We start from the raw sequence: 57,671 nt of genomic DNA, 5'->3' as shown, positions 1-57,671 counted from the left end.
TAAAAGATTTGAATATGAATAGCAAAACACTGAACAACTTTAACCCAGACCTCCCCGTTCATATGAGTTTCTCCGAACATGACTGGCAGCTCTTAGCCCAATATTGGTATCCAATTGCATTAGCAAGAGATATTACTGAGCAACCACTCGGAACCATGTTGCTGGATATGCCATTGGTCATTTATAAAATAGATACTGAAATCATTGTTGCCAAAGATGCCTGCCCACATCGCGGTGTTCCTTTAAGCATCGGAACAAATGATGGTCAAGGTATCGTTTGCCGTTATCATGGTTTACGCTTTGGTGAAAATGGAAAATGTAATCGTATACCTGCACACCCGAATCATAAAATTTCGGACCGTTTCCACCTAAAAACCTATGCTGCTGTTGAACGTTATGGATTAATCTGGTGTTCACTTTTTGCAAAAAAACAGGATATAGCCAATATTCCAAACATGCCGCATTGGGATGAGACCTCGTACCAACAACTGGTTTGTCCTCAAGTCGATTTAAAATGCTTTGCTGGTCGACAATTGGAAGGCTTTATCGATGTTGCTCATTTTGCATGGGTACATCCAGAAACTTTTGGTGATCCAGAAAATACTGAAGTGCCTGATTACACCACGCAAGAAACAGACTATGGTTTTAGTGCTGATTATATCAGTAGTGTAGGTCGTTACCCAATTGGTCTAGATCAATTAGGACAAGCGGATTTTCAATGGTTACGCCATTTTGAAATTCATTTGCCTTTTACCGCAACATTAACCATTCATTTCCCCAATCAAGCGAAACAGGTCATTATGAATGCTGCCTCACCCATGACAGCACGTAGTACTCGATTATTTGCCCCCATTTGTCGTAACTATGATCAAGATTTACCAATAGAAGATGCTTACGAATACAACCTTAAAATCTTTGAAGAAGATCGTTTGATCGTTGAGACACAAAAACCAGAATATCTACCTTTAGATTTATCCATTGAGGCGCACTTCCCTGCTGATCGCAGTTCAAGTATGTATCGCCGTTTATTAAGGAAAATTGGATTTAGCCCATTATTCGCCGCATAAATCAGTTTCATCACCATGTTTTATAGAAGTTGATCAGGCTTCTTTAAAACAATAAAACCTGAATGTATCGCTCTATATATTTATATTTTTCCAGTTGATTAAATTTAACTCAAAAGTTTCTATTAAAATTGCACTCTTCGATTAAAAGATTAAAATGCACATTACATAAATGAAGTGACTCCAATTAGGTGGTATAACATGCAACAAATGTGGTCAGACATCGATGCCTATATCGAATCACATTTAATTCCTGAAGATCCAATCCTCATACAAACATTAAAAAACACTGAGGATAAAGGATTTCCAGACCACCTTGCTGTTGCCGCAAATCAAGGCATGTTATTGCAAATGTTGATTCAAATGAACAAGTGCAAACGTGTTTTAGAATTAGGTACTTTTGCAGCATATAGCACCATGTGGTTAGCCCGTGCGCTACCTGAAGATGGCTATATTTTAACGATTGAAGGTCGTGATACGCATGCTGCTTTAGGTCAAGAAAATATAGATCAGGCCAAGCTCAAACAAACCGTTGAATTAAAGTGTGGTCGTGCAGCTGATATTTTAAAAGCGTTGCCTGAAGCTACAGAACCTTTTGACTTTATTTTTGTCGATGCTGATAAACAAAGCTATCCTGAATATTTAGAATTAAGCTTAAACCTGTCGCATTCAGGTACAGTGATTGTTTTGGACAACGTTATTCGTGCTGGTGACATTCTTGACCCAGACAACATCAAACCAAGTATTGAAGGGATCCGTAACATGTATAAAGCCATGCAAAACCATCCTAAAATTCTGTCATGTACAGCTTTGCAAACTGTAGGTAGCAAAGGGCATGATGGTTTTGCCATTGCAATTGTAAAATAAAGCATGCTGATTTAATTTTTAAAACTGCTATTTAGATAGCAGTTTTTTTATAGCTAAAGTTTTAACAAGTCCAGCTTAGCTTCAATCATTCTCCTGAGAGTTATCCCCTGAACTTGTTTGTAGAATTGTGGATAACTCAATAATGCTTTAATAAACCCATGAAAATAAAATACTTTTAATCGTCGATTAATTTTCAACCAGTTAAATTCATGGTTCATGAAAAAGTGCTTGCATTTCAAAATGCAATATTTTTATCAAATTTTTTAATCAAAAAAAATGCCACAAATCATATTATTTGTGGCATTTCATCTCTTCTGTTTGATCGGTCATTTGACTGAATGTCGATTGCTCAGGTCGCGTTGTCTTTTAGCTTCAAATCAAACTTATTTTGCGACCAACAATGGAACTGCAGCATTTCTAAAAATAGTGGTCGTTACACTACCCAAAAAGAACTGATGAATTTTACTATGACTAAATGCACCTAGAACAATCAATTGAATTTGATGCTGATCTTGATAATCCAAAATATTTTCAGCAACATCACCATAACGGTACTCTACCACCACATCTAAACCTGCATCTTTTAAACGTTGCGCAGGCTCATTGAGAATTTCAGGATGATCACCGACATAGAGTAAATGGCATTGTAAAAGTTTAAGCAAATCACTTTTTTCAACACGTTTTAGCATTTTTTGACATGTTTCTGAAAGCTCATAAGCAAAAATAAACCGTGTAGGTGGTTTAAATGTTTGTCCAACAGTTAATACGGTACTTTTGGTTCCACGAATAAAGTTTTCAACATTACTGCCCAATATTTTATTCTTCTCAGCTGAACGCTCACCCACTCGACCGATGACAGCGATATCATCTTCAGTCAATTCATTGAAGCTTTGTTCGAGAAAATCACCTTTGGCTTGAATTTGAATTGGTGTGATATTGTATTTTTCTTGAATCATTTCAGAAATATGCTTGAGTAAATTGTTACTGTAATCCAGTGCTAACTCACTTTGCTTTTGTTCAAGTTCAGCCAGCTCTTTAAGTAACATCGCATTACTTTCAAAGCCAATTACCCCACTAATTTCCCCTAAATGATAACTTGCAGGGTAATAATCCAATACTTGCAATAAAACCAGTTCACGACCAGTTTTTTGAGCAATCCATGCGGCTGCTTCTGCCAATGCATTGATGCACGGAGAAGAGTCAATACAAGCCACTACTCTGTTCATTTTAACCTCGCTTTAGCTTTACAGCTTTGGGTCTATATTATTTTAAATTAGCATAAGTTTTTATAAGTTTGGACAACTTTATGTAATTAATTCCATAATTTAATTATGTATTTGTACAAACTGTGCATTCATTCACGATAACGAATAAAACGCGCTGGGTTCCCTGCCACAATTTCTCGTTCAGCTACATTTTTAGTGACCATACTATTCATTCCAATCACCGCATGTGAAGCAATTTTTACACCATCTTTCACACCAACATGCGCGCCCAGCCAAACATCCTGACCAATTTCAATACCTTTGGAAGTCACAGCTTGTTGATAAACCGGAATATTCAAATCCATCCCATGATCAAAAGCATAAAGATGACAATAGGCGGCTATACGAACTTGATCATGCAATTTAATACCGACTTTACCCCCATCCAAAATACAATGATGGTTGATCGCGACTTCATTACCAATCTCTAACGGTCCATGCAAGGTACAATCCGCTGCAATAAAAGTATTATCCCCAATGACAATTTTCCGACCAGGCTCAGCAAAAATATGCGCCAATGGTGAAATAAAACAATTTTGACCTATTTCAACAGTTTCCATTGCCATCAAATACGCTTGATACTGCTGCTGCCACTGCTCCGCCCAAACTCGATTTTTCGGTTTAAGTGAATAATACAGCCACGGCATATAATTTAAGCGATGCTTATGTTGTTCACGATATTTCAATAATGGGTCTTGTTCAATCATCAACGTCTTCCAACAATTTAAGTTGCTCACGCCCACGCGTTACATCTTGAATTTTTAACTTAAGTGGATCAATTTGATGTATTTGTAATAATGCCTCAACTTCAACCCCATTAGCAGTATATTGTTCTGTATATTCAATACCTTGGGTATTTAATTCATACTGAAAAATTGACCATTCGCTGAATTGGCATTGAAAATAAATTTTCTTCTTTTCAATCAGTTCTATTTTTTCAGCCAAAAGTAGACATTGCCCTGCACAACCACCATAGGCACGAACTAAACCACCTGTGCCCAACTTGATGCCACCATACCAACGATTGACCAATACAATTGCATTGGTTAAATCATTGCCCTCAATGGTCGCAAGGATCGGGCGACCTGCTGTACCTGAAGGTTCACCATCGTCATTAAAACGAACATTATGACCTATTTTCCATGCCCAGCATTGATGTGTTGTTGTTAGATCTAAATGTTTTTCCAGAAACATTTTAACTTGCTGTTCATTTTCAACAGGCGCTGCAATGGCTTGAAATCGACTCTTTTTAATATCTTCCTCAAAAATCGTTTCGGATACAAGTGTATAAACCATAATGAAAATAAAACATTCAAACTCAATATATTGCCATTATAACGTGCTTTTAAAATACATTGGACAATAAAAAACCCTAAGCGAACTTAGGGTTTTTTCTATTCACTCACTAAGTTACAGGACAAGCTGATGATTTTGAAGCAAGAGTTTCAAGATATCATCTTCAGTTTTGCCGTTAAATGCAGCACCTGATTGCGCCAAATTATCCAATTGGAGTAAATCAGTTTTGCCAGTGTACGTAGTTCCTGCACCATCTCGATCTAGGGTGAGTGTGACATTATTACCATCAACTCTTACACCAAGATAGTTTTTCAAATAGTTTGCCGATGCTGTTAAATCAGCTGTGATATTTGCACTGTTAAAACCAATCAGTAAATCAGAAATATCAATGATGTCTGCATTCGTATCAGTGTTCACATTTCCAGAATGGAAGTCTGTCCAATGATCAACACCATTTCCACCACTTGCACTTGCACTTTCCAATACATGATATACAAGTACATCTGAACCAGCATGACCTGTAAAGGTATCATTCAGTTCACCACTAATCAGTGTATTACGTAGAGCATCACCAGTCGTTATTGCATCAACAGTTACTGTAAGAGATGCTATATGATCTTGACCAAAAACAGAGAGTTTGTAATCGAATACTTCTTGACGACCAATTACGCCTGCACTCGGTGTATACACATAGCTTCCATCACTTTTCACGAACAGACTGCCATATTCACCTTGCACAGTTACGCCGTTATATCCCACTTCAACAAAGTGGCCACTCCCCGTATCAATACTGAATTTTGCATAAGATGGATTATAAGTATCATCTGTCAACATATTGCCAGTAATTGCAGCAGGAGTTACTGGTGCAATTTCATTATAGTGAGTAATGTCTTGCGCTAAGCTCACTGTAGCATTAAATCCAAAACCTACATTACCCGACACAGATGCCGTAATTGTATAGGTTCCTGGTCCTAAATTAGGCATGTCGACAGTTATTGAACTTCCAAGTGCGTTGAGAAGAGGCTTACCGGTTATCGTACCAACAACTGTACCACTTTGATCTTTGATTGTAAGAACAACCGTAGGTAATAAAGAAATTGCAGATGGTATATTTACTTTAACTACAACATGTGAAGAGTCTGTATTCGCCACACTAAATGTTGTCGGAACATAAGTACCACTACCACCACCTAATGAACCTGCCACTGCAAAACTAGCACCTTGAGTCGTCTCACTTACTGTTTGCACCACATTCGTTACAGCACCAATAGCGACATGCTCTGCATTGTCTAGAATGATTGGGGCTGGAAGAGAAACATCATTTTGAGGATTTGTATTATCCCAAACCACGCCAGAGTTATCACCATCGATACGGATATTCAAATGCGCAGACGCTTCACTACCATTAAAGTCCTTGATCGTATAGGTAAATGTATCTACCTTACCAATATCCGCAGGATTACCATTACTTACATATTTATAATGCCCGTTTGGAGAAATATAAAGTGTTCCGTAAGCACCAACCACAACCGTGTTTGCACCTGATAATGTGACTGCAGGATCCCCCACTTCATTGGCCACTTTAGTGACAAATGTTGTTGTATTTACTTCATCTGCACCATCCACACTTGTAATTACATTTCCTTCTATGGTACTTGAACCTAAATATTTATTGGTCTGGTCTTGCATGGTTAATTCAACACCACCAAATAACTGTGCAGATGCTGTCGAATCCAATAAATTCAAGATTTGTTGTAATAAACCAGAATCCGTTGGTTTCTCTTGCAGTGCGATGGTATAAACGCCTGGTGGCAAATTATCTAAATTAATCTGACCAGAATAATTAAAGATAATGCCCAACAATCCAGGTGGAGTTAGCTTTACAGCATCTTCCACGATGAAGTGTTCTTTTTGTATTACACCATTTTCATCCACATATTGACGTTCAAGTACAGCATTGAAAAACTTATCTGCCGTACCTAATAAAGCACCAATAAGACCGCCTATCGCAGCACTTACAACACTACCGCTTACATTGACATGAATACTTGACGTGCTGTTTTCTTCAACTTCAAAATTAAATGGTACGGTATTTCCTAAAGAGATATTTAATCCAAGTAAATTTACGCCCAATAATTGTGAAGCTCTGCCATGTACACCAACATCATCACCCGCGGATTCATGATAATTTTTAACAGTTGCAAGGTCATCATGAGCAACAACCTGATCAACATGATCTGGTGGTGTTAATTCACCTGGGTCTGCTGGCGTTCCTGCAATATTAATAATGATTTGAGCTGTGTCAGATGTTGTTCCATTCGACAGCTTATAATCAAATATTTCAGTTTTTCCAAGAGCTGCTTCTCCGGCTGTCACCGTATAGGTAAAGGCTCCTGTTAGAGTATTAATTTCAAGGCTTCCATACTCTCCTTGAATCGTAACAGTACCTGGTGTAACAGACGTACCATCTATTTCAATGATCGAACCACCACTGACTACATCTTGTCCATTGCCATTATCAGCAAAAACATTGCCTGTTAATGCATAGTTAGCAAAAACTTCTTCAGTTCCCGTTACGCTAATATTTGTTTTTTCATAAATCGTTAATAAGTTTGATAATAAAGGAGCAACCGCAGCATTAACAATATAATCAATTACTCCAATTGGTAATACATCTAGTAACTGGTTCACTACACTTGAAAGTGGTAAACCGATTGTATTAACAGGGATTAAGATTGTATTGACTAAAGCGAGAATTGGAGCACCCAATACTGGGCCAAGTACTGCATTAATTGCTACTCCGATAGCTGCTGCATTTGAAGCCCCCAGAATTTCTCCTTCGCCTCCAAGGTCACTAATAGCAACATCTTTGAGTAACGTCGTTAGAGCACTATCATCTGCTTTAACTGCAACTGTATAATTACCTTCAGGTAAATTAGTGAAATCAAGTTTAATTGAGTCGTTACTATTCACGACACCAATGATTCCAATACCACCAACTGTGACAATTCCACCTTGGCTACTACCACGTGCAACCTCCACTGGTCCATTGGCGGTTTGCTGATAAATAACAATCTGAACAGCCTCACCGACCGAAATCAGGTCTTGTTGCGAAACTGTGACCGAAATATTACCAGTCGTTGCCTTACCTGCACTTCCTGTCGTTTGTGGAATTGAAAAATCTAGACCAGTAGCATTATTCCCTAAGAGATCAACAACTGCGATATCTGAACCCACAACTTCTGTACGGTTTTCACGAACTTCTTGACCTAGATTTAATGCAAACTCATCATTTACAGCATTAAGTGGCGGAAGAACAACTGAACCATTGTCTACCGCTGTCGGTGGAAGCGTTGCCGCATCATTGCCAGCTGCATCTTGGATCGCATTTGGATCATTACCCGTAGTTGGATCGGTATAACCCACTTCAACCGCTTGACCTGCTGTGACTGGTGTACCCAAGGTTAACACCACGTTATTGCCAACTATCTCTACCGAAATAATCGCAACCGCTTGACCATTTGCCGTCACTGTGAAGTCGCCAGCAACCGGTGGATGTAATGGATCTAGCGCTTCATCATAAGTCAAGGTCAACAGCGTACCTGTGGTATCTACTGCTGCACTCTCAAATGTCGGTGCTGTGCTATCCCCACCTGGAATAATCGAACCATTGTCTACTGTTGTTGCTGGAAGCGTTGCTGCATCATTGCCTGCCGCATCTTGAATCGCATTTAGATCATTACCCGTGGTTGGATCGGTATAACCCACTTCAACCGCTTGACCTGCTGTGACTGGTGTACCCAAGGTTAACACTACGTTATTGCCAACTATCTCTACCGAAATAATCGCAACCGCTTGACCATTTGCCGTCACTGTGAAGTCGCCAGCAACCGGTGGATGTAATGGATCTAGCGCTTCATCATAAGTCAAGGTCAACAGCGTACCTGTGGTATCTACTGCTGCACTCTCAAATGTCGGTGCTGTGCTATCCCCACCTGGAATAATCGAACCATTGTCTACTGTTGTCGCTGGAAGCGTTGCTGCATCATTGCCTGCCGCATCTTGAATCGCATTTAGATCATTACCCGTGGTTGGATCGGTATAACCCACTTCAACCGCTTGACCTGCTGTGACTGGTGTACCCAAGGTTAACACCACGTTATTGCCAACTATCTCTACCGAAATAATCGCAACCGCTTGACCATTTGCCGTCACTGTGAAGTCGCCAGCAACCGGTGGATGTAATGGATCTAGCGCTTCATCATAAGTCAAGGTCAACAGCGTACCTGTGGTATCTACTGCTGCACTCTCAAATGTCGGTGCTGTGCTATCCCCACCTGGAATAATCGAACCATTGTCTACTGTTGTCGCTGGAAGCGTTGCTGCATCATTGCCTGCCGCATCTTGAATCGCATTTAGATCATTACCCGTGGTTGGATCGGTATAACCCACTTCAACCGCTTGACCTGCTGTGACTGGTGTACCCAAGGTTAACACCACGTTATTGCCAACTATCTCTACCGAAATAATCGCAACCGCTTGACCATTTGCCGTCACTGTGAAGTCGCCAGCAACCGGTGGATGTAATGGATCTAGCGCTTCATCATAGGTCAAGGTCAACAGCGTACCTGTGGTATCTACTGCTGCACTCTCAAATGTCGGTGCTGTGCTATCCCCACCTGGAATAATCGAACCATTGTCTACTGTTGTCGCTGGAAGCGTTGCTGCATCATTGCCTGCCGCATCTTGAATCGCATTTAGATCATTACCCGTGGTTGGATCGGTATAACCCACTTCAACCGCTTGACCTGCTGTGACTGGTGTACCCAAGGTTAACACTACGTTATTGCCAACTATCTCTACCGAAATAATCGCAACCGCTTGACCATTTGCCGTCACTGTGAAGTCGCCAGCAACCGGTGGATGTAATGGATCTAGCGCTTCATCATAAGTCAAGGTCAACAGCGTACCTGTGGTATCTACTGCTGCACTCTCAAATGTCGGTGCTGTGCTATCCCCACCTGGAATAATCGAACCATTGTCTACCGCTGTTGCTGGAAGCGTTGCTGCATCATTGCCTGCCGCATCTTGAATCGCATTTAGATCATTACCCGTGGTTGGATCGGTATAACCCACTTCAACCGCTTGACCTGCTGTGACTGGTGTACCCAAGGTTAACACTACGTTATTGCCAACTATCTCTACCGAAATAATCGCAACCGCTTGACCATTTGCCGTCACTGTGAAGTCGCCAGCAACCGGTGGATGTAATGGATCTAGCGCTTCATCATAAGTCAAGGTCAACAGCGTACCTGTGGTATCTACTGCTGCACTCTCAAATGTCGGTGCTGTGCTATCCCCACCTGGAATAATCGAACCATTGTCTACTGTTGTCGCTGGAAGCGTTGCTGCATCATTGCCTGCCGCATCTTGAATCGCATTTAGATCATTACCCGTGGTTGGATCGGTATAACCCACTTCAACCGCTTGACCTGCTGTGACTGGTGTACCCAAGGTTAACACCACGTTATTGCCAACTATCTCTACCGAAATAATCGCAACCGCTTGACCATTTGCCGTCACTGTGAAGTCGCCAGCAACCGGTGGATGTAATGGATCTAGCGCTTCATCATAAGTCAAGGTCAACAGCGTACCTGTGGTATCTACTGCTGCACTCTCAAATGTCGGTGCTGTGCTATCCCCACCTGGAATAATCGAACCATTGTCTACTGTTGTCGCTGGAAGCGTTGCTGCATCATTGCCTGCCGCATCTTGAATCGCATTTAGATCATTACCCGTGGTTGGATCGGTATAACCCACTTCAACCGCTTGACCTGCTGTGACTGGTGTACCCAAGGTTAACACCACGTTATTGCCAACTATCTCTACCGAAATAATCGCAACCGCTTGACCATTTGCCGTCACTGTGAAGTCGCCAGCAACCGGTGGATGTAATGGATCTAGCGCTTCATCATAAGTCAAGGTCAACAGCGTACCTGTGGTATCTACTGCTGCACTCTCAAATATCGGTGCTGTGCTATCCCCACCTGGAATAATCGAACCATTGTCTACTGTTGTCGCTGGAAGCGTTGCTGCATCATTGCCTGCCGCATCTTGAATCGCATTTAGATCATTACCCGTGGTTGGATCGGTATAACCCACTTCAACCGCTTGACCTGCTGTGACTGGTGTACCCAAGGTTAACACTACGTTATTGCCAACTATCTCTACCGAAATAATCGCAACCGCTTGACCATTTGCCGTCACTGTGAAGTCGCCAGCAACCGGTGGATGTAATGGATCTAGCGCTTCATCATAAGTCAAGGTCAACAGCGTACCTGTGGTATCTACTGCTGCACTCTCAAATATCGGTGCTGTGCTATCCCCACCTGGAATAATCGAACCATTGTCTACTGTTGTCGCTGGAAGCGTTGCTGCATCATTGCCTGCCGCATCTTGAATCGCATTTAGATCATTACCCGTGGTTGGATCGGTATAACCCACTTCAACCGCTTGACCTGCTGTGACTGGTGTACCCAAGGTTAACACTACGTTATTGCCAACTATCTCTACCGAAATAATCGCAACCGCTTGACCATTTGCCGTCACTGTGAAGTCGCCAGCAACCGGTGGATGTAATGGATCTAGCGCTTCATCATAAGTCAAGGTCAACAGCGTACCTGTGGTATCTACTGCTGCACTCTCAAATGTCGGTGCTGTGCTATCCCCACCTGGAATAATCGAACCATTGTCTACCGCTGTTGCTGGAAGCGTTGCTGCATCATTGCCTGCCGCATCTTGAATCGCATTTAGATCATTACCCGTGGTTGGATCGGTATAACCCACTTCAACCGCTTGACCTGCTGTGACTGGTGTACCCAAGGTTAACACTACGTTATTGCCAACTATCTCTACCGAAATAATCGCAACCGCTTGACCATTTGCCGTCACTGTGAAGTCGCCAGCAACCGGTGGATGTAATGGATCTAGCGCTTCATCATAAGTCAAGGTCAACAGCGTACCTGTGGTATCTACTGCTGCACTCTCAAATATCGGTGCTGTGCTATCCCCACCTGGAATAATCGAACCATTGTCTACCGCTGTTGCTGGAAGCGTTGCTGCATCATTGCCTGCCGCATCTTGAATCGCATTTAGATCATTACCCGTGGTTGGATCGGTATAACCCACTTCAACCGCTTGACCTGCTGTGACTGGTGTACCCAAGGTTAACACTACGTTATTGCCAACTATCTCTACCGAAATAATCGCAACCGCTTGACCATTTGCCGTCACTGTGAAGTCGCCAGCAACCGGTGGATGTAATGGATCTAGCGCTTCATCATAAGTCAAGGTCAACAGCGTACCTGTGGTATCTACTGCTGCACTCTCAAATGTCGGTGCTGTGCTATCCCCACCTGGAATAATCGAACCATTGTCTACCGCTGTTGCTGGAAGCGTTGCTGCATCATTGCCTGCCGCATCTTGAATCGCATTTAGATCATTACCCGTGGTTGGATCGGTATAACCCACTTCAACCGCTTGACCTGCTGTGACTGGTGTACCCAAGGTTAACACTACGTTATTGCCAACTATCTCTACCGAAATAATCGCAACCGCTTGACCATTTGCCGTCACTGTGAAGTCGCCAGCAACCGGTGGATGTAATGGATCTAGCGCTTCATCATAGGTCAAGGTCAACAGCGTACCTGTGGTATCTACTGCTGCACTCTCAAATGTCGGTGCTGTGCTATCCCCACCTGGAATAATCGAACCATTGTCTACTGTTGTCGCTGGAAGCGTTGCCGCATCATTGCCAGCTGCATCTTGGATCGCATTTGGATCATTACCCGTAGTTGGATCGGTATAACCCACTTCAACCGCTTGACCTGCTGTGACTGGTGTACCCAAGGTTAACACCACGTTATTGCCAACTATCTCTACCGAAATAATCGCAACCGCTTGACCATTTGCCGTCACTGTGAAGTCGCCAGCAACCGGTGGATGTAATGGATCTAGCGCTTCATCATAAGTCAAGGTCAACAGCGTACCTGTGGTATCTACTGCTGCACTCTCAAATGTCGGTGCTGTGCTATCCCCACCTGGAATAATCGAACCATTGTCTACCGCTGTTGCTGGAAGCGTTGCTGCATCATTGCCTGCCGCATCTTGAATCGCATTTAGATCATTACCCGTGGTTGGATCGGTATAACCCACTTCAACCGCTTGACCTGCTGTGACTGGTGCGCCCAAGGTCAACACCACACTAGAGCCATTCACGGTAACACCTGTTACAGGTACCACCTGACCATCTGCGGTTACCACGAAACTGTTTAATGGCGGTAAGTTTGCTGAGTCTAGCGCTTCACTATAGGTCAAGGTGAGCGATGTGCCTGCTGTATCTAACGTTGCACTGACAAAGGTCGGCGCTGTGGTATCTCCACCAGGCACAGTTGAACCATTGTCTACCGCTGTCGGTGGAAGGGTTGCTGCATCATTACCAGCAATGTCTTGAATCGCATTCGGATCATTACCCGTAGTTGGGTCGGTATAACCCACAGTAACGGTCTGACCAGCTGTCACTGGTGTACCGAGAGTCAATATCACGACATTACCATTGACTGATATACCTGTCACATTAACAAGTTGGCCACCCACATTAACCGAAAAACTGCTCGATGGAGGTAAGTTAGCACTATCCAGTGCTTCACTATAGGTAAGGGTTAATTGTGTTCCTGAACTATCCACATGCGCAGATTGAAATTGTGGATTTGTGACATCACCTGCTGTAATTTCAACTGTTTTTGGATTACCTGCACCATCTGTCACAGTGACCGTAATAGTTTCACCGTCTGTAAGTGGTCGTGTTAATTGAACATTATCAACCGTGTTATTACCGGTGATTGTCCCTGTACCAATTACATTACCATGACCATCCGTGATTTTAACTTGACCCGTTTCATTTGAAGTAACTTCAACATGAGTTGCGTCTTGAATGGTTGTAGTGATCACAGGAGCAGTTACATCACCTGCTGTAATTTCAACTGTTTTTGGATTACCAGCACCATCTGTCACAGTAACCTTAATAGTTTCACCGTCTGTAAGTGGTCGTGTTAACTGAATATTATCAACCGTGTTATTACCTGTAATTGTACCTGTACCAATTACATTACCTTGACCATCCGTGATTTTAACTTGACCAGCTTCATTTGAAGTGACTTGAATATGGGTCGCATCTTGAATAGTTGTACTAATAATTGGCGGTGTTACATCACCTACCGTAATTACTTTTTCTGTTTGATTCCCTGCGGCATCAATAACGTCAACAATAATCTTACTGCCGTCAGTTAAAGGCGTATTTAAATCAACTATTAATTTTCCATCAGGACCAATTACACCCTCAGCAATTATTTGTCCTGCTTCATTTTTAATTATAACTTTACTACCAGGTTCATTTGAATTGACCTGAATAGTATCATTATCAATAATATTTATTTCGACTTCAGGTTTTGTAACATCACCAACATTTATTGTTTCAGTTGTTTTATTACCCGCATTATCCGTTGCTGTAATAGTAATTTTTTCATTATCAACCAAAGGTCTTGTTAAATTAATTTCAAGCGCACCTGCTTGATTTAGTTGTCCTGATCCAATTGTTTTACCACTCGCATCGACTATTGTAATTTTACTTGCTTCATCTGCAGTGATTTTAATTTTCTGATTATCTAAAATATCATAGCTTAGTTTTGGTCCTGTTTTATCAGCACTTCCTGAATGGCTTGAACCACCACTTCCCCCTGATGCTGCTGCAATTCCGATCGCCCCAGCTGCAGCTGCAACCCATGCCCATGCAGGTACAGCACTATGATGGCCAACTAAATACTCTTGAAAATCAGTAATCCCTAAATAATCAATTTTAGTTACAGTGCCAGTTGCATCAAATTCAAGAAAGTTAAGTAAATAATGCTTTCCATCTGCAGTTTCTATTGTAAATTCTTTTGGTTTTTCACCAATAAAGAAATCATCAATAACAACTTTTTCTCCATTTTTTAAATAAACCTCCAAATTATTATTAACTTTTACAATCTTGGCTATTTCTGCGCTATCAAGATTTACTTTATACACTGAGTAGTGTTTATTAACTAAATCTTGAGTGAGAACCTTAGCTGTTCCTTTTTCATAAATAGTGATGTTTTTCATAATATTTTTTCCGTCTTATAATTTACTGTTATGCAAAAAAGATAAATAAGTGAGATAAATTTCACAAGTGTATATTTTTAATATTAAAATCACATATACATATAAAAAACAGTGCTTGTCTATAATGGCTAAATGATTGGTCTTTTTTAAAACCATTACTTTGTGATGCAATTATCATTTAGTTAAAATCTTACTTGTTTATTTTACTAATTTATTGCGATTAAAGAGGTGGTCCCACATGTTTGAACAACTAAAAGCTTATTTATAAGTGATACTCTGCTCTAGTTAAGCTACCTTATTTTGTTGTGGTAGCTGGTCATAGTAAAACTCATCTGGAGTCATTTTGTCCAGACTCGAATGAGGTCGTTTCAAATTATAAAATTCAAAATATGCGTTTAATTGCTTCTTCGCATCCAAAACATTGCTGTAGGCTTTGAGATACACCTCTTCATATTTAACGCTCCGCCATAATCGTTCAACCATCACATTATCAACCCATCGACCTTTACCATCCATGCTGATTTGGATGTCATTTGATTTCAATACATCAATAAATGCATCACTGGTAAACTGACTGCCTTGGTCTGTATTAAATATTTCAGGTCGACCATATTTTTCAATAGCTTCATTTAATGTTTCTATGCAAAATGTAACCTCCATACTAATCGATACTCTATGCGCAAGTACCTTGCGGCTATGCCAATCAATCACAGCACATAAATAAACAAAGCCTTTTGCCATAGGGATATACGTTATATCCGTAGACCACACTTGATTACTGCGCTGAATAGCCAATCCTTTGAGCAGATATGGATATTTGCGGTGAGCTTGATTAGCCTGGCTTAAATTTGGTTTGCAATATAACGCATTAATGCCCATTTTCTTCATTAAAGTACGTGTATGACGTCGTCCTATATGATGTCCTTGACGATTCAACAAATCACGCATCATACGGCTACCTGCAAAAGGGTATTGCATATGTAACTCATCCATACACCGCATCAGCTTCAGATCTGATGCACTCACAGGTTTTGGGCGATAGTAATAACAACCACGGGAGACTTTCAGCAGCTGAGCTTGCTTAGATACTGAAATCTGAAGTGAGTCATCGATTAACTTTTGTGGTTGAAGCGGCCCAGTTTCTTCAACACACCTTCTAAAAAATCAATTTCTAATGCCTGCTCACCGATTTTTGCATGTAGTTTTTTTAGATCGATGGGTGGTTCTGTTGGAGCTTTTGATTGATCGAAAGCTTGCGAGGAAGCTGAAATCAGTTGATTTTTCCAGTCGATAATTTGGTTTTGATGAACATCAAATTCAGCACTCAATTCAGCAAGTGTTTTTTCTGCTTTAATCGCAGCAAGTGCTACCTTAGCTTTAAAATCATTTGAATGATTTCTTCTTGGTCTACGTGCCATAAAATACTCCATATATTGATGTTTATAACATCATTTGGGGAGCAAAATATCACTTATAAGTGTTGTTCAAATTTCCTGATCCACCTCTTAAATTTAATTATCACTTTATATTCATTACTAACATTATCAATGATCACTTTTATAAATTTATTTAAATTCTATTAATAGTCTTACCCTTTTAAAACGGAACATTCTATTATCCCCATACTATTCATAGCGCTTAAAAATAATAAATTCCCATTTAATTTTTATGGGTATTATAGAAACTTAAGAATTTGACTTAGATTAAATTTTAAACAAAACATGTAACACATTTCTCTGTATGTGAAGAGCATCACATTAAAACTATGTTGTTAAATTTAAATGAAATAATAATTAATAAAATATTGAATCAAAATTGGAATTTTTAAAATTTTGGTCTCAAAAAATAAAAAAAAAAAAGATGAAGGTGATCCTTCATCTTTTTAAAAAAATCTGAGTGGTTAGACGGTAAAATCATCACCCAAATACACTTGGCGCACGGTTTCATCTGCCAACACTTCTTCTGGCGTACCTTCCGCAATCACAGCACCTTCACTCACAATATAAGCATGCTCACAAATCGCTAAAGTTTCACGAACATTATGGTCGGTAATCAAAACCCCGATCCCACGATCTTTTAACTGGCGAATAATATCTTTAATATCACCTACCGAGATTGGATCGACACCTGCAAAAGGTTCATCCAAAAGCATAAATTTTGGATCAGCTGCAAGTGCTCGTGCGATCTCTGCACGACGGCGCTCACCACCTGACACACTCATTCCAAGAGAATCTTTAATATGGGTGATTTTAAAATCTTCCAATAATTCTTTGAGGCGTTGTTGGCGCTGCTGTTTATTTAAATCTTTACGTGTTTCAAGGATGGCCATGATATTTTCAGCAATCGTCAACTTTCTGAAAATTGAAGCTTCCTGTGGAAGATAACCAATTCCTTTACGTGCACGCTGATGCATAGCTAAATCAGAAATATCTTCATTATCAAGATGAATTTCGCCCTTATCCATTCGCACCAAACCAACGACCATATAGAAGCTGGTGGTTTTACCCGCACCATTCGGCCCAAGCAAACCCACAATTTGTCCACTTTGCATACTGAATGAAACGTCTTTGACCACCCAACGTTTACTATAAACTTTTGCTAAATGTTTGATACAAAGCACTTGAGGTTGATTCGATGCTGTCATTAATCACGCGCTCCAGGGAAAGACTTGGTACTATTTGGCGGGATAATAATTTGTACACGTCCTTTCGCTGAACCTGTGCTATTTGAACTACCAGAAGCTTCAATATCGCCTTTGTTCATACTATATTTTAATGAACTGCTGCGAATACTTGCTCCATCTTGATATAAATAAGCATTACCAATTAAATTAATAATACCTGTTTCGGCATTATAAATAATTTTTTGTGCTTCCCCACGAGCAACACCCTTTGCCGTATCAACTTGTTGTTGAAACTTTGCTGGGCCCCCAGTGGCAGTAATGGTACTAATTTGCTTATTTTTATTCAATTGAGCCACAATTGAAGCAGCTTGAAGCTTCATTGTACCTTGCTCAATGATGACATTACCGGTATATGTCGTTACACCCGCAGCTTCATTATAGGTTGCTTTATCTGCAACCAATGAGATTGGCTGATTACGATCTGACGGTAATGCAAATGCTGCTGCAGACAAGCCCATTAAACCGGCAGTGCAGATCGCTTTTATTAGGAAAGATTGTTTCATTAAAAAAGGCTTAGTTAGGTACATACTTTCCTCGAATATGTGCAAATTCATATTGACCTTGGTTTAAATCAGCTTTTAAACCCTGACTAATAAATTCTGCATCAGGTGCATTAACAGTCACTTGGTGAGTCGTTTCAAACTGACGTATTTTAGGATACCCCGTTAACTCGTCTGTCTGAAATTCCATGGTCCCTCGTTCACCAATCTTGGTCGCTTTAACTTGTCCAGATAAAACGACTTTTTCATTGTCATTAAATCCTCGTGCTTGTTTTGCAAAAAAAGTTGAATCAACTTTATTTTGATGAAACATCGAAGCATTGAGGTTACTCAGTGTTGAAGTTTTTCTTTGTAAATCTTGTTCTAAACGATCCACTTGAGCACGAACATAAAGATTGCCCTTTTCATCTGTTTGGACCAACTGGATACCCTCAGCAGTATACGTCATGCTTTTGGCTGAATTCGCATCCAACTTTTTGCCTTTCCCACTGTAATAGTAATAGCCACCACTGATTGCCGCGATGACAACTGCAGTCACATATAAAACCTTAGTATCCATAAATTACATTCAACATTTGATCAATCTGAATTTACGCTATTAATGCGGTATAGCTGTATATTTTTCAAGTAATTCTTGGTAAGTGCCTTTTGCCATCAGCAACATATCACAGACTTCACGCACAGCTCCACGCCCACCCATTGCCTGTGTGACTAAATCTGCTCGACGACGCACTTCTACATGCCCGTTGGGTACAGTCACTTTCATCCCTGCGATTGCAAAGGCTGAAAGATCTGGCCAATCATCGCCCATATATAAACAGTCTTCAGGATCTAAATTGAATTGAGCACAGGCTTCTTTAAGTGCAGTCCCTTTGTCTTCACGCCCCTGAAAGACCAAATCCACGCCAAGATCAGCCATACGTTTTTCAACAATATTACTTTTACGTCCAGTGATAATGATGACTTTAATTCCAGATTTTTGCACCAGCTTCATGCCTAATCCGTCTCGAATATCAAAGGATTTAATTTCATCCCCTGTATTGGTCAACGTCACAAAACCATCACTCAAAATTCCATCTACATCTAAAACCAATGCTTCAATATGACGCGCTTGTTCCAGTAAAACATAAGAAGCCATTGATTAATTTACTCCAGCTTGAATCAGGTCATGCATACTAATTACACCAATCACTTTATTGGCATCATCAACGACAATAAATTGACTAATTTTCTTTTCATTCATTTTTTCTAAAGCTTCAACTGCACGTGCTTCTTTAGAAATGGTTGAAGGATTTTGAACCATGACCGCGGATACAGGCAAGTTCACATCAAAACCTTGCTGTCTATCAATTAAACGGCGTAAATCACCATCGGTAAATATGCCCAATAAGGTGTCATTTTCATCGACAACAGTGGTTAACCCTAAACGCTTATTGGATATTTCGTACAAAACTTTATTCATTGGTGTATCAGGAAATACTTTTGGTAAATCAGTGCCTGTACGCATCAAATGTTTTACATGTAACAACAGACGTTTGCCTAATGCACCAGCAGGATGTGACATTGCAAAATCATCTGCCGTAAAACCACGTGCATCTAATAACGCCACAGCCAACGCATCGCCCAATACCAATGTCGCAGTAGTGCTTGAAGTGGGTGCCAAACCTAATGGACATGCTTCTTTGATATTTCCAAGTGTCAACGCAACATCCGCATTTTGTGGCATGGGTCCTTTGTCATCACCGCTGATGGTGATTAAAGGCACTTCCAAATACTTAATCAGTGGCATCAACATCATAATCTCATCACTCTTTCCAGAGTTTGAAATTGCAATCAACACGTCACCTTTGACCAACATACCCAAATCGCCATGCCCTGCTTCACCAGGATGCATAAAGAATGATGGTGTGCCTGTTGATGCGAAAGTTGCTGCCATTTTCCGCCCAATATGCCCAGATTTCCCCATACCCGTAATCACTAAACGACCTTGGCACTGTAAAATAATTTCACATGCGCGCGTAAAGCGTTCATCAATTTGAGTCGCTAAAATCTCTATGGCATGTTCTTCAATGCGTAAAGTTTCAAGTGCAACTTTTTGAAAATCAACTTGATTTGATTTATTTTCAGGATTCAAAATGGGCTAACCTTAACTCTATAAAGAGTTTTGAATATCGAATGGAATATTTTTGCTATTTTAGCATAGCAATACAATAGGCTGCTTTCCTAAATGTATAAATTTCATTTTCTTAGAAAAATAACGTATAAAACTTTATGAAATATGGAGCTTAGGTTAAGATTAATCATCATTTTGTTGAAGCCTTTAGAAAACCTATGCAACCATTTGTTCTTTACAACTCTGAGCAACGAAAAAAAGTTGAATTTGTTCCCCGTAAAGAAGGACATATCGACATGTATGTGTGCGGTATGACAGTTTATGATTACTGTCATATAGGCCATGCTCGGGTGATGGTTGCTTTTGACTACATTATTCGTTTTTTACGTAGTCAAGGTTGGAATGTTAAATACGTTCGTAACATCACAGATATCGATGACAAAATTATTGCGCGTGCCAATGAAAATAGCGAAAGCATTACAGCTTTGACCGATCGTTTTATCAAGGCGATGAATGATGATGCCGAAAACCTAGGATGCTTAGCACCTGATGAGGCACCCCGCGCAACAGATTATATCGATCAAATGCAGAATATGATTGGCAACCTTGTCAATAAAGGCACGGCTTACCCTTCTGCAAATGGCGATGTCTATTTTGAAGTTGAAAAATTTAAGAACTATGGCCGACTTTCAGGACGTAAACTTGACGATATGCAAGCTGGCGCTTCTGAACGTGTTGATGTTGAAGTTGAGAAGAAGCATCCCTTTGACTTTGTGCTATGGAAACATGCTAAAGAAAATGAGCCTTCATGGGCTTCACCTTGGGGCAATGGCCGTCCAGGTTGGCATATTGAATGTTCAGCAATGTCAACTTGCTGCTTAGGCAATCATTTCGATATTCATGGTGGCGGTTCAGATCTTTTATTCCCACATCATGAAAATGAAATCGCGCAATCAGAAGCTGCAACAGATGAACAATATGTAAACTACTGGATGCATGTTGGCTTTATCAATGTCGATGGCGAAAAAATGTCGAAATCTTTAGGCAACTTTTTTACCATTCGTGATGTGATGGAGAAATTCCATCCTGAAGTGATTCGTTATTTTATTGTGTCATCACACTATCGTAGCCCTGTAAACTTCTCGGACTTTGCACTAAAAGAAGCAAAAACTACGCTTTCTCGTTTTTATCATGCATTTAAAGCGTATCAACAAGTCTATGGCAATAAAACCACAGACCTGTTAGATGAAACGCTCGTCGAGCGCTTTAATTCAGCAATGCGTGATGACTTCAATACATCTGAAGCAATTGCAGTTTTATTCGAAATTATTAAAGAATTGAATCGTGCGGTTAAAGAAGAGAATGCAGCGCAATCTACGCTTTATTATTCTACGTTACGCCACTTGACCAATATCCTTGGCTTGGTTCAATACAATGTAGATGACTTTTTAAAATCAGACATTGGTCAAGAAGCACTTGGCTTATCCGAAGCTGATATTGAAGATTTCATTCAACAACGTGTTGATGCCAAGAAAAATAAAGACTTTGCCCGTGCAGATGAAATCCGTCAGTCTTTGCTTGCTCAAGGTGTAGTACTGGAAGATACACGTCAAGGTACCATTTGGCGCCGCGCGGATTAATTTCTAAGAGCTTTATTAAAAAGAAAAACCTGATCAAATGATCAGGTTTTTTTGTAAAGTCGTTGCTGACTAAATATGTTTTTAAACGGTACATCTCTTACAGTTTCTTTATATTCATCGTATGACCATACTTAAGTTTAGTTTTATAAATTGTTTGTTGAAATTTTATCTCTCCTAATTTACTTATATAAAAGCTAAATTATTAAATACATTAAAAAAATAAATATTTTATTGAATATGATGGACTATAGTTTTATTGAATCAGCGAAATAGCTGATATACTCTGAGTCCAGTTCTTCATCAGCGGTTTTGGATCAATAGAATGAGTTCAGTGCGCCAACAGAATTTTCTTCTTCGCAAAGAGAAAATTTTAGCAATGGCAGAAACCTTATTGCTTGATAATAATCAGGATATTACGTTAAGTGAGCTTGCTGCTGAACTTGATATCGCAAAAGGAACGATCTATAAACATTTTAAAAGTAAAAACCAGCTGTATCTTGAACTGATTATTTTGAATGAAAAACGACTTTTAGATATTTCTAAAGCCTATCATCATGATATTAAAATCTATGTATCCGAATACATGTTATATAACATGTTAAATTCGAATCGAACAATTTTACTGCATGTGATTGAAGAGCGTTTAACCAATAATGAACGTAAACTCAAAGACTTATTCGAAGAACTTTATAGCATACGTGAGCAACGTATTTTAGAAATTAAAGATCTTTTCGGGGCACATCTCAAAGCCTTAAACAGTAGTATGTCAATCCGTGATTACTTGTCTTATATCTGGACAGTGACTTATGGCGCATCATTATTGTTAAATTCTACGCACTATCAAAAGTCTATTGGCTCTCGTGAACGCTTAATCAAACTCTATGTCAATCAAGCATTGATGACACCTGATAAGCTAACCGATTCAGAGCATCAAGCGAATTAATCTTAAAAGGATAACTGTTCTTAAGCTATTGAGTTTAAAAAATCCTCTAAACTTCAGGCTGATCGCCATGGCTTAATAACTGACTGGGTAAAGGCATGGAGTTCACCTGACTAAAAATCTCATAACACATATGTCTTAACCACTGATGGCTGGTTTTATGGTGACATGACATATGCCAATACTGCTTAATCGAATAAGTCGGAAAGGAAATTGGTGCTGGAAAAATTTGTAAGTTTCCTCGTGACAACAAGACTTCGCTCAAATAATAAGGAACGGTTGCAATCGAATCTGTATCTTGCACCACTAAGCCAACACCCAGATAACTCGGAATACGCATCAATACATTACGTTTTAAATCCAGATTTAACAGCTCATTGGCGATGTGATAATGCCCCACACCCGCATCAATATCGATGTGTGATTCACTCAAATACTGCTCAACGGTCATGCTTTGTTGAGTTAATCGTGGATGATCTTTAGATGCAATCACCACATAAAATTGTTCGAATAATTTTTGTTGATAGAAACCATTTTCTAATTGCGGTAAAAAACCAATCGCCAAATCAATTTCACCATTTGCCATCTGATAACTGGTTTCAGAGGTGATGGCGCGAACATTTAATTTGACATGTGGTGCATGTGCTTTGAGATATTGAGAAATTTTAGGCAATAAAACTAAGTGAGAAACATCCGTCATCGCAACTGTAAATTGTTGCTGAGATGCTGTTTCATCAAAATCCACACTAAAATTATTAATAATTTCAACTTTACTCAGTGCTTCACTGATCAAAGGATAAAGTTGTTTAGATAATTCTGTAGGCACCATTTCATTACCAATCCGTAAAAATAACGGATCGTTATAATGAACACGAATTTTGTTCAGAATATTGCTTACTGTAGGTTGGCTCATCGCTAAATGATCTGCGGCAACAGAAACACTTTTAAACTTGTAGATATAGTAAAAAATACTGAGCAACTTACAATCTAACTCATACACGAAATTACATCTCACTCATTTTTTAGATTCAATATTATATCTTCTGCTTTTTTATAAAAATTTCCAATGTTTTAATGTACCGATTTTAAACAATCAAACCAGGATTTTAAAATCGGTACGGATTATTGGCGCGATCCGCTCAGCAATTATTCTTTAACAAACAAATCTACCATCAACTCATCCTCTGAATCAGCATAGCGATATTCAGAAAAATCTGTAATACCCGACTCTCGTAGGATTTCTTCATCAATCAACAAACGTCCTGTTAAAGCACGTTTCTCACTGTTTAAAATACGATAAGCGGCGTCTGCCATAATGTTCGGTTTACGAGCTCTGCTAAATAATTGCTTACCGCCTAAAGAAAACTCAATTGCAGCTGTGGCAATAATCGTTCTTGGCCATAGTGAGTTTACACTCACTCCATAACTGGCAAACTCTTGATTCATCCCTAAAGTCAGCATACTCATACCATATTTAGTAATGGTATAAGGTGCATAGCTGGCAAACCATTTTTCATCCAAGTTTAACGGCGGTGAAAGATTTAAAATATGTGGATTGTCACTGTTTTTTAAGTACGCTAACGCAGCTTGACTACATACCATCACAGCACGTGTATTAATCTGATACATTAAATCAAAACGGTTTGGGTCAAGCGTCTCTACCCCAGACAGTTTAATCGCACCAGCATTGTTAATTAAAATATCAATTCCACCGAAATGCGATGCTGCTTGTTTCATGGCAAGTGCAACCGCATCTTGATCACGTACATCCAGTTGAAGTGCTAAAGCTTGACCACCTGCCGCCTCAACTTCTTGAGCAACAGTAAAAATCGAGCCTCCTAATTTAGGATGCTCTTGTGTAGATTTTGCAGCAATCACAATGTTCGCACCATCTTGTGCAGCTTTTAGTGCAATCTCTCGCCCTATTCCTCGGCTTGCACCGGTAATAAAAAGTGTTTTTCCTTTAAGCGACATGATTTCCTCGTTGTATTTGTTTTTTGCTGTACTAATCTACTTAACTTTTTTTTCTCCTCATAGTACCAAATCTGCCATTTTGTATACTCATGAGTACAATAATTATTGTTCTTTATGGTCTTTATAAAAATCAAAAGCTTGCATAAGCAAGCTTTGGACTAAATGTGATTAAAATTTAAATTCTAGGCAGCGCCAACTTTTGGGCTTGTTCCAATTTGCCAAACAAATGGCAATGGTTCACGATTGACTTCCCAATCACCAATCACTTTTTCCTTATATACGACTGGATTATGTGAAGATACGACCCGCGCATTGCGCCAGAAGCGATCAAGTTGTTTTGTGGTGGTACTTGCAGATGCGCCAAGCGCATTAAACAACTTACTGGTTAAATCCAAGACTAAATCAGAAATAACCACCTGCCCCTGTGCCGCTTCTAATTCAGCATCATTATTTGCTTGAATATTTTTTACTTCGGATTCACTAAAGTGACTGATATATGCACGCTGCAAAGCTTCTGCTGTTTGTGTGGTAATGCTTTCACTTGCATAGGCTTGTGCGGAAGCTTTACCAATCACCTGTAAAATCTGTGGATCATTACGCACTAAATCAGCATTGCCATGACTAAAAATACGATCACGCTTTTGTACTTCATGAATAAATGTTGTAACTGCTGACTGTGCAATACCTGATAAGGTCGCCAAATGAATCACTTGGTAGAACGCAGTCTGATATTTAAAACGTTGTTCAAAAGGCAAAATATGGTCTGGTTCGACTGCAACATTGCTTAACGTTAAAGTGCCACTCCCCGTAGTTTTTTGACCGAAACCATCCCAATCATCTTGTACTTCAACCCCAGAAGCATGTCGAGAAATCGCAGCAATAACATGCTGATCCGTACGTTCATCATAGGCAAATAAATCAACCCAATCCGCAAAGATTGTGCCTGTCGAATAGTACTTCTTCCCATTGACCAGCAATTGATTATTATTTTGAGTCACACGGGTAATCACATCACCAATTTTTACATGACCAATTTCAGTCCATGCATTCCCCACCAAATCACCTTGCACAAAACGTTTAAACCATAATTCTTGATTCTTAAACTTATGTGCATTTAATCGATCTTCAACAAAAGCGAAATGCCCTCGCAATGCTTGTACAATATTTGAATCGGCCTGAGCTAGTTCAGTGAGCAATTGAAATAACTGAGGTAAAGACACCCCATCTCCACCAAACTTGACTGGTACACGTAATGCACCAAAACCCGCATGTTTTAACCAGTCGATTTGCTCATACGGCAATATACGCTGTTGCTCACGTTCAACGACACCTTGTGAAATCTTTTCAAAAATTGCGCGATATTTTGATGCAACCTTTTCATAATCTGCTGAGATTGATAAATCTTCAATAAAACGGTTTTGTATATCTAAGTTACCCATTTTTCTCTCCATCTGTTGGTTATTGTTATTCTTAACTCCACGCATGGCGTGGTAAGTGAATGTTATTGAGATAATAATTACCGACTAAATTAAATTTCCAACGTACAGGATCATGCAAAGTATGAGTACGGGCATTACGCCAATGGCGATCTAAATTTAATTCAGACAATGTTGAACGAGTACCTGATAATTCAAATAATTTATTTGAAGCCAGAATGGCAATTTCAGTTGTTAATACCTTGGCTTCTGCAACCAGTAATGCCGCCTGATTAGCATTCTCTTCAGATGGTTCGGCAATTGCTTGATCAATTGCATCACCAGCCAAGTCTAAAACAGCTTCGGCTGCACGTAATTTGATTTTTAACTCCCCTATACTTGCAATGGTATACGGATCATCGCTGGCTTTTTCTAAACCTGAGTCAATCCAAGGGCGTGAATGTAAGCGTACATATTGAATCGTTTCATCAATTGCACCACGAGCAATACCTGCATCTACTGCGGCTTGAATAAATTGAGAAATCGCACCTGCTGCTGTAGGTCTTTCAAAGGCTTTGTGAATCGGCACAATATATTTTTCATCAACTTGAACTTGTTTTAATAACACAGTTCCACTCGCTGTGGTTCTTTGTCCAAATCCAGACCAATCATTGACAATTTCCAGACCTGTACTGGTTCGTGGCGTTAAGGCAACCACAGGCAGCCCATCTTCATTAACTGCTACGACAGGTACCCAATGTGCCAATAAAGCCCCTGTAGCAAAGAATTTTTGACCATTAATTTCATAACCTTGGGCTGTTTTATGTATTTTGGTTTCTAAATCAGCAACGGTCTTGCTGCCTTTTTCTGAAAACGCATTGCCTAAACGTCGACCTTTTAAAATTTCAGCAAAGAAAAATTGTTGTTGTTCAGGACTGGCATCTAAACGGAGATGCTCAATAAAAGCCCAATGATTTTGAGCAATTTGCCCAAGTGAAGGATCAACACTAGAAATGGTCTTCACCACTTCGGCTAAAGTACGATATTTCACATCAGCCCCACCAAATGCCTGAGGAATATTAATTCCCCATAAACCACTTTGTGAATAGAGCTGTATCTCTTCAAGCGGCAAACGACGTTCATAATCACGTTGTGATGCCTCTTTGGCAAATTCTTTGGCCAAATTTTTCGCCACTTGAATGGCTTCCGCATCTGATTGAATAACATGTGCATCATGATTCAATTCAAAAAATTGCAAAGGAACCGCTGTCTGAGAAGAAAAGTTTTTTTGGTTTAAATCAGTCATTGTTGTTACTCTTTTAAATAAGCATGGATTTAAACTAGCACTATTTTTTTATACTATTTATATGAATAAATGCATTTATTATTCAAAACAAAATCATAAATTTATCATTAAAATTCATAACTATTAAAATCATAAAAAAAGCCCACATGACGTGGACTAATTTCTAACGGATGAACACAATCAATATGCAATAAACAATTATTTTAGATGCTTATTTAAAATTGGACTTAGACTAACTTGCTTGTGCTAAGCTATTCTTATTGTCTTTGCGATATTGTGCACCTCGATGATTCTCTGGCAAATAAGCACTTTGTTGAAATAGTTTCTCTCGTAAAGTCCCCTGACGATATTCTGTTTGATAAACACCACGGCGTTGTAACTCAGGTACAATGAAATCTACAATATCAATAAAAGTTTGATGAGCAAGAATATAAGCTAAATTAAAACCATCGACATCGGTATCTTCTACCCATTGTTGTAACTCATCAGCGACCGTCTGTGCTGAACCAACCAATACAGGGCCATTTCCCCCCACACTATTCCAATGGGCAATTTCTTCTATGGTCCAAATACGCTTAGGATCTGCATTGACATAAGCATCTAGCATTGATTGGATTGCATTGGTTTCAATATACTCAACTTTATCATGTGGTTGATACTGTGAAAAATCCACACCAGACCAACCAGACACCAAAGTTAAAGCACCATCATAACTCCCATAAGACTGATATTCTTTAAATTTCGCCTGTGCCTTTTGATCCGTTTCATCCGTTACAATTGACAATAAGCTATAAATTTTAACAGCATAAGGATCTCGCCCTTCCTGTTTTAATTTTTCACGAATACTTTGAACAATTTTCTTAGCGGCTATTTTTGACGGTGGCGCAATAAAAATACATTCGGCATTTTGACTTGCAAATTTTTGTCCCCGAGCTGACGCACCTGCTTGGTATAGCACAGGCGTGCGTTGTGGCGAAGGTTCACAAATATGAATACCGGGGACTTTAAAGTATTTCCCCTCATGTAAAATGGGATGAACTTTTGTATGATCAGCAAAGATTCCTGACTGCTTATCTCTTAAAACAGCATCGTTTTCCCAAGACCCTTCCCACAACTTATATAGCACTTCTAAATACTCATCGGCAATATCATAGCGATCATCATGATTTAATTGCGTATTTAGACCCAAGTTTTTAGAACCACTTTCCAAATAAGAGGTGACAATATTCCATCCCACCCGACCTTTGGTAAGATGATCTAATGTGCTGATTCTTCGTGCAAAAGGATAAGGATGTTCAAAAGAAATTGATGTAGTTACACCGAAACCTAAATGCCGTGTTACCGCAGCCATCGCTGGGACAATTTGTAAAGGATCATTAACTGGAACTTGTACTGCACCAGTCAAAGCATGTTCTGCACTGTGGTGGTAAACATCATATATCCCGAGTACATCCGCAATAAAAATGCCATCAAACACGCCCTTTTCCAAAATTTTAGCGAGATCAGTCCAATACTCAATATCTTTATATTCTGTCGAACGATCTGAAGGATGACGCCATAAACCAGGAGATTGGTGGGCAATACAATTCATTTCAAAGGCGTTAAAGCGGATCTGCTTCGTCATTTCTCTTCAACTCATTTTGGTTATTATTTTTATCCTATGCCATTTATCTTTATTCTTTTATCTCAATATCTTCAATTATTATCATGATTGCTTTTATCTAAAATGGTGAAGTGAATATACTATTTTATAAAAAGTGCTTTATTTAAAATGACTCATATTGGCCTTCATCATTCTGTAAGTATCATGATTAACTTTGTATAAAAATTAAAAACACATCTTATTTCAAAAGCATGAATCCAAACTTAGTTTGATGTTAATCACTCAGTATAAAATCTAAAGAAAAAGAAAAATTCGATGCTAATTTTCAATCTTTTTAGCCAGCAATTGACGTGCTTTAAAATCTTTATAGAAGTATAAAATTAGTCCAAAGATCAAAACCGCCGCACCAATAAATACACTCATTGTCGGTTTCTCATTATTGAGCATCGCACCTAAAAACATGGCAATCATTGGGGTCATCACAGTCGTCAATGACAAGGTTGTAGCTTTAATATTTTGCACCAATTTAAAATAACAAAACATCGCCAGTAATGAAGCCATCAATACGGTATAAATCAACGCCAATAATGATTTGGTTTCGGGAATATGCGTAGGTGCATACTGCCAAATAAAAGGAATAATACACATTGCAGCCAGCGTAGAAACCAAGATTGAACCTGTTGCTTGCGCCATCGGAACAACATCTGCATTTACTTTTTTTACCCAAAAGATCGAAAAAGCATAGGTAAATACACTCATCAACATCAACAAGATTCCAACAGGATGCACATGTTGACTTGCCCCGCTACTGGTACAAATAATGGCGAGGCCAATAACAGCAACCAGCATCCCAAGCCATTGAATCCTCAGTAATCTTTGACCAAAAACAAAACGACCAATAAGCCCTGCCATAATTGGAGCTAATCCAAACATCAAAGCAATAATACCTGAACTTAAATAACTGGTCGCAGCATAGGTAAAAATTTGCGAACCAATCAGACTAAATGAGCCGGCTAAATAACTATGTAAAGCAATTTTATTGCACGGTAATTTAACTTTTAAAATCAGCAATAGAATTAAAGCAATCGGCAAAGCGATAAAAAACCGCAAAACCAAAGCCCACATCATATGTAAATCTGCCACACTCCATACAATTGCCAAAGGCGTACTTGCCCAAATGAAGACCAATAAAATATAAGTCGTCATCAGGTTGGATTTGGAGGGCATATAGATTCCTAAATGACTGCTGGATGTGAATTAAAATGTGCTGGGTTTAAAAATGAATTTCTACATTGATCTTTGCAAATTCAATTAAATCTTAATCACACAATGTGAAGATCTATTGAAAAGCAAGATCGAGTCATTCAAAAGGTCGAAAAAATCAGTCGCAGATGATTATTCAAAGCATGAATTAAACTTATATCGAAGTCTTACGTTTCTGCTTGAGAATGGTTTGGTCTAAGCTACTCGAAAACTCACGTTTATCACGCTCAGAAATCGGTGGTGGCCCACCTGTTTGTACACCTGCACCGCGCAAAGTATCCATAAAATCACGCAAATGTAAGCGAGCTTTGACATTGGCTGAAGTGTACACCTCTCCACGTGGGTGAATTGCCACACCGCCCTTTTCAATAACCTGTGCCGCTAAAGGGATATCCTGAGTAATCACGATATCATGCTCCCCCATACGATCAACAATTTCTTGGTCCGCTTGATCTGCACCCGACATTGCTTGAATTGAGTTGATTCGTACAGACGGTGTAATGCCCACAGGCTGGTTTGCAACAAAAGTAACTTCTAATTGATAACGGTCTGATGCACGTAAGATCACTTCACGAAGAATTTTAGGTAAAGCATCTGCATCGACCCAAAGTTTAAATGGCAGCACACAACATCTCTGATAAAGATTTTTCAACATTTTAGCAAAATGCCGCTTCGCTGTCCTATGCATATTCTTTTATTTATCGTGCAAATCTTTAACGACTTTCAGATTCAATCAAACTTTGCATTTCGCTTTTGGTGATTAAAAGTACAATTTCGGACGTGGTTTATGACAATTGAGTTTAATATTCTGGTTTTTCTTATGATTTTACATTTCAGGACTTGAAATCTAGCAATCACCCTCGATTTAATAGCATAAGAGAGGCATTTAAAATCGTGAAAATGAACAATCAAAACAGACCTGAAACAATTATCATAGAAGATCAGAATTTTGGTAGCCATGTCGAACATTGGAGTCTATTGACTGAAAATCCAACGTCCGAAGTGCCCAAATGGTTAGGTTTGGCTTTGGATGCACCAGTGATGCCCATGGGGCTTTGTTCAAAAGAATGCGATATGGATGTATCAACTTGGTTAATCCAAGGTCCAAGCGGTTCTTCTGTACAGCTCTGTCAAGTGATTGATGTTGAGAATAACAAACCTAAAGCTGTAAAAACGGCTTTCCCAAGTTTTGAAAGTCCCTATCAATTAAATGCTTCTATTGACCGTATTATTACCTGTAAAACCAATACTCAAGCAGTACTTAGCTTAAAAGTAGGAACAAATAGCGTAGTTTATGCATTTGACAGCTTGTACAGTGTAAACGGCCACCAATATTTGCAAGATCAGCAATATAAAGTTCAACTGAATGCATGGGCCTATGAACTTGAAAAAGTTTCTGACCATGAACAAATCATTGTTGATGATCCTGCTTCAATCAAACACCATCGTGCATTAAACGATATCCTGTCACAAAATAATGGTATTGCACCTGAGAACCTTCAAGAGCAAATTGATGCATGGGAAGCGAAGTCAGAAGATGATAAAGCACCTGTTACTGTCGATTTTTCTAAAATGGTGGCATACCTCTATGGAGAAACGCTAGGGCAAGAGGATGAAGCTTGGTTTCAAGGTAAAGTGGTCGGTAAAACTCAAATGCAGTTTATGCAACAAAATTATACCCTTTATGATGTGACTTTAATTCTTGAAGAGAACCAACCCGCAATCTTAGTCCGTATCGCAACCAAGGATCCTGCTTTCAAAAATTTTGAAATTGGACAATATATTCGCGGTAATATCTGGATTCAAGCAAACATTTATTCTGCTGCTTGATTCAAAAAACACATGATCAGCATGATGGAAAACCCATCATGCTTTTTTATTACATGTTTTGTAACATTTCTATTATATCTAAATAGATCCCTTCACTTTTTATCTTTTTGAATTCAAATTTACCAGTTATCCACAGTTTAAATTCAAAATTAAATAATCAGCCCTTTTTAAAACTATTTAAGTTGAAGAATATCGCCTGTTTATTTAAATAATAAATACATTCCCCTATTTGAAAAATCCCAAGAAAACGAATTCAAAAATAAATTTAAAAACAGCAGCTTAAGTATAAAAATTAAACCAATAAATATCATGATCTTGTTAAAAAATAGACTTCGTTTTTATACCTAAATCGGATTATTATCCATATAAAGACTAAAAAACAGACAAGTTATCCACAATGTATCCACAAAATCATGATTATAAATTCATAATATTTTTATTGATCGGGAGATAATAAAAGCCGCAACATATTAATAATGTAATTTAGCACTTTATTTAACCAGTCAATTATGTTAAAAATACGACGAACCAATAGGATTTAAACAATAATTTAAAAATCTAGGCTCAGTAATGAAAATTATACCTGAACAATCGACTAGTCTAATCAATCAAGTTAGTGGTTTTCACTTACGCTTGGATAAAGGAGCCTGCTGCTTTTTTGTTCTAGGTATGTTTTTAGCTGCAATGATGATCCATATATTAGGCATATTCCCGACGACTTAATGTTTTACGACATTTATCTCACATAAAAAAATCCCTCACTCTGGAGGGATTTTTTTATGTCTACAGACTTTAGGGTCTGTTGACAATTCGTCTACGTTTGCGACTACGTGTGTTTTTTAGGCGATACTAGGCACGAAATACGAAATTTAGTCATTCTAAATAAGTAGTTCGTAACGACGTAGCGGCAAAAAACACGCTAGTCCCGAAGGGTTGTGGCTAAAATTATCTCAGCCTTCGTTATGAAACTCGAAAATAGTCTCGCTATTCTCTTCGTTTCATGCCTTGCCTGCTCAATTTTAACCTACAACGCAAGCCATTTATGAAATGTCTACAGACCCTAATTTCCCCTCCCCTGTTTATTCAATCAAAGGAAAAAATTAAGGTTATGTTCAACAACAACAAATCATTTAAATGTTTTGAAGTAAGATTAGCCGTTACGTTGAGCAAAGTCATCCATAAAGTTGACAAGTGCTTGTACGCCTTCCAAAGGTACAGCGTTATAAATACTTGCTCGCATACCACCCACTGAACGATGACCCGCAAGATTGAGCAAATAATTTTCTTCAGCTTCTTTCAAGAATAATTTATCCAGTGCTTCATCTGCTAAAGTAAACGGTACATTCATGATTGAACGGTTTGGAAGTGCGATCGGGTTATTATAAAAATCACTAGAATCAATATAACCATATAGCAATTTAGATTTTTCAAGATTGGTTTTATACATTGCGTCTACACCGCCCTGCTCAAGTAACCATTCAAAAACCAAACCAGACAAATACCAAGCATAAGTTGCTGGCGTATTCACCATAGAATCATTCTTTGCTTGTGAACCATATTTTAACAAGCTTGGAATTTCAGGTTTTGCTTGATCCAATAAATCATCACGCACGATCACAAGGGTTAAACCTGCTGGACCAATATTCTTTTGTGCTCCAGCATAGATCAAACCAAACTTAGATACGTCTAATGGTGCTGATAAAATACTTGATGAAAAATCAGAAACTAAAGGTTTATCTGTTTCTGGAATATTGGCAAATTGAATACCGCCAATTGTTTCATTTTCAGCATAATGGACATAAGCCGCATCGTCTGACAAGTTCCATGTACTTTGCTCAGAAATTGCAAGCTTTCCATTGATGCTTGTTGCCGCTTCAACGATATTGATATCGCCATAACGTTGCGCTTCTTGAGTGGCTTTTTCTGACCAAATCCCAGTATGAATATAATCAGCTTTAGAATTTTTACCCAATAAATTGAGTGGAATTGCAGAAAACTGAAGTGATGCACCACCTTGTAAGAACAATACTTTATAGTTCTCTGGAATGTTCATCAATTTACGTAAGTCTGCTTCTGCTTTTTCAGCGACAGCCACATAGTCTTTGCTACGATGGCTCATTTCCATGATGGATAAGCCTTTACCATGCCAATCCAATAACTCAGCCTGAGCTTTTTCTAAAACGGCAGTAGGTAATGCAGCAGGACCAGCACAGAAATTGTACGCGCGCATGATTTTTCCCTTTTTAAAAGTGAAACGAATGAAATAGGCGCATTTAACCACAAATCGACCTTTCATGCAGTAGCTTTGTCAGTCAATATTTCAATATGTTTAGAGATTTAGAGTTGATAATTCAATTAACTATCGATATTGAGAGAAGCAAAATATTCTAGCTAGACTGCTCATTGATATTTTTAAACACAACGCTAAAACAATGACTTGTTACCGACCTGCTTTTCTAGCTGACCGCACAAGACTAGAACATTCGTTACGCATAACCATATACCAATTAGAAAACTCAATTTATCAGCTGAACTCAGTTATAATTTATCCAGCTTAAACTTTATTCATTGGTAGATGTTCAATGCCAGCATCAAATCATCAGGATTGGATTCGCACAGCATCGGAAACAGATCGATTTGAACGTATCGAAGCATTTTTTAATGATCATGCCTATGAACCACATCGGCATGATACCTATGCCATTGGTCGCACACTTTCAGGCGTTCAAAGTTTTCATTATCAAGGTGTCATGCAACATAGCCAGCAAGGTATGACCATGGTGCTGCATCCTGATGAAAAACATGATGGTGAATCAGGTACTCAAGACGGTTTCCGCTATCGTATGGTGTATATAGAACCTGCAAAAATTCAATCTATTTTAATGGGTAAACCTCTCCCCTTTATCCAACACGGGATCAGCACAGATCCTCGATTATTTAAAGCCACCAATACTTTTCTACAAAGCATCGAAAATCATATGGAAGTCTTGGAAGAAGAAGATGCGCTGTATGATCTGGCCATGGCTTTAAATGAGATTTCTGTTCAACCATTATCACAACGACTGAGTTTTGATTATCGTGCAGCAGAACAAGCTCGAGAATTTATTCATGCTGTATCTGAACAAAATATCAGCTTGGATGATTTAGAAAAAAGTATTGGACGCGACCGCTGGAGTTTGTCACGCGACTTTCGTTTATTGTTTGGAACCAGCCCACATCGTTATTTAACCATGCGCAGGCTGGAAAAAGTTAAAATCAATTTAATCAAAGGGGCTTCTTTGGTTGCGGCGGCAACAGATGCTGGATTTTATGATCAAAGCCATATGACCCGACATTTTAAACAAGCGTTTGGGCTCAGCCCTGCGCATTGGAAAAAGATCAATCACTTGCCTTAGGCGTAAAATACATAAAGATTCATTTCAAACTGGTGTTTCATCACAGCAAATGCATTCCTATAATAAAATCGCGTAGCATTCCAAGCCCTGTAACAATCAGCATGATTGCCATAATTTTATTTAAATAATTAAACCATTTAGGATCAGAAATTTTATCCCCTAAAAACTTGCCCGCCAAAGCATATATAAACGGCGCTCCAGCAGCACCCATTGAAATGATCAAAGATACAACAAAAATCATCACGCCTGTAATTTTAGCAGCAGGATACATAATTGTCGTGACGGGTAAAATAACCAGAATCCCTTTAGGGTTAAATAATTGAATTAAGAAACCATTTAAGAAGCTCAGTTGATGTTCGGCTTTGTCAGTACTTTCTAAATAGGCTGTCAACATTTTAACAGCCATATAAAAGGTATACACCGCTCCGACCAAAGAAATATAGTCTAGCCAGTGGTGAGGAATAACAGCCTCACCAACATAGCCCAAGGTCAGAAATAGAAATAACATTGCACAACCCACCCCAATGAAAAAACCGATGGATTGTTTAAGCTGCCCAAGCAGTCCTGAATTCAATCCAATGAAATTTACAGGACCGGGGCTATACATCACACTCAAGGTATAAAGAAAGATTTCCACAACAACACTCAACTTTGATCTAAATGAATTTCAGAAGATCAAAGTAAGTCTGTGGAAGTGTTTTGTATTGTACGTTTGTGCAGAACTAAACTTTATTTTCTACATAGCGAGCAAAATTATCTAAAATTGCTTGCCAACCTGCTTGCTGTTGTTCAATCGGATAGATCGTTTCAGGATCAAAACTAATTCTCACCACAACAGCATCATTTTTCTGTGCAAAGTGAACTTCAGCATTTCGCTCGCCAAAAGAATAGGCAATTTTTTTATGCGGAATAATTTCAGTATATGTACCCGCAAAATCAAAGCCCATACTGCCATCTTTGGCTTCCATACGATTTGAAAATTGACCACCCACACGTAAATCGTTTTTAGAGTTAACTGTATGCCAATCCGCTGAAGCGGTATTCCATTGCTGTATATCCTCAGGATTATTATAAATATCCCAAACCAATTCAATTGGCGCTGTGACCACGGACTCAACGGTAATTCTTGCCATTTTTATTCTCCCTAGATATATTTTGAGATTCAATTTATTGATTGAATTATCATAGTTTTGATTATAATTTAATCGGGTTTATACTGATGATCGAAACTACAAAAACCACACATATTAAAGTATACATTTAGATTATTTATTCTAGTCATTCAAGGTTAGAATAGTCTCAAATTTAAACAAATGCTGATGATTTTTCAGATGAAATTTAAAACTTGCTATTCACTTAAAGCATTATCAAAATTGATACAAGTAAGCAGTTTTGCAGCCTTAAATACGGCCTTTGTATCTGTCACCTTTGCTGAAAATCTAAGCTATGTACAAGCAGAACAATATTTACTTGAAAATTCTTATACCACCCAAGCCAATCAAGCACTCAATCAAGCATCTAAACTTCAAGCAGAGGCTGTCAAAAATATTGGTCTACCTCGCATCGATTTAAATGTACGTGCCTATAAGTTTCATACTGAAACAGATATTCCGCTAAATGGGGTCAAAAATAATCTGGAACAGACGCTTTCACAAGGGGTGAATGATCGGGTTGATCAATGGCAATCTGAACAGAACATTCCATCGAATATCACAGATCCTTTAAAACAAGGACTAAACCAAGGAATTCATAGTGGTATTGGCTTAATTCCAGATACAGCCAATGTTGTCCTTGAAGATGAAGTTGTTCGCCCTACAGTTTCTGTGATGATGCCAATTTATACTGGCGGGATTACCTCGACAACAAAGCAGATTGCCAATTTAAAAGTTGAACGTAGTCAACTCGATGCTAAACAACAGCAAGATACACAACGTTTTGAAGTGATTCAGGCGTATTTTAATGTGCAATTACAACAACAGCTGTTCAATGCCAGTCAATTCAATCTGAGTGCAATGCAACAACACTATGACAATTCACTCAAACTTGAAAAACAGGGATTTATTAGCAAAGGACAGCGCATGCAATTTGAAGTTGCGCGCAATAATGCCCAGCGTTCAGAACAAAATGCTTCGGCAAATTTACAAGCCAGTCAGTTCCAACTTCAAAATTTATTGCATAAATCCAAAATTGATCAACTGACGACACCCTTATTTGTCAATCGTCAGCAAAGCCAATCACTCAACCAACTCCTTGCTTCTTCTCCTGAAACTTCAAGCCTAGTTCGAAAAATGCAAATGGATACGCAGCTTGCCAATCAGAATGTCAAAATACAGAGCGCCGCAAAAAAACCAACCCTTTTTGCGTTTGGGGAATATAGTTTAGATCAAAACCAAAACTGGATTGTGGGTGTTGCTGCTCGCTACAACCTGTTTTCAGGGATTGATAAAAACAAAAATGTCCAAGCCGCTGAATTACAAAGATATGCAACAGAGCTTATGACAGCACGCACCCAACAAGAGATTGAGAATATTATCTACAAATCCTATAGTGAACTCGCCACAGCACAGCAGTCCAATCAATTACTGCAACAAAATGAACAAGCAGTGTTAGAGAATTTAAGAATCCAACAATTATCATTTAAAGAAGATATGGGCACCGCCACTCAAGTCATCGATGCACAGAATCAACTCAGCCTACTCAAAACAGAAAAAGCACTCAATGCCTATAAATACGTGCTCTCTCTAGCAACTTTGCTACAAAGCCATGGTTCTATTGAACAATTTAAAGACTACGTCAATCAAACTAATACAGATTATATTCGTTAAGATGGAGCATAAAATGACAAAACAGCATGACCATCACAATGGACAAAATGATTCATCTTCAACTTCGCAAGCTGATGCAAACTCAGATATTTCATCAAATGAAAATTTATTTCATCCAGAAATGAATAGACAAAACAATTCAGATCCAACAGCTTTATCTGATACAGCTGTAGCACAACAACCTACAGCCGATCAAATTGAAGCTGAAAAAGAAACACCAATCAGAGACTCAGCACAGGAACAAAGTGCTGCGACAAACATCAACGCTGATCAAAAACCTTCTAAAAAGAAAACAATTCTGGTCATTGGCGCAATAATTTTAATTCTATTATTGGGATTGATTGCGTTTGGTCTATGGAAAAGTTATCAACCTAAAACAGTCGATGTTCAAGGACGTGTTGAAGCTGAAACATTACATGTCAGCACTAAAGTTCCAAGTCGGATAGAAGGCATCTTTGTCAGTGATGGTCAAAAAATTGAAAAAGGACAACTGTTAGTTACTCTAAGTAGTCCAGAAATTGCTGCCAAAAAACAACAAGCACTGGCAAGTTTACAATCCGCCTTAGCCTTACAATCGACGGCAGACAGAGGTTCTCAACAAGAAAATATTGATACCTTATATGCCAATTGGCAAAGTGTAAAAGCGCAAGAAAATCTTGCAAAAACGACCTATCAACGTGGTGCCAACCTCTTTGCACAAGGGGTAATTTCGCGTCAACGCCGTGATGAAATGCATGCCGCTGCGCAATCAGCCACTCAAATGAGTGAAGCCGCTTATCAGCAATATGCACGTGCAAAACGTGGCAGTACCGCTGAACAAAAATCTGGGGCTGATGCACAAGTCGAAATTGCAAAAGCCGCTGTTGCGGAAGCCAATGCTTTAGAGGCAGAAACCAAACTATATTCTCCTGTAAACGGCACTGTATCTAAAACTTATGGTAAACCCTCAGAACTGGTGGCTATTGGTGTCCCTGTTGTGAGTATTATTCAAGATGAAGAAAATTGGGTCAGTTTAAATGTCCGTGAAGATCAATACACCCAAGTTTATCAAGCAAAAAACTTAGATGGTTTTATACCCGCACTCAATAAAACAGTGTCATTTAACATCAAAAATATAGATGCTGAAGGTGAGTTTGCAACTATTAAAACCACACGTCAGACAGGTGGATATGATATTCGTAGTTTTAAAGTCAAGCTTACACCCGCTGAAGCCGTGCCTGAATTAAAAGTAGGCATGAGTGTGATCTTTAAATTAAAAGAGAGCCAATAAACATGTGGGCGGGCATGTTAAGAGAGCTTCAATATTTGCTCAAGCATAAATGGGATTTATGCTTAGTCACACTTGCCCCGCTCTTTGTGATTATTTTATTCAGTAGTATGTTTTATGCAGGAAAAGCTGAACATTTACCGATTGCGATTATTGATCAAGATCAAAGTGAACTGAGTCGCAATATAGAAAAGTATCTTAGTCATAATCATACGCTTTCAATCTACACAGTATCAGACAATCCCAATGAAGTTGAGCATCTGCTCAATCAGACCAAGATTTGGGGATATGTGCATATTCCAGCAGGTGCTGAACAACGCATGGTTCAAGCACAAGATGCGCAGATCAGTATTGCTTTTAATCAGTCCTATTTTAGTATTGGTAATGGAATTTCTTCAGCAATGCTGCTCTCTACAGTTGAAGCCATTGCTGATTTTGCCAAAAATTCATATTTTGAAAATAAAATTCCTTATGCTGAACTTTCCACCGCAAATATAAAAATTTCTCCCCTGTTCAACCCCAATCTCAGTTATGAGTTCTATTTAGAACCTTTTATGATTCCAGCAATTTTGCACTTATTGCTGTGTTGTTGTGTGGCTTTTGCAGTGGGTCAAGAATTGAAATACGGCACCTTAAATCAATGGGTCCAAGACAAATCTGTATTGAATGCACTTTTGGCAAAAAATATGGTCTATGTGTTAATTTTCTGTTTTTGGACTTGGGTTTGGCTGTTTTGGCTGGTGGCGATCCGAGGTTGGTTCATTGCTGGCAGTCTATGGATGATTTTACTTGGACAGTTCTTACTTTATTCAGCCTATGCACTGATCAGTAGTACCGTCGTTCTCGCAACTAGAAATTTATCTAAAACTTTTGGATTTATTGCAGTCTATGGTGGCTCCTCGCTGAGTTTTGCAGGCGTAACGCTTCCCTTAAATAATGCACCAATTTTTACCAAATTTTGGGCCAATATTATTCCCTATACACCTTATGCGAAATTACAAACTGAGCAATGGGTTGTTGGCAGTCCTAGTTTTATTTCGATGATTCCTCTAGCTATTCTTGCCGCATATTGTATTTTCTATTTTGCATTATCAAGTTTACTCCTCAATAAAAATTTAAAAGGAGCAAAACATGATTAAATTCTTTAAAGAGCTCGCTCGATACTATGTAGACACTTTTAAAAATATTGGGAAAAACTCGTCTATTTTGACCACCATGGTACTTTCAGTATTTTTTTATAGCATTTTTTATCCTACAGCCTATAAAGCGCAAACGGCTGAAAGTTTACCGATTATTATTGTAGATGAAGAACAAAGCTATCTGAGCAATACCATCATTACTGAAGTTGGCAAAAGTCCCAATGTAAAAATTACTGAAATTACTGGAAATTTTGAACAAGCAAAACGGATGGTTCAAGAGCAAAAAGCCGATGGTATTTTGTTATTACCTGAGAACCTATCCAATAGTGTGGTTCGAGGTGAGGCTGGTGGTATTGGTTTATATTTGAGTAGTGCTTATTTTCTTAAAACCAAACAAATTGGTTTAGGCTTAGCCACTGCAATTGAAAATGCGGTTGCAGAGCAAGCCGAAAGGTTTGGCAAAATTTCACATTTCCAAGTCGCGCTTCCGATCCATCAAATCCCGTTGTTTAACACACTTTCAGGATATGGCAGTTATATCTTTCCTGCAATTGCACCGCTGATCATTCACCAGACTATTGTTCTAGGTCTGTGCATGTTGATTGCGGGGTATCGTGAACGACGATGGCGAGCCACAACCGCTGAGTTTTTTGGAATCTATCTAGCAGCACTCACGATTGGTTGCCTCGGCTGCTATTATCTATTTGGTTTCACTTACTGGATCAATGATTACCCGAGAGGCGGCAATTTCTGGGGCATGCTGTTTTCCGTTCCGATTTTTATTAGTTGCGTGATTGCAATGGCAATGCTTTTAGCCAGCTATCTAGATATTTCAGAACGTGCTGGACATCTGATCGTTTTCACCTCAATTCCATTGTTTTTACTTTCAGGTGCAGCTTGGCCCCTGCAAGCAATGCCAACTTGGATGCAGTATTTTGCTCACCTCTTCCCGTCCACTCAAGGGATTAATTTATTTATTCAGTTAAATCAAATGGGTGTGCCGATTCAGGTGGTTATTCCTAAGTTAATTTATCTCGTATGCTTAACAGGAATTTTGATGATATGGGCATATATACGCCTAACTCAAACTTATAAAAAATAAGAATAGTTGTGTGAAATTTAATTTATATAATGAATTAAAATTAACAATAAAATCGAATATTTTAATCAAACTGAACTATTTTTAATCATTTGAACGCGTTTTTGATAAAAAAGTTAGTATTGCTGACGCAAATAGCGTCAGAATAGGCCATTTTCGAAATACTCTGAATACTCTGAATACTCAGAATCTCCCACCCTAAGGCACCCACATGCTTTAGCGGGATTTCTTTTCTGTTTTTTTGATAGAGTTTTCCTTTTCGCCAAAATCTGAATTTTAAGGGCTCAGTATGAAGAAAATGAGAATTAGCCTCGCTTGGCAAATTGTTATTGCGCTCTTCTTAGGTATTCTTGTTGGTGCTTTTTTGCACAACGCACCTGAAATTCGCGGTGACATCATTGCAAACTTTTTACAACCATTGGGTAAGATTTTCATTAATCTGATCAAAATGATTGTAATTCCACTTGTGCTTTCCATGCTGATTTTAGGAATTGCCAATGCGGGTGACAGTAAAAGTGTCGGTAAACTTGGGTTAAAAACCATTGTTTATTTTGAGATTATTACGACAGTTGCAATTATTGTAGGCTTAGTTGCTGCCAATGTATTCCAACCTGGTGCAGGCATTGATATGTCTACACTGACAACCTCTGATATTTCGCAATATAAAGAAACGACACAGGAAGTCAGCCATGAAGCTCATGGCTTAGTGAATACAGTTCTTTCACTTATCCCACCGAATATTTTTGCTGCAATGGGTGATGGGCACATGTTGCCGATTATTTTCTTTGCAGTCATTTTCGGTATTGGTCTAGGTTCATTGTCTAAAGAAACCAAGCAACCGTTAATTGACGTGTTAAAAGCTGTTTCTGAAACAATGTTCAAAGTAACTCACATGATCATGATGTTTGCACCATTTGGTGTATTCGGCTTGATTGCTGCGACTGTAGCAAACTTTGGTTTTAGTTCATTATTACCGTTAATTAAACTTGCTGTTTTAGTTTATGGGGCAATTCTGTTCTTTATCTTTATTGTGCTTGGTTTTGTGGCTAGATTCTGTGGTTTCAGTATCTGGACAATTATCAAAATCTTAAAAGATGAACTTATTCTTGCCTACTCCACTGCAAGCTCTGAAACCGTTTTACCACGTATGATGGAAAAAATGGAAGCTTATGGTGCGCCAAAATCAATTACCAGTTTTGTTGTTCCTATCGGTTATTCATTTAACTTAGATGGTTCAACACTCTATCAAAGTATTGCTGCTATCTTTATTGCACAACTTTACGGTATTGATTTAACCATCACTCAACAGCTTGTTTTGGTCTTGACCCTGATGATTACCTCTAAGGGTATCGCAGGCGTTCCTGGTGTGTCTTTCGTGGTTCTATTGGCAACTTTAGGCAGCGTGGGTATCCCACTAGAAGGCTTAGCATTTATTGCGGGTATTGACCGTATTTTAGATATGGCTCGTACTGTATTAAATGTGATTGGTAATGCACTTGCTGTTCTCGTGATTAGTAAATGGGAAGGCAAATTCGATACTGAAAAACAAAAATCTTATAATTTTGATGCCACACATTAATTTTTAAGATCAGAGAAACCACCTTCGGGTGGTTTTTTTATACGCTATAGTTATCAAAATTTAAGCGGTAAATTTACTTACAAAATAAATGCATATACTTGCTTAAACTGCAGATAAATAATTATTTTAATATTTTTATAAATTTCAAAAACTTAAATTATAACAGTTGATTAGGCTTTTCTTGCTTAAAACGTTTTAAGTTCCGATTCAGGTTATTTTAAGTCATATTTTTAATAGTAGCAGTCCAATATGTTCTAAGAACATGTGGAATACAATTTTGTTTAATTTTCAATCACTATAAACAATTGGAAGTGCTACACATGAAAATGATTTGTTATTGTGCTGATGATTTTGCATTGAATGATGAAATCAGTCATGCGGTATGTGTACTTCTTAAAAAAAATGCCTTGCAAGCAACATCATGTATGACGCAATCACCAATTTGGCATAAACACGCAAATAAATTACGTGCGCTTAAAGCGGAGATAAATCATCCAATTGAAATTGGTTTACATCTTAACTTTACCCATTATTTTGACCATAGCAACTTCCTTTATTATCCACTTAATGAACTCATGTTAAGAGCATGGTCAAGAACTTTAAATAAAGAAAAAATAAGAACAAGCATTATTCAGCAATGGGAACTTTTTGTTGAAGCACTTGGTACACAGCCAAATTTTGTAGATGGACACCAACATATCCACCAATTTCCTGTCATTCGTGAAGTTTTAATCGATGTATTAAAAGAAAAAAACTTTAACGGATGGATTCGCAATCTAGATCACACCATTTCTGTTCAAAAATATCAATTCAAAAGCAAAACATTAGAATATCTTGGTGCTAAAAAGACACTAAAACTTAATCAAAAAAATCATTTCAAAACGAATACTTATTTTGCTGGAATTTATGATTTCAAGAATGAAAATTATGCTGCACTGAATTATGAATGGCTAAAATCCGCTCAAAATAGGTTATTGATCATGTGCCACCCTGCTGCTGCTCAACCAAAAGAATTTGATGAAATCCAAGATGCTCGTATTGATGAGTACCAATATTTCAACTCTGAACAATTTTTTCGAGATTGTAAAACTTTCAATATTGAACTCCAACCAATAGGCCAAATGCTATGAGTAGAAATGCTATGAATAGATTAGAACCATTTATTTCATGTGTTGTGCCTGCATATAATGAGGCAGAAAATTTAAAAACATTTATTCCAGCTCTTGCAGCAACCTTGGAACAGCAAAAAGTTTCCTTTGAAATCATCGTGATTGATGATGGTAGCAAAGACAATACCATGACCGTGCTTGAAAGTATGTTGGATCGCTATCCGCTTAAAATTTTAGAACTGTCACGAAATTTTGGTAAAGAAGCCGCCTTAAGTGCAGGGCTAGATCATACAACTGGGAATCTAACCTTAATGATCGATGCTGATTTCCAGCATCCTCTTGATGCTATTCCCACCATGATCAATCTTTGGAAAAATGGTTATGACATGGTTTATGGAATTCGTAATAGAAATACTGAATCTGGACTAAAACGTTTATTTACATATGTTTATTATAGAATTCTCAATTTAAGTTCAGAAGTCGTTATTCCTGAAAATGCAGGCGATTTCCGTTTATTAGATGAAAAAGTCGTAGAAGCGATTAAAACACTTCCCGAGAAAAACCGTTATATGAAAGGTTTATATGCGTGGGTCGGCTTTAAATCAATTGGTATTCACTTCTCTGAGTTAGAAAGAAAAAATGGTCAATCAAGCTTTAACTTCAAGGCTTTATTTAACCTTGCCCTTTCAGGACTTACAGGATTTTCTAATCTTCCTTTAAGAGCGTGTATCGCATTTGGAGCTTTGTTGGCACTTTGTTCGGTTTCTTATGGCTTCTATATTATTTTTGAGACTTTAGCCGAAGGTATAAAAGTCCCAGGTTGGGCAACATTAATTGTTGAAATCAGCTTATTGGGCGGTATTCAATTATTGTTTATTGGAATATTGGAATATTGGAATATTGGGGGAATATATCAGCCGAATTTATACGGAAACAAAAGATCGACCTCGTTATATTGTTTCCAATAAATACTCCAATACGAAGTACCTTCATTACACACCTTCAAATAAAAATAAAATCTTTTAAAAATATGGTTAATTCAAATATTTATGCGTTTTCAAAATTTTGTATCGTTGGTGGCGCTGCAGCATTAACACATTATTTGGTGTTAATGCTGCTTATCCACCTCACATCGATAACACTTGCGTTAGAGAATTTAATCGCGTTCAGCATTGCATTTTGGGTGAGCTACTTTGGGCATCGCATTATTACCTTCAATGCGCAAAAAACTCGACATATACATGTATTACCCAAATTTTTACTTGTTGCTTGTCTAGGTTTTATCTTTAACGAAGCATTCCTACTCACGACGCAGCATTTTTTCCATGCTGAAAATTTATCAACTCTTATCATTTTAACTATTGTGATTACAGCAATTTTTACATTTTTTTTAAGCAAGTTTTTTGCTTTTAAATTTTCAGGATAAGCGCCATGAAACCTATTTTTCGTTCATCTAAAACTTTGCTGATTTGCTTATCACTTTGGTTACTCATCTCAGTTTTTATTCGCCCAATGTCTGTGCCAGATGAAGGACGCTATGGGGATATTAGCCGCTGGATGTATGAAAGTGGTGATTGGTTAATACCACGATTAAATGGTATTCCATTTATGCATAAACCACCCTTACTACACTGGTTAACAGCAAGTTTAATGGAAATATTTGGTTCACATGTTTGGGTTGCTCGTCTAGTTCCTGCATTTGCTGGCATTATCATGTTGGTCAGTTTATTTGTTTTTACTAAGAAACATGTGAATGAAAGAATTGCCCAAATTTCGACTGCTATTTTAGCAACTGGGTTATTATTTTATGGCTGCGCTGAATACATTAATCATGACATATTAGTTGCATCTTGGATTAGCTTAACAGTATTTTGCTTTGCAGATTTCATCCTCAGTGGTAAAAGAAATATTTTATTCCTCGGTTATTTTGCATGTGCATGTGCATTTTTAAGTAAAGGATTAATTGGTGTACTGATTCCAGGAATGGTTATTCTTCCTTGGATGATTTACATAGGACAATGGAAAAAAATCCCAGCAGTTTTAAACCCGTTCGGTCTCTTGTTATTTGCGCTAATTGCTTTGCCTTGGGTATTTATAGTTCAACAACATTATCCAAACTTTTTACATTATTTTTTTATTGAGCAACAATTTAGTCGATTTAACTCTGGCGAATTTAATAATAAACAAGGTTGGTATTTTTATGCAGCCTTACTGTTTGTGAATTTTTTACCAATCATACTCGCTAATGGCTTCAAATTTTCGAGCACCGCCATTCGCGCACAAACAACCCAACCTATTTTTAGTTTACTTGTCTGGTGGGCATTGTCCGTTTTATTGTTCTTCTCGATCCCACCATCAAAACTTGCAGGTTATATTTTACCCTCAATAGCCCCATTTACAATGATTTTCGCACTTATGACAAATCGAATCATTGAAGAAAATAAATTGAGCAAGTTCCAAGTTTATGCACTTCCAACATTACTATTTGTATTGGCGAGTAGCTTAGTCGTTGCCCCATTTACCATGCATCGAGATATTGGTTTTTACTCCGCTGAGAAAAATCAAATTTTCGCAGTTGCAGGAATTGTAATGATTCTCTGCGGTATCTTAATCGTCTTGTTTAAAAAACATAAAATTGAATTTTTTACCTTTATTGTTGCTTGTATGATGGTGTTATGTAGTATGGCAAGTAGTAGCGTGCAATTCTTTGATGTTAAATCTAACTCAAATCAGGTTAGTTTTGTTCAAGATATTCCAAAGAATCTACCTATCGTTTTTTATGATAATTATTTCTATGATGTTCCTTTCTTATTGAATCTCAAAAATCCTGTTTATGTTGTAAAAGATTGGTCAAAAGTAAATACTGATAGCTCCTCGCTTGAACTTAAAGATGGCTTACTTTTTGAAGCCAACAAAGCGCAGTATCTTTGGGAGTTTTCACAATTTAACCAAGCAATTAAATCTAAGCAAAAATTGGTCGTCTTTGCAAAAGCTGGAGATTTAAAATTAGATCCGTTGCAGAATCAATATCATGTTCAACACAGCCGTAATTTTGATATTTTTATTATAAATTAATTGTAATTTTCTCTAATTAATTAACAAAAATAAGGAAACTCTCTTGATGGATTGTTTCCTTTGAGCAATATTATTTTAATTTTTGAATCTGAAGCTATCTTAATAAACTCTTGGGTTAAATAACCATCTTTTGCAAGACATACATTCCAATCGTAAACTTGCATCCCATGAATCATTAAGCTTTCAACTTTCCATTCGGCCCGTTTTTCAAAATTCACTATCCCCAATTTATTTGTGAACTTTTCATCATATTGATCATCTATTTTTGCAGGATGTACTGCCGTTACTAACACGACTTTTACATCAGGAATTGCTACTCCCTGCTCATTTACAACAGTCACAGTCACTTGAGGCTTCTGTGTTTTATATATCGGATAACAGCTAGTTAAAGAAATCAGTATTGATATTAGAAATATATATCTATTCATTCATTTACCTTGTATAGCCACAGCTCAATTTTGAGTTTCCTTGTGGTGTTTCATCTAAAGCGTTCTCAATATTCCAATCATCACCCACAACCTTACGTAAATGATAGAGCACCGTTGTCGGTGTACCCTTAAATACAAAATAATAACCATTGGATTGAGTTTTACCCGATTTATATTTTTGTAATGCAATTTTGATCAGTTGTGATCCAAAAACATTACTATCTACTGCTAAATCATCCTGTTCAGTATGTGCAGTTTTATAATAGCGATAACCTTGCACACCATAATATGTATTATTACCAATAATCATCGTCTGTTTAGATTTATTCAGCTTTACATTTTTCTGCCCATCACGGCTAAAATCTTGTAAAAGTACAGCTATTTTACTTTCAGGATGTTGAAAAAGTGCATAACAATTGATCGCTTTAGTATCGATAAGCGTGTCTATTTGAATATTCTGAGCATTTACCAATTGTGTAGAAATCAAACCGACGATTAGTAAACTTATTTTATTTATATTCTGAAACTGTTTCATAGATTATTTTCCAGCAGTCGTTTGCGAAAGCAATAAGTTTTATAAGGACTCTAAAGTCACGATTAGGTCATTTATTTTTATGAACAAAAAATTATAAAAATTCATAATAGACTTCTTTCATAAGCCCTTTTTAAAACCATAAATCAACATAAAAGCACCCTCATCCTAACCTTCTCCCATAGGGCATAGGTATCTACACAATTAAATCTATTTAAGTTAAATTGGAGAGCATGCTCTCCAATTTAACATTCCACACTTAGATAACCGATTAGTTAAACGCTACGGAAGTCTTGTAAAACTTAATATGAATCCACTTGCTTCATTAGCCCCAGCGCTTAAAGATATTGCCTCTACCCAAAAGACTAGCTTTGCTACAACCCAAGCAGTTTGGCGTTTCTTAAATAACGAAAACGTTTCATTTCAACAACTCAATCAGCCTATTCAAAAACTTGCGCTTGAACAAATCGCTCTATCGAACCATCACTATGCCTTAGTTGCTCATGATTGGTCTCAACTACAATATTTCAAACATAACAACAAGTTAAATAGATTCAAAAGAACACATGCAAGTGACAAAGGCTATGAATTACAAAGCAGTTTATTAATTGATGCGGAAACGGGTTTACCCATTGCACCATTAGATCAAACTTTATGTGATGCTACTGGACGTTATTCAACATTTACTGATGGGCATAAAATAAAAGAAACCCATTTAAATGCACTATGTGAACAAATCGAACATATTGAGTCTTTACCAATAGAAAAGAAACTCGTACATATTATTGATCGTGAAGGAGATTCAATTGCTCATCTTAGATTATTGAATCAACAAGAACATTTATTTCTTATTCGAGGTAAAGAAGGAAATCGTGTTGAATATCAAGGAGAAGATGTTAAGTTAAGGGAAGTGTCAGACCAAATACCAACTACACAAACCCATACAATTCAATATAAAGGGAATTGCGAACAACTCTATGTTGGTGAAACTCAAATCAGTATTACGCGTAATGCAAGACCAATGCAAAAAGACGAAACGGGAAAAAGAGTTCCACCACAAAAGGGAAAGTCATTAACCGTTCGACTGATTGTAGTTGAAGTTAAAAATAAGCAAGGAAAATCACTTTCTCGTTGGAGCTTATTAAGTAATGTATCATCAGAAATTCCAAGTATAGAATTGGCAACTTGGTATTACTGGCGTTGGAAAATAGAAAACTATTTTAAGTTGTTAAAACAGGCGGGCCATGACATTGAGTCATGGCTACAAACAACTCCGCAAGCGATATTAAGACGACTCTTAATTGCAAGTATGGCATGTGTATTAACTTGGCGAATACAGCGAGAAAATGATGAGAAAAATTCAAGAGTTAGAGTCTTTCTAACACGTCTATCAGGAAGGCAACAAAAAAGAGGAACAAGGGAAAGTGCTCCTGCAATTTTGGCTGGTCTGTCAATATTACTGAATACACTACAATTATTATCTGAACATTCGGTTGATGACCTTAAGCTGATTGCTGAAATTGCATTAGAGTCTCTACAAAAAGATGTGTAGATACCAATGCCCATAGGGAGAAGGAACTCTCAATACTAATATAATTCACTCCACATGATCATTTTTTGATTCATGAAAGATCTTTAAAGCACAAAAACCACAATAAAGTGGCTTTTGTCATTAACATTTAAAATTATCAATCAGAAAACGTACTCGTTTCTTTAGCTATACAATTAAATACGCACTGAGAATAATCAGCATTTGTACAGCTAAAATAACACTAAACCATTTCCAGCCTTTTTGGCGAAGGATGACCTTATCTGCTGTTGAATAATTGACTGTTCTTATCATTTTATCACCTCATTCTTGCTACATCATGGAACATCTTTGGGGCAAAACATCGGTCTTTTAATAGACAATGTATAACATGCAAAAAATAAACCAACGTTAAAACTGTAACTAAAATTATCTTATACTTATGTATATAATTAACTTGATATAAATCAACTCATTTTGATATTTCATTATTTAATCATACATAGTGCAGCTATCACGTGGCAGCATAAATCTCACCATTGAGTGGAGATAATGAAAATATTGATCAGTTTAAAAACAAAAAAGCCCCTTACGGGGCTTTTTTAATCTATTGGTCTAATCTAATTAACCAATAAACTTACGCGCATTGCGGAACATACGTAACCATGCACCATCTTCAGTCCACTCTTCAGGCTTCCAAGAATGCTGAATTGCACGGAAATTACGTTCAGGATGCGGCATCATAATCGTTGCACGACCATCTTTTGAAGTCACCCCAGAAATCGCTTCAGGAGAGCCATTCGGGTTCAATGGGTATTGTTGAGTTGCATTACCCAAGCTGTCTACATAACGTAAAATTACTTGGTTACCCGCATTTAGCGCAGCAAAGTTTTCAGCAGAAGTTTCTGCACGGCCTTCACCATGTGCAACAGCGATTGGTAAAATAGAGCCTTCCATCCCTTCTAGAAGAATCGATGGAGATTTCTCAACTTTCACATTCACAACACGTGCTTCAAATACCTCTGAAGTATTACGGCGGAAACGTGGCCAGTTGTCTGTACCCGGAATAAGAGGTGCAAGCTGAGCCAACATTTGACAACCATTACAAATACCTACAGAGAAAGTATTGTCACGGTTAAAGAATTTCTCAAATTGATCACGAAGTTTAGGATTAAACAGTACAGACTTAGCCCAACCACCACCAGCACCTAAAACATCGCCATAAGAGAAACCACCACAAGCAACCAGACCTTCAAAGTCGTCTAAATCTACACGACCTGAAAGTAAATCACTCATGTGAACATCAACAGTATTAAAACCCACTTTATCGAATGCCGCAGCCATTTCAACATGACCATTTACGCCTTGTTCACGTAAAATCATCATGTTTGGACGGCGTTCATTGATATAAGGTGCTTCAACAGGCTCATTTAAATCAAATGTTGGTAATGCAATTATACCTTTATGGTTTTTATCACCAATTAATGCAAATTCTGAATCAGCGGTTTCTACGTTATCACGTAAACGTTGAATTTGATGAGACACTTCAGTCCAAGCTTGTTGCAATTCAGCACGATCAAGTAGTAAACCGTTCACTGACAATTTATCAGAATCATTGACAGTACCAACAACGCGAATCGCTTCTCTTAAACTTGAAGTTGCAACTTCATCTGTCAAACTTGCCCAGTCTGCTTTAGAAATTTGCAATACAGCGCCGATTTCTTCAGCAAATAAGCTTTCAGTAGATTGATCTTCAAGTGCTACACCTAAACGTGAAGCAAACATCATTTCAGCAACAGTTGCCAATAAGCCACCATCACCGATGTCATGATACGCCTTGATCAAACCGCGATTATTCCAATCTTGAACCAATGCGAAGAATGCTTTGAACTCATCAAAGTTATCAACATCAGGTGTAACAGAACCAATTGCCTTATACACTTGTGCAAGGATCGAACCGCCTAAACGGAACTGACCTTTAGATAAATCAATACGTACCAGAACTGAATCTTCATTTTTCAATTCAGGTGTCAATGTTTTACGAACATCCAACACAGGTGCAAATGCAGTGATGACACCAGACATTGGTGAAGTCACAGATTTATCTTCGCCTTCGTCATTCCAAGTCGTACGCATTGACAATGAGTCTTTACCCACTGGAATTGCGATACCCAATGCAGGACACATTTCCATACCAATGGCTTTTACACCCTCGAATAATGCTTGATCTTCACCTTTTTGACCTGCGGCCGCCATCCAGTTAGCAGACAGTTTAATATCACTGATCTGTTCAATATTGGCACACATGATATTGGTGATGGACTCAGCCACAGCCAAACGTGCCGAAGCAGCAGGATTTAACAATGCAACAGGAGGACGTTCACCCATTGCCATTGCTTCACCGGTATAACCTTGTAAGCTTGTTGTGGTTACCGCAGCATCCGCAACAGGAACTTGCCAACGACCCACCATCTGATCACGCGATACCATACCTGTGATTGAACGGTCACCAATGGTGATTAGGAATGATTTTGAAGCCACTGTCGGGTTTTTCAATACACGGAAGATCGCATCTTTTAAATCAACTTTAGATGCATCAAACTCATCACCTTTACGTTGCATCGTTTCGTATGTCCGACTCATACGTGGCGTACCACCAAGCATGACTTGCATTGGCATATCCACTGCTTTGTTTTCAAACAATGGATCGTTTACAGTCAATTGACGTGCTTCAGTCGCCTCACCCAATACCGCAAATGGGCAACGTTCACGTGCACAAATCGATTCAAATAACTCTAATGATTCTGGTTTGATGGCAAGCACATAACGTTCTTGCGCTTCATTTGACCAGATTTCCATTGGCGACATGCCTGGTTCAAGCGATGGGATTTTACGAAGATCAAGAGTTGCACCCAATTCGTGATCATTCACAAGTTCAGGCATTGCATTGGAAACACCACCCGCACCTACATCGTGTACAGATACGATCGGGTTAAAGTCTTCCATTCTCCAACATGCATCAATCACTTCCTGACAACGACGCTCCATTTCTGGGTTTTCACGTTGTACAGAAGCAAAATCTAGGTTTTCACCCAATTTACCACTATCTACAGAAGAAGCTGCACCACCGCCCAAACCAATGAGCATCGCAGGACCACCCAGTACAATCAGTAAATCGCCTGGCTGAATTGCATCTTTTTCAACATGGTCAGGACGGATATTCCCGTAACCACCCGCAATCATAATCGGTTTATGGAAACCTTTTACTTCGCCATTAACATTTTGCTCAAAAGTACGGAAGTAACCATTTAACGCAGGGCGACCAAATTCGTTGTTAAATGCTGCACCACCTAAAGGACCATCAATCATGATCTGAAGTGGTGATGCCATACGAGATGGTTTACCGTAGTTTTCTTCCCAAGGCTGTTCAAAACCGGGAATATTAAGGTTAGAAACCGTAAAGCCCGTTAAACCCGCTTTTGGTTTACCACCACGACCTGTTGCACCTTCATCACGAATTTCACCACCAGAACCTGTCGCAGCACCTGCAAATGGAGCAATTGCTGTTGGATGGTTGTGGGTTTCCACTTTCATGAGAATGTGGGCAGCTTGGCTCTTGTATTTATAAATATGGTGACCAGTAGCTTCATCTTTTTTCGGATAGAAACGCTGTGTGTCAAAACCAACAATTACAGAAGCATTATCTTTATATGCTGACAAAACATCCGTAGGTGATTCTTTATAGGTGTTTTTAATCATTTGGAACAATGATAATGGTTGTTTTTCACCATCAATTGTCCACTCTGAACCAAAGATTTTATGACGACAATGTTCTGAGTTTGCTTGAGCAAACATCATCAATTCGATGTCGTGTGGGTTACGCCCCATCTTATTAAATGCTGCGGTTAAATAGTCAATTTCTTCATCTGACAAGGCAAAGCCAAACTCAGAGTTTGCTTTAACCAGTGCATCTTTACCTTGTCCCAAAATATCAATTGAGTTTAAAGGCTTAGGCTCAGTTTCAGAGAATAAAGCTGTTGCGTCATCAATTTTATTGAAAACGCTTTCTGTCATACGGTCATGTAAAATTTGTTTTACTTCATTAGAGATTTCAGAAATCCCCTTTAAAGTAAACAAAACACCGCGTTCTAAGCGGTGTACAGGTGTATTACAGTTGGCAAAAATATCGGTTGCCTTAGATGACCACGGTGAAATTGTACCGACACGTGGCGTGACTAAAATCTGGACTTCGTCACTTGCAGCCTGACGAACTTCAAACGATGCGCCATCGTTTAAAAGCTGTAAAGCAGATTGCTGTTGTTGCTCGTTGAGCGTTTGGTCGAAAAGGTAAACCCATTGGCTTTCTATTGATTGAACAGAACTGATCGACGCAAGGCGTGTTAATAGTTGTGTTTGCTTAAAAGAAGAGTGTGCAGGTGCACCGGCAACGATAAACATGCTGTTTTTGGCTCCACGGGCAGGTTTTGGCAACCTACCTCAATGTGACTTGAAGAGAGCGCATATTCTACTGTGAAAGCAAGATTTCAGCTAGTCATATCCCACTTAAAAAACGCTGAAATCTTGGTTTTAAATATCCGATTTACTTTGACTTTCGTCTTTAAACATGATTCGTAACAATTGAATTATTGAGCTGTATAATGAAACTCACCCGTTTTAGGATCTTCTTTCGCAATGATTCCACTTTTTTGATAAAAAACTTTTCCACAAGAAATCTCAGGATCGATTTCACCATCAATATCGTAGGATAATCGGACATTGATATGTTCCAAATATGGGTTTTGAGATGCAGAGTCAATGAAAAATACATCTAAACTTTCCATGTTATAGCACACATAGATTTTTTCAGGATGCGAGTTTTTATTCAAATCAATTGTATAGGTATGATCCGCATTTTGAGTCATTCGATCGAGTTTGAGAGCAACCGCATTGACCAAATCACCACTTTTATTGATCGCATACGCATAGTTTGCCGTATCATTTTTATAAGCTTCGTTGCAGTTTTTAATTGGTTGCCCAACCTTCACCTTGCTAGGCGTAAGATCATCTATTGTAAATTTAGCTTTTCCATTCAACATACTGCTCGGTAAAATACTCCAATACTGTTTATCTTGTGCATTTGGATCATCTGTCCAAATACAATTATTTGTCAGATGACCATCTGGCGTTTCTTGAAAGGCAAAAGTTGCTAAAGCTTGATCTACTGCTTCAGACTTGGCAGGAATGCTTTCTTCGATTATAGGTTTGCTCACTTCAATCTTTTTCTGAGTTTCGATTTCTTTGTTTTGATTGGATAGATTTTTATCAGTGGGGCTACACCCTGCGAATAGAATAATCATAGTTAATAAGAAGAAATTTTTATTCATGCTTTACTCTATTTTTTAATGATACAAGGATCATGCTTATTCATATTAACTGTTTAAAAGTCTAAACATATTAACTTTAATCATGGAAATTTTCCTAGTGTTTGGACTATCTAGATTATAAATTGGTTTACTGATCATTCTAAAAATTTACTGCTCAATATTTAGTGGATAGAAAAGATCAAAAATTAACAGGCGATTGTATTATTGGATAATTTTTAGGTGAGGGTGAACAGCTTTTAATTCACCTTGATTCTGAAAAACCTGATTATGGCTCTGTTGTTGTCGTGAATCCAATTATAGCGAGAGATGATTGGTTTAGTGTTGAAGCCAACTTTTATGACCTCATTATGAATTATTTTAAATATAAGGGTGAAAAAATACTGGGAAAATATTTCTCAAATATAAACCGACCAAGACAACTTACGTCGCCTGCCCCTAGTACATTTTCAATAAATTTGGCATCATACGATTAACGAAAGAATGAATAATGATAAATGACTCAAATGCGTTGGTTAGAACTCCTTTCAACAGTTCGTTTAGGTAGTAAAAAGCAAAGTACAGAACAGGCACGAAGTCCATTTCATAAAGATTATGACCGCATTATATTTTCGCAAAGCTTTAGACAACTCAATCGTAAAACTCAAGTCCATCCACTAACCCAACATGATGGTATTCATACACGGCTTACGCACTCTTTAGAGGTGTCATGTATTGGGCGTTCTTTGGGAATGCTCGCTGCTGAAAAAATCAAAAATGAACTCCCCGTTTGGATCTCTCCAGCAGATGTAGGGGCGATTATTCAAGCCGCCTGTTTAGCACATGATATCGGTAACCCACCCTTTGGACATGCTGGTGAATATGCGATTCGTGAATGGTTTGATGACGCTGCACATACAAATTTTTTACAAGACCTGAGCCCTGAACAACAAGCAGATGTACGACAGTTCGAAGGTAATGCACAAGGTTTAAGACTGCTTACTAAAATTGACTATCATCCTCATGATGGAGGTATGCGCCTTACTTATGCAACGTTAGGAGCTTACTTAAAGTATCCTTGGCTTTCTAAAACCATCGAATCTCAAGGGAATACTCCTGCAAGCAAACGGGCTAAATTTGGCTGTTATCAAGCTGAAAAAGAAATTCTTAAACAGATTGCAGATCAACTCGGTTTAATTCAATTGGGCGAATATCATTGGTGTCGTCATCCACTGACGTATTTACTAGAAGCTGCTGATGACATTTGTTATGCCTTAATTGATTTAGAAGACGGCATTATTCTCAATATGCTCAGCTATGAAGAAGTTGAACCTATTTTTCTTGATTTATTAGGAGATTATGGCGTTCCCGCTGAACTCAGTATGCCATATATGACTTGGCAACAAAAAATTGCCGCTTTGCGTGGTCGTGTTATGAAACGTTTGGTCGATGAAGTAACTACTGCTTTCGCAAAACAACATTATCAAATTTTGTCAGGCCAGCTAAAAGGTTCATTACTGCAATACTGCGCTGAGGATATTGAGATCGGGATAGATCGAGCAAAAAATCTTGCCCGTGAAAAAATCTTTGAACACCCGCAAAAATCAGGTTTGGAAATTATTGCCCATCAGAGTTTACAGCATATTTTAGATGCCTTTATTCCCCTTACCACACCGAATAAAACATTAAGTTTTAAAGATGGTCGTTTACTGTCTATATTAGAACGTTTTGGTGCACGCTTTAGTGATCATCACTATGACAATATTATGCAAGTCTTAGATATTGTGAGTAAATTTTCAGACCATCAAGCCTATAACTTAGCGCAAGAACTCCAAGGTAATAAGGTTGGTTTTTTCTGATGACTGCGCGACATATTGATGATGGTATCTATAAATATCAATTTATTTACGCCGATCAATGGGTCCATTGCCCTGATTGTGATACAGCAGGTATTGTCCATTATCAATCATTAGATACAACTCTATATAGTTGTAATTGTCGCGCTCATTTTGTATTTACCTGTCGCAAGTGCAATCGCCATTTAGACAGTCATTCCACGCAATATAATATTGAATTTAATGGCTATTATTATGTATATCTGTCTGAACGTTGCCACTTCTGTGGAGGGGCTCAACTAACAGTGAATGAAAAAATACGGAATATTAAAAACCCAAATTCATATTTTGAAGCAGTCTGCCCTTTATGTAAAAAAATCTCAAAACTGATGCTAAAATCTCAAAAAATTGTTTTCTCAAAAGCAAATCGGTTGGAACATACTCACTTTGGGCTTAAGCTTTATTTAGTCGCTCATACTCGTTTCGGGAACATTTATGTACATAATCTTGAGCATTTACAAGTATTAAAGTCTTTTGTACATGC

Annotated in this window: 42 protein-coding genes and 1 pseudogene (1 of these 43 only partly in view); 18 read left to right on the top strand and 25 right to left on the bottom strand. The window is 38.2% G+C overall.

Annotated elements, in window-relative coordinates; translation table 11 throughout:
• Positions 1–14 precede the first annotated feature (14 nt).
• Positions 15–1,067, top strand: coding sequence for a Rieske 2Fe-2S domain-containing protein (locus tag L3V46_RS07675; protein WP_239045363.1), 1,053 nt, complete (start codon positions 15–17; stop codon positions 1,065–1,067).
• 198 nt (positions 1,068–1,265) lie between these two features.
• Entirely contained in the window at positions 1,266–1,931 is a 666-nt protein-coding gene (locus L3V46_RS07670) for an O-methyltransferase (RefSeq protein ID WP_239045362.1), read from the top strand.
• Positions 1,932–2,314: 383 nt separating this feature from the next.
• Here the strand turns inward: L3V46_RS07670 and L3V46_RS07665 are convergent, their stop codons facing one another.
• From L3V46_RS07665 to L3V46_RS07620, 10 genes are all read right to left on the bottom strand, one after another.
• A complete protein-coding gene (locus L3V46_RS07665; RefSeq protein ID WP_004719212.1) occupies positions 2,315–3,157 on the bottom strand; it encodes a universal stress protein in 843 nt (280 codons plus the stop codon).
• A 128-nt stretch (positions 3,158–3,285) separates the two neighbouring features.
• A complete protein-coding gene (locus L3V46_RS07660; RefSeq protein ID WP_096734469.1) occupies positions 3,286–3,903 on the bottom strand; it encodes an acyltransferase in 618 nt (205 codons plus the stop codon).
• Positions 3,896–4,492, bottom strand: a complete 597-nt coding sequence (locus L3V46_RS07655) for a YigZ family protein (protein ID WP_034615880.1) — start codon at positions 4,490–4,492, stop codon at positions 3,896–3,898. Before L3V46_RS07655 ends, L3V46_RS07660 begins: the two co-directional genes overlap by 8 nt.
• Positions 4,493–4,606: 114 nt before the next feature.
• Positions 4,607–14,689 (bottom strand): BapA/Bap/LapF family large adhesin, encoded by a 10,083-nt coding sequence (locus L3V46_RS07650; RefSeq protein ID WP_239045361.1) that lies wholly within the window; start codon positions 14,687–14,689, stop codon positions 4,607–4,609.
• Positions 14,690–14,974: 285 nt separating this feature from the next.
• Positions 14,975–16,107, bottom strand: a protein-coding gene (locus L3V46_RS07645; protein WP_225367773.1) for an IS3 family transposase whose coding sequence is annotated in 2 segments (ribosomal slippage) — positions 14,975–15,855 and positions 15,855–16,107 — 1,134 coding nt in all. Because the reading frame shifts where the segments join, the coding sequence is not laid out codon by codon here.
• A gap of 482 nt (positions 16,108–16,589) precedes the next feature.
• Positions 16,590–17,333 carry an LPS export ABC transporter ATP-binding protein gene (gene lptB, locus L3V46_RS07640; RefSeq protein ID WP_004724336.1) on the bottom strand — a complete coding sequence of 248 codons (744 nt, stop codon included), beginning with the start codon at positions 17,331–17,333 and terminating at the stop codon, positions 16,590–16,592.
• Positions 17,333–17,875 (bottom strand): lipopolysaccharide transport periplasmic protein LptA, encoded by a 543-nt coding sequence (lptA, locus tag L3V46_RS07635; RefSeq protein ID WP_085942773.1) that lies wholly within the window; start codon positions 17,873–17,875, stop codon positions 17,333–17,335. The genes lptB and lptA overlap by 1 nt, the downstream gene beginning before the upstream one ends.
• A gap of 10 nt (positions 17,876–17,885) precedes the next feature.
• A complete protein-coding gene (gene lptC / locus L3V46_RS07630; RefSeq protein WP_004822582.1) occupies positions 17,886–18,431 on the bottom strand; it encodes an LPS export ABC transporter periplasmic protein LptC in 546 nt (181 codons plus the stop codon).
• Positions 18,432–18,470: 39 nt separating this feature from the next.
• Complete coding sequence (locus L3V46_RS07625; RefSeq protein WP_004724342.1) at positions 18,471–19,010, bottom strand: HAD-IIIA family hydrolase; 540 nt, start codon at positions 19,008–19,010, stop codon at positions 18,471–18,473.
• Positions 19,011–19,013: 3 nt separating this feature from the next.
• Complete coding sequence (locus tag L3V46_RS07620; protein WP_004822585.1) at positions 19,014–20,006, bottom strand: KpsF/GutQ family sugar-phosphate isomerase; 993 nt, start codon at positions 20,004–20,006, stop codon at positions 19,014–19,016.
• A 197-nt stretch (positions 20,007–20,203) separates the two neighbouring features.
• Between L3V46_RS07620 and cysS the strand changes: the two genes are divergently transcribed.
• Both cysS and L3V46_RS07610 read left to right on the top strand, forming a co-directional pair.
• On the top strand, positions 20,204–21,625 hold the full coding sequence (gene cysS, locus L3V46_RS07615; RefSeq protein WP_004822587.1) for a cysteine--tRNA ligase: 1,422 nt from the start codon (positions 20,204–20,206) through the stop codon (positions 21,623–21,625).
• 322 nt (positions 21,626–21,947) lie between these two features.
• Entirely contained in the window at positions 21,948–22,568 is a 621-nt protein-coding gene (locus L3V46_RS07610) for a TetR/AcrR family transcriptional regulator (protein ID WP_004822589.1), read from the top strand.
• 46 nt (positions 22,569–22,614) lie between these two features.
• On the opposite strand, the gene L3V46_RS07605 is transcribed toward L3V46_RS07610, so the two are convergent.
• From L3V46_RS07605 to L3V46_RS07575, 7 genes are all read right to left on the bottom strand, one after another.
• Positions 22,615–23,565 carry a LysR family transcriptional regulator gene (locus L3V46_RS07605; protein ID WP_004822592.1) on the bottom strand — a complete coding sequence of 317 codons (951 nt, stop codon included), beginning with the start codon at positions 23,563–23,565 and terminating at the stop codon, positions 22,615–22,617.
• 146 nt (positions 23,566–23,711) lie between these two features.
• Positions 23,712–24,539, bottom strand: coding sequence for an NAD(P)-dependent oxidoreductase (locus tag L3V46_RS07600; protein WP_239045360.1), 828 nt, complete (start codon positions 24,537–24,539; stop codon positions 23,712–23,714).
• Between the two features lie 182 nt (positions 24,540–24,721).
• Complete coding sequence (locus L3V46_RS07595; protein WP_239045359.1) at positions 24,722–25,978, bottom strand: acyl-CoA dehydrogenase family protein; 1,257 nt, start codon at positions 25,976–25,978, stop codon at positions 24,722–24,724.
• A gap of 31 nt (positions 25,979–26,009) precedes the next feature.
• Positions 26,010–27,260 (bottom strand): SfnB family sulfur acquisition oxidoreductase, encoded by a 1,251-nt coding sequence (locus tag L3V46_RS07590; protein WP_239045358.1) that lies wholly within the window; start codon positions 27,258–27,260, stop codon positions 26,010–26,012.
• A gap of 232 nt (positions 27,261–27,492) precedes the next feature.
• A complete protein-coding gene (locus L3V46_RS07585) occupies positions 27,493–28,884 on the bottom strand; it encodes an LLM class flavin-dependent oxidoreductase (protein ID WP_239045357.1) in 1,392 nt (463 codons plus the stop codon).
• 297 nt (positions 28,885–29,181) lie between these two features.
• Positions 29,182–30,090, bottom strand: coding sequence for an EamA family transporter (locus tag L3V46_RS07580; protein WP_239045356.1), 909 nt, complete (start codon positions 30,088–30,090; stop codon positions 29,182–29,184).
• Between the two features lie 190 nt (positions 30,091–30,280).
• Positions 30,281–30,781, bottom strand: coding sequence for a YaiI/YqxD family protein (locus L3V46_RS07575; RefSeq protein ID WP_171066881.1), 501 nt, complete (start codon positions 30,779–30,781; stop codon positions 30,281–30,283).
• 245 nt (positions 30,782–31,026) lie between these two features.
• Here L3V46_RS07575 and L3V46_RS07570 point away from each other — a divergent pair, with 245 nt between their 5' ends.
• Entirely contained in the window at positions 31,027–31,956 is a 930-nt protein-coding gene (locus tag L3V46_RS07570; RefSeq protein WP_239045355.1) for a hypothetical protein, read from the top strand.
• 1,150 nt (positions 31,957–33,106) lie between these two features.
• Here the strand turns inward: L3V46_RS07570 and serC are convergent.
• Positions 33,107–34,186, bottom strand: coding sequence for a 3-phosphoserine/phosphohydroxythreonine transaminase (gene serC, locus L3V46_RS07565; protein WP_239045354.1), 1,080 nt, complete (start codon positions 34,184–34,186; stop codon positions 33,107–33,109).
• A 352-nt stretch (positions 34,187–34,538) separates the two neighbouring features.
• On the opposite strand from serC, the gene L3V46_RS07560 reads away from it, so the two are divergent.
• On the top strand, positions 34,539–35,351 hold the full coding sequence (locus L3V46_RS07560; RefSeq protein WP_239045353.1) for an AraC family transcriptional regulator: 813 nt from the start codon (positions 34,539–34,541) through the stop codon (positions 35,349–35,351).
• A 40-nt stretch (positions 35,352–35,391) separates the two neighbouring features.
• On the opposite strand, the gene L3V46_RS07555 is transcribed toward L3V46_RS07560, so the two are convergent.
• Together L3V46_RS07555 and L3V46_RS07550 are read right to left on the bottom strand one after the other, a co-directional pair.
• Complete coding sequence (locus L3V46_RS07555) at positions 35,392–35,988, bottom strand: LysE family transporter (protein WP_239045352.1); 597 nt, start codon at positions 35,986–35,988, stop codon at positions 35,392–35,394.
• 85 nt (positions 35,989–36,073) lie between these two features.
• Positions 36,074–36,484 carry an SRPBCC domain-containing protein gene (locus L3V46_RS07550; protein ID WP_034613630.1) on the bottom strand — a complete coding sequence of 137 codons (411 nt, stop codon included), beginning with the start codon at positions 36,482–36,484 and terminating at the stop codon, positions 36,074–36,076.
• 198 nt (positions 36,485–36,682) lie between these two features.
• Between L3V46_RS07550 and L3V46_RS07545 the strand changes: the two genes are divergently transcribed.
• From L3V46_RS07545 to L3V46_RS07505, 9 genes and pseudogenes are all read left to right on the top strand, one after another.
• A complete protein-coding gene (locus L3V46_RS07545; protein ID WP_239045351.1) occupies positions 36,683–38,176 on the top strand; it encodes a TolC family protein in 1,494 nt (497 codons plus the stop codon).
• 13 nt (positions 38,177–38,189) lie between these two features.
• The gene (locus tag L3V46_RS07540; RefSeq protein WP_239045350.1) at positions 38,190–39,446 is read left to right on the top strand and encodes an efflux RND transporter periplasmic adaptor subunit; all 1,257 of its coding nucleotides are present in this window, start codon (positions 38,190–38,192) and stop codon (positions 39,444–39,446) included.
• Positions 39,447–39,448: 2 nt separating this feature from the next.
• The gene (locus L3V46_RS07535) at positions 39,449–40,582 is read left to right on the top strand and encodes an ABC transporter permease (protein WP_239045349.1); all 1,134 of its coding nucleotides are present in this window, start codon (positions 39,449–39,451) and stop codon (positions 40,580–40,582) included.
• The gene (locus tag L3V46_RS07530) at positions 40,575–41,684 is read left to right on the top strand and encodes an ABC transporter permease (RefSeq protein WP_096734483.1); all 1,110 of its coding nucleotides are present in this window, start codon (positions 40,575–40,577) and stop codon (positions 41,682–41,684) included. The genes L3V46_RS07535 and L3V46_RS07530 overlap by 8 nt, the downstream gene beginning before the upstream one ends.
• Before the next feature lie 286 nt (positions 41,685–41,970).
• Entirely contained in the window at positions 41,971–43,260 is a 1,290-nt protein-coding gene (gene gltP, locus L3V46_RS07525; protein ID WP_004822623.1) for a glutamate/aspartate:proton symporter GltP, read from the top strand.
• A gap of 320 nt (positions 43,261–43,580) precedes the next feature.
• Positions 43,581–44,390, top strand: a complete 810-nt coding sequence (locus L3V46_RS07520; RefSeq protein ID WP_239045348.1) for a ChbG/HpnK family deacetylase — start codon at positions 43,581–43,583, stop codon at positions 44,388–44,390.
• A gap of 11 nt (positions 44,391–44,401) precedes the next feature.
• Positions 44,402–45,395, top strand: a pseudogene (locus L3V46_RS07515) (glycosyltransferase family 2 protein).
• A 4-nt stretch (positions 45,396–45,399) separates the two neighbouring features.
• Positions 45,400–45,795, top strand: coding sequence for a GtrA family protein (locus L3V46_RS07510; RefSeq protein ID WP_034613645.1), 396 nt, complete (start codon positions 45,400–45,402; stop codon positions 45,793–45,795).
• A 5-nt stretch (positions 45,796–45,800) separates the two neighbouring features.
• On the top strand, positions 45,801–47,444 hold the full coding sequence (locus L3V46_RS07505; RefSeq protein ID WP_239045347.1) for a glycosyltransferase family 39 protein: 1,644 nt from the start codon (positions 45,801–45,803) through the stop codon (positions 47,442–47,444).
• A gap of 20 nt (positions 47,445–47,464) precedes the next feature.
• On the opposite strand, the gene L3V46_RS07500 is transcribed toward L3V46_RS07505, so the two are convergent.
• Complete coding sequence (locus L3V46_RS07500; RefSeq protein WP_239045346.1) at positions 47,465–47,872, bottom strand: hypothetical protein; 408 nt, start codon at positions 47,870–47,872, stop codon at positions 47,465–47,467.
• Between the two features lie 4 nt (positions 47,873–47,876).
• Positions 47,877–48,407, bottom strand: coding sequence for a hypothetical protein (locus tag L3V46_RS07495; RefSeq protein WP_239045345.1), 531 nt, complete (start codon positions 48,405–48,407; stop codon positions 47,877–47,879).
• 304 nt (positions 48,408–48,711) lie between these two features.
• Here L3V46_RS07495 and L3V46_RS07490 point away from each other — a divergent pair, with 304 nt between their 5' ends.
• Positions 48,712–49,956 (top strand): transposase, encoded by a 1,245-nt coding sequence (locus tag L3V46_RS07490; RefSeq protein ID WP_239045165.1) that lies wholly within the window; start codon positions 48,712–48,714, stop codon positions 49,954–49,956.
• A gap of 165 nt (positions 49,957–50,121) precedes the next feature.
• Here L3V46_RS07490 and L3V46_RS22835 read toward each other — a convergent pair whose 3' ends face one another.
• The 3 genes from L3V46_RS22835 to L3V46_RS07480 all read right to left on the bottom strand — a co-directional run bounded on the left by L3V46_RS22835 (position 50,122) and on the right by L3V46_RS07480 (position 55,316).
• Complete coding sequence (locus L3V46_RS22835; protein WP_275424481.1) at positions 50,122–50,247, bottom strand: KGW motif small protein; 126 nt, start codon at positions 50,245–50,247, stop codon at positions 50,122–50,124.
• A gap of 309 nt (positions 50,248–50,556) precedes the next feature.
• Positions 50,557–54,390, bottom strand: coding sequence for a phosphoribosylformylglycinamidine synthase (gene purL, locus L3V46_RS07485; protein WP_239045344.1), 3,834 nt, complete (start codon positions 54,388–54,390; stop codon positions 50,557–50,559).
• Between the two features lie 185 nt (positions 54,391–54,575).
• On the bottom strand, positions 54,576–55,316 hold the full coding sequence (locus L3V46_RS07480; RefSeq protein ID WP_239045343.1) for a hypothetical protein: 741 nt from the start codon (positions 55,314–55,316) through the stop codon (positions 54,576–54,578).
• Between the two features lie 494 nt (positions 55,317–55,810).
• Between L3V46_RS07480 and L3V46_RS07475 the strand changes: the two genes are divergently transcribed.
• Together L3V46_RS07475 and L3V46_RS07470 are read left to right on the top strand one after the other, a co-directional pair.
• Complete coding sequence (locus L3V46_RS07475; RefSeq protein WP_004724400.1) at positions 55,811–57,151, top strand: deoxyguanosinetriphosphate triphosphohydrolase; 1,341 nt, start codon at positions 55,811–55,813, stop codon at positions 57,149–57,151.
• Positions 57,151–57,671: the 5' portion of a hypothetical protein gene (locus tag L3V46_RS07470; RefSeq protein WP_239045342.1), read on the top strand. It continues 157 nt past the right edge of the window; only the first 521 of its 678 coding nucleotides appear in the window; its start codon is at positions 57,151–57,153; the stop codon falls past the right edge of the window. Before L3V46_RS07475 ends, L3V46_RS07470 begins: the two co-directional genes overlap by 1 nt.

This window comes from Acinetobacter sp. AG3 (genome assembly GCF_022343575.1).
GTDB classification, from domain to species: Bacteria; Pseudomonadota; Gammaproteobacteria; order Pseudomonadales; family Moraxellaceae; genus Acinetobacter; species Acinetobacter guillouiae.
Note: the sequence above shows the minus strand (reverse complement) of the source record. Positions and strands in the feature narration are given on the sequence as shown.

What these genes read in the sequence shown, in the direction of transcription:
- L3V46_RS07675 (WP_239045363.1), top strand. Translation starts at nt 15, where the DNA reads ATGAATAGCAAAACACTGAACAACTTTAACCCAGACCTCCCCGTTCAT.
- L3V46_RS07670 (WP_239045362.1), top strand. Translation starts at nt 1,266, where the DNA reads ATGCAACAAATGTGGTCAGACATCGATGCCTATATCGAATCACATTTA.
- L3V46_RS07665 (WP_004719212.1), bottom strand. Translation starts at nt 3,157, where the DNA reads ATGAACAGAGTAGTGGCTTGTATTGACTCTTCTCCGTGCATCAATGCA.
- L3V46_RS07660 (WP_096734469.1), bottom strand. Translation starts at nt 3,903, where the DNA reads ATGATTGAACAAGACCCATTATTGAAATATCGTGAACAACATAAGCAT.
- L3V46_RS07655 (WP_034615880.1), bottom strand. Translation starts at nt 4,492, where the DNA reads ATGGTTTATACACTTGTATCCGAAACGATTTTTGAGGAAGATATTAAA.
- L3V46_RS07650 (WP_239045361.1), bottom strand. Translation starts at nt 14,689, where the DNA reads ATGAAAAACATCACTATTTATGAAAAAGGAACAGCTAAGGTTCTCACT.
- lptB (WP_004724336.1), bottom strand. Translation starts at nt 17,333, where the DNA reads ATGACAGCATCGAATCAACCTCAAGTGCTTTGTATCAAACATTTAGCA.
- lptA (WP_085942773.1), bottom strand. Translation starts at nt 17,875, where the DNA reads ATGAAACAATCTTTCCTAATAAAAGCGATCTGCACTGCCGGTTTAATG.
- lptC (WP_004822582.1), bottom strand. Translation starts at nt 18,431, where the DNA reads ATGGATACTAAGGTTTTATATGTGACTGCAGTTGTCATCGCGGCAATC.
- L3V46_RS07625 (WP_004724342.1), bottom strand. Translation starts at nt 19,010, where the DNA reads ATGGCTTCTTATGTTTTACTGGAACAAGCGCGTCATATTGAAGCATTG.
- cysS (WP_004822587.1), top strand. Translation starts at nt 20,204, where the DNA reads ATGCAACCATTTGTTCTTTACAACTCTGAGCAACGAAAAAAAGTTGAA.
- L3V46_RS07610 (WP_004822589.1), top strand. Translation starts at nt 21,948, where the DNA reads ATGAGTTCAGTGCGCCAACAGAATTTTCTTCTTCGCAAAGAGAAAATT.
- L3V46_RS07600 (WP_239045360.1), bottom strand. Translation starts at nt 24,539, where the DNA reads ATGTCGCTTAAAGGAAAAACACTTTTTATTACCGGTGCAAGCCGAGGA.
- L3V46_RS07595 (WP_239045359.1), bottom strand. Translation starts at nt 25,978, where the DNA reads ATGGGTAACTTAGATATACAAAACCGTTTTATTGAAGATTTATCAATC.
- L3V46_RS07590 (WP_239045358.1), bottom strand. Translation starts at nt 27,260, where the DNA reads ATGACTGATTTAAACCAAAAAAACTTTTCTTCTCAGACAGCGGTTCCT.
- L3V46_RS07585 (WP_239045357.1), bottom strand. Translation starts at nt 28,884, where the DNA reads ATGACGAAGCAGATCCGCTTTAACGCCTTTGAAATGAATTGTATTGCC.
- L3V46_RS07580 (WP_239045356.1), bottom strand. Translation starts at nt 30,090, where the DNA reads ATGCCCTCCAAATCCAACCTGATGACGACTTATATTTTATTGGTCTTC.
- L3V46_RS07575 (WP_171066881.1), bottom strand. Translation starts at nt 30,781, where the DNA reads ATGTTGAAAAATCTTTATCAGAGATGTTGTGTGCTGCCATTTAAACTT.
- L3V46_RS07570 (WP_239045355.1), top strand. Translation starts at nt 31,027, where the DNA reads ATGAACAATCAAAACAGACCTGAAACAATTATCATAGAAGATCAGAAT.
- serC (WP_239045354.1), bottom strand. Translation starts at nt 34,186, where the DNA reads ATGCGCGCGTACAATTTCTGTGCTGGTCCTGCTGCATTACCTACTGCC.
- L3V46_RS07560 (WP_239045353.1), top strand. Translation starts at nt 34,539, where the DNA reads ATGCCAGCATCAAATCATCAGGATTGGATTCGCACAGCATCGGAAACA.
- L3V46_RS07550 (WP_034613630.1), bottom strand. Translation starts at nt 36,484, where the DNA reads ATGGCAAGAATTACCGTTGAGTCCGTGGTCACAGCGCCAATTGAATTG.
- L3V46_RS07545 (WP_239045351.1), top strand. Translation starts at nt 36,683, where the DNA reads ATGAAATTTAAAACTTGCTATTCACTTAAAGCATTATCAAAATTGATA.
- L3V46_RS07540 (WP_239045350.1), top strand. Translation starts at nt 38,190, where the DNA reads ATGACAAAACAGCATGACCATCACAATGGACAAAATGATTCATCTTCA.
- L3V46_RS07535 (WP_239045349.1), top strand. Translation starts at nt 39,449, where the DNA reads ATGTGGGCGGGCATGTTAAGAGAGCTTCAATATTTGCTCAAGCATAAA.
- L3V46_RS07530 (WP_096734483.1), top strand. Translation starts at nt 40,575, where the DNA reads ATGATTAAATTCTTTAAAGAGCTCGCTCGATACTATGTAGACACTTTT.
- gltP (WP_004822623.1), top strand. Translation starts at nt 41,971, where the DNA reads ATGAAGAAAATGAGAATTAGCCTCGCTTGGCAAATTGTTATTGCGCTC.
- L3V46_RS07520 (WP_239045348.1), top strand. Translation starts at nt 43,581, where the DNA reads ATGAAAATGATTTGTTATTGTGCTGATGATTTTGCATTGAATGATGAA.
- L3V46_RS07510 (WP_034613645.1), top strand. Translation starts at nt 45,400, where the DNA reads ATGGTTAATTCAAATATTTATGCGTTTTCAAAATTTTGTATCGTTGGT.
- L3V46_RS07505 (WP_239045347.1), top strand. Translation starts at nt 45,801, where the DNA reads ATGAAACCTATTTTTCGTTCATCTAAAACTTTGCTGATTTGCTTATCA.
- L3V46_RS07500 (WP_239045346.1), bottom strand. Translation starts at nt 47,872, where the DNA reads ATGAATAGATATATATTTCTAATATCAATACTGATTTCTTTAACTAGC.
- L3V46_RS07495 (WP_239045345.1), bottom strand. Translation starts at nt 48,407, where the DNA reads ATGAAACAGTTTCAGAATATAAATAAAATAAGTTTACTAATCGTCGGT.
- L3V46_RS07490 (WP_239045165.1), top strand. Translation starts at nt 48,712, where the DNA reads ATGAATCCACTTGCTTCATTAGCCCCAGCGCTTAAAGATATTGCCTCT.
- L3V46_RS22835 (WP_275424481.1), bottom strand. Translation starts at nt 50,247, where the DNA reads ATGATAAGAACAGTCAATTATTCAACAGCAGATAAGGTCATCCTTCGC.
- purL (WP_239045344.1), bottom strand. Translation starts at nt 54,390, where the DNA reads ATGTTTATCGTTGCCGGTGCACCTGCACACTCTTCTTTTAAGCAAACA.
- L3V46_RS07480 (WP_239045343.1), bottom strand. Translation starts at nt 55,316, where the DNA reads ATGAATAAAAATTTCTTCTTATTAACTATGATTATTCTATTCGCAGGG.
- L3V46_RS07475 (WP_004724400.1), top strand. Translation starts at nt 55,811, where the DNA reads ATGACTCAAATGCGTTGGTTAGAACTCCTTTCAACAGTTCGTTTAGGT.